Source organism: Polaribacter sp. 11A2H (genome assembly GCF_011379025.1).
Classification (GTDB): Bacteria; Bacteroidota; Bacteroidia; order Flavobacteriales; family Flavobacteriaceae; genus Polaribacter.
Window position 1 is genome coordinate 184,766 of the sequence record NZ_WTLD01000002.1, and the last position, 57,671, is coordinate 242,436.

38 protein-coding genes (2 of these 38 running past the window's edge) are annotated in these 57,671 nt (G+C 32.1%); 28 read left to right on the forward strand and 10 right to left on the reverse strand.

What is annotated here, in order from left to right; translation table 11 throughout:
• The 9 genes from GQS58_RS03215 to GQS58_RS03255 form a co-directional block, all read left to right on the forward strand.
• On the forward strand, nucleotides 1-498 hold the end of the coding sequence (locus GQS58_RS03215; protein WP_166382774.1) for a RagB/SusD family nutrient uptake outer membrane protein. The gene continues 1,233 nt to the left of window position 1, outside the view; only the last 498 of its 1,731 coding nucleotides appear in the window; its start codon lies beyond the left edge, outside the window; it ends in the stop codon at nucleotides 496-498.
• Nucleotides 499-744: 246 nt separating this feature from the next.
• Nucleotides 745-2,310 carry an MFS transporter gene (locus tag GQS58_RS03220; protein WP_166382776.1) on the forward strand — a complete coding sequence of 522 codons (1,566 nt, stop codon included), beginning with the start codon at nucleotides 745-747 and terminating at the stop codon, nucleotides 2,308-2,310.
• Between the two features lie 34 nt (nucleotides 2,311-2,344).
• Complete coding sequence (locus GQS58_RS03225; RefSeq protein ID WP_166382778.1) at nucleotides 2,345-3,838, forward strand: family 16 glycosylhydrolase; 1,494 nt, start codon at nucleotides 2,345-2,347, stop codon at nucleotides 3,836-3,838.
• Nucleotides 3,839-3,872: 34 nt separating this feature from the next.
• Nucleotides 3,873-5,291 (forward strand): sulfatase-like hydrolase/transferase, encoded by a 1,419-nt coding sequence (locus GQS58_RS03230; RefSeq protein WP_317168361.1) that lies wholly within the window; start codon nucleotides 3,873-3,875, stop codon nucleotides 5,289-5,291.
• Nucleotides 5,292-5,309: 18 nt separating this feature from the next.
• Nucleotides 5,310-6,794 carry a family 16 glycosylhydrolase gene (locus GQS58_RS03235; protein WP_166382780.1) on the forward strand — a complete coding sequence of 495 codons (1,485 nt, stop codon included), beginning with the start codon at nucleotides 5,310-5,312 and terminating at the stop codon, nucleotides 6,792-6,794.
• A 44-nt stretch (nucleotides 6,795-6,838) separates the two neighbouring features.
• Nucleotides 6,839-8,830 carry a glycoside hydrolase family 127 protein gene (locus GQS58_RS03240; RefSeq protein ID WP_166382782.1) on the forward strand — a complete coding sequence of 664 codons (1,992 nt, stop codon included), beginning with the start codon at nucleotides 6,839-6,841 and terminating at the stop codon, nucleotides 8,828-8,830.
• A gap of 228 nt (nucleotides 8,831-9,058) precedes the next feature.
• Complete coding sequence (locus GQS58_RS03245; RefSeq protein WP_166382784.1) at nucleotides 9,059-10,927, forward strand: CRTAC1 family protein; 1,869 nt, start codon at nucleotides 9,059-9,061, stop codon at nucleotides 10,925-10,927.
• Nucleotides 10,928-10,934: 7 nt separating this feature from the next.
• Entirely contained in the window at nucleotides 10,935-12,767 is a 1,833-nt protein-coding gene (locus GQS58_RS03250; protein ID WP_166382786.1) for a metallophosphoesterase family protein, read from the forward strand.
• Between the two features lie 39 nt (nucleotides 12,768-12,806).
• Nucleotides 12,807-14,285 (forward strand): sulfatase-like hydrolase/transferase, encoded by a 1,479-nt coding sequence (locus GQS58_RS03255; RefSeq protein WP_166382788.1) that lies wholly within the window; start codon nucleotides 12,807-12,809, stop codon nucleotides 14,283-14,285.
• A gap of 23 nt (nucleotides 14,286-14,308) precedes the next feature.
• Here GQS58_RS03255 and GQS58_RS03260 read toward each other — a convergent pair whose 3' ends face one another.
• Nucleotides 14,309-15,916, reverse strand: a complete 1,608-nt coding sequence (locus tag GQS58_RS03260; protein WP_166382790.1) for a helix-turn-helix transcriptional regulator — start codon at nucleotides 15,914-15,916, stop codon at nucleotides 14,309-14,311.
• Between the two features lie 174 nt (nucleotides 15,917-16,090).
• Between GQS58_RS03260 and GQS58_RS03265 the strand changes: the two genes are divergently transcribed.
• From GQS58_RS03265 to GQS58_RS03345, 17 genes are all read left to right on the forward strand, one after another.
• Nucleotides 16,091-16,240 carry a hypothetical protein gene (locus GQS58_RS03265; protein ID WP_166382792.1) on the forward strand — a complete coding sequence of 50 codons (150 nt, stop codon included), beginning with the start codon at nucleotides 16,091-16,093 and terminating at the stop codon, nucleotides 16,238-16,240.
• Nucleotide 16,241: 1 nt separating this feature from the next.
• Nucleotides 16,242-18,314 (forward strand): glycoside hydrolase family 127 protein, encoded by a 2,073-nt coding sequence (locus GQS58_RS03270; RefSeq protein ID WP_166382794.1) that lies wholly within the window; start codon nucleotides 16,242-16,244, stop codon nucleotides 18,312-18,314.
• Between the two features lie 181 nt (nucleotides 18,315-18,495).
• Entirely contained in the window at nucleotides 18,496-19,395 is a 900-nt protein-coding gene (locus GQS58_RS03275) for a GDSL-type esterase/lipase family protein (RefSeq protein WP_166382796.1), read from the forward strand.
• Nucleotides 19,396-19,415: 20 nt separating this feature from the next.
• Nucleotides 19,416-21,053, forward strand: coding sequence for a sulfatase (locus GQS58_RS03280; RefSeq protein WP_205860371.1), 1,638 nt, complete (start codon nucleotides 19,416-19,418; stop codon nucleotides 21,051-21,053).
• A 161-nt stretch (nucleotides 21,054-21,214) separates the two neighbouring features.
• A complete protein-coding gene (locus GQS58_RS03285) occupies nucleotides 21,215-23,137 on the forward strand; it encodes an FAD-dependent oxidoreductase (protein ID WP_166382798.1) in 1,923 nt (640 codons plus the stop codon).
• Nucleotides 23,138-23,237: 100 nt separating this feature from the next.
• Nucleotides 23,238-24,326, forward strand: a complete 1,089-nt coding sequence (locus tag GQS58_RS03290; protein WP_166382800.1) for a hypothetical protein — start codon at nucleotides 23,238-23,240, stop codon at nucleotides 24,324-24,326.
• Nucleotides 24,323-25,699, forward strand: coding sequence for a carbon starvation protein A (locus GQS58_RS03295; RefSeq protein WP_166382802.1), 1,377 nt, complete (start codon nucleotides 24,323-24,325; stop codon nucleotides 25,697-25,699). The genes GQS58_RS03290 and GQS58_RS03295 overlap by 4 nt, the downstream gene beginning before the upstream one ends.
• Before the next feature lie 138 nt (nucleotides 25,700-25,837).
• Nucleotides 25,838-27,490: a sulfatase gene (locus GQS58_RS03300; protein WP_166382804.1), complete on the forward strand. Its 1,653-nt coding sequence runs from the start codon at nucleotides 25,838-25,840 to the stop codon at nucleotides 27,488-27,490.
• 11 nt (nucleotides 27,491-27,501) lie between these two features.
• Nucleotides 27,502-29,415, forward strand: coding sequence for a CRTAC1 family protein (locus GQS58_RS03305; protein WP_166382806.1), 1,914 nt, complete (start codon nucleotides 27,502-27,504; stop codon nucleotides 29,413-29,415).
• Nucleotides 29,416-29,494: 79 nt separating this feature from the next.
• Complete coding sequence (locus GQS58_RS03310; protein ID WP_166382808.1) at nucleotides 29,495-30,946, forward strand: hypothetical protein; 1,452 nt, start codon at nucleotides 29,495-29,497, stop codon at nucleotides 30,944-30,946.
• Between the two features lie 236 nt (nucleotides 30,947-31,182).
• On the forward strand, nucleotides 31,183-34,269 hold the full coding sequence (locus GQS58_RS03315; RefSeq protein ID WP_166382810.1) for a SusC/RagA family TonB-linked outer membrane protein: 3,087 nt from the start codon (nucleotides 31,183-31,185) through the stop codon (nucleotides 34,267-34,269).
• Between the two features lie 21 nt (nucleotides 34,270-34,290).
• Nucleotides 34,291-36,075, forward strand: coding sequence for a RagB/SusD family nutrient uptake outer membrane protein (locus tag GQS58_RS03320; RefSeq protein ID WP_166382812.1), 1,785 nt, complete (start codon nucleotides 34,291-34,293; stop codon nucleotides 36,073-36,075).
• A gap of 10 nt (nucleotides 36,076-36,085) precedes the next feature.
• A complete protein-coding gene (locus tag GQS58_RS03325) occupies nucleotides 36,086-37,867 on the forward strand; it encodes a hypothetical protein (RefSeq protein WP_166382814.1) in 1,782 nt (593 codons plus the stop codon).
• 15 nt (nucleotides 37,868-37,882) lie between these two features.
• The gene (locus tag GQS58_RS03330) at nucleotides 37,883-38,287 is read left to right on the forward strand and encodes a hypothetical protein (protein ID WP_166382816.1); all 405 of its coding nucleotides are present in this window, start codon (nucleotides 37,883-37,885) and stop codon (nucleotides 38,285-38,287) included.
• A gap of 289 nt (nucleotides 38,288-38,576) precedes the next feature.
• Complete coding sequence (locus GQS58_RS03335) at nucleotides 38,577-39,749, forward strand: mandelate racemase/muconate lactonizing enzyme family protein (RefSeq protein WP_166382818.1); 1,173 nt, start codon at nucleotides 38,577-38,579, stop codon at nucleotides 39,747-39,749.
• Nucleotides 39,750-39,757: 8 nt separating this feature from the next.
• A complete protein-coding gene (locus GQS58_RS03340; protein ID WP_166382820.1) occupies nucleotides 39,758-41,212 on the forward strand; it encodes an NAD-dependent succinate-semialdehyde dehydrogenase in 1,455 nt (484 codons plus the stop codon).
• A gap of 2 nt (nucleotides 41,213-41,214) precedes the next feature.
• Nucleotides 41,215-41,979, forward strand: coding sequence for an HpcH/HpaI aldolase family protein (locus GQS58_RS03345; RefSeq protein ID WP_166382822.1), 765 nt, complete (start codon nucleotides 41,215-41,217; stop codon nucleotides 41,977-41,979).
• A 410-nt stretch (nucleotides 41,980-42,389) separates the two neighbouring features.
• Here the strand turns inward: GQS58_RS03345 and GQS58_RS03350 are convergent, their stop codons facing one another.
• Nucleotides 42,390-43,781, reverse strand: coding sequence for a T9SS type A sorting domain-containing protein (locus GQS58_RS03350; protein WP_166382824.1), 1,392 nt, complete (start codon nucleotides 43,779-43,781; stop codon nucleotides 42,390-42,392).
• A gap of 566 nt (nucleotides 43,782-44,347) precedes the next feature.
• On the opposite strand from GQS58_RS03350, the gene GQS58_RS17275 reads away from it, so the two are divergent.
• Entirely contained in the window at nucleotides 44,348-45,550 is a 1,203-nt protein-coding gene (locus GQS58_RS17275) for a phage integrase SAM-like domain-containing protein (RefSeq protein ID WP_166382826.1), read from the forward strand.
• Between the two features lie 252 nt (nucleotides 45,551-45,802).
• Here GQS58_RS17275 and GQS58_RS03360 read toward each other — a convergent pair whose 3' ends face one another.
• From GQS58_RS03360 to GQS58_RS03380, 5 genes are read right to left on the reverse strand one after another with little or no spacing between them, the layout of a single operon-like run.
• The gene (locus tag GQS58_RS03360; RefSeq protein WP_166382828.1) at nucleotides 45,803-46,600 is read right to left on the reverse strand and encodes an alpha/beta hydrolase; all 798 of its coding nucleotides are present in this window, start codon (nucleotides 46,598-46,600) and stop codon (nucleotides 45,803-45,805) included.
• 1 nt (nucleotide 46,601) lies between these two features.
• On the reverse strand, nucleotides 46,602-47,714 hold the full coding sequence (locus GQS58_RS03365) for a Zn-dependent alcohol dehydrogenase (protein ID WP_166382830.1): 1,113 nt from the start codon (nucleotides 47,712-47,714) through the stop codon (nucleotides 46,602-46,604).
• A gap of 11 nt (nucleotides 47,715-47,725) precedes the next feature.
• Nucleotides 47,726-48,967, reverse strand: a complete 1,242-nt coding sequence (locus tag GQS58_RS03370; RefSeq protein ID WP_166382832.1) for an NAD(P)/FAD-dependent oxidoreductase — start codon at nucleotides 48,965-48,967, stop codon at nucleotides 47,726-47,728.
• Nucleotides 48,968-48,973: 6 nt separating this feature from the next.
• Complete coding sequence (locus tag GQS58_RS03375) at nucleotides 48,974-49,282, reverse strand: 2Fe-2S iron-sulfur cluster-binding protein (protein ID WP_166382834.1); 309 nt, start codon at nucleotides 49,280-49,282, stop codon at nucleotides 48,974-48,976.
• A 6-nt stretch (nucleotides 49,283-49,288) separates the two neighbouring features.
• Complete coding sequence (locus GQS58_RS03380; RefSeq protein ID WP_166382836.1) at nucleotides 49,289-50,446, reverse strand: cytochrome P450; 1,158 nt, start codon at nucleotides 50,444-50,446, stop codon at nucleotides 49,289-49,291.
• 138 nt (nucleotides 50,447-50,584) lie between these two features.
• Here GQS58_RS03380 and GQS58_RS03385 point away from each other — a divergent pair, with 138 nt between their 5' ends.
• Nucleotides 50,585-51,421: an AraC family transcriptional regulator gene (locus GQS58_RS03385; RefSeq protein ID WP_166382838.1), complete on the forward strand. Its 837-nt coding sequence runs from the start codon at nucleotides 50,585-50,587 to the stop codon at nucleotides 51,419-51,421.
• 65 nt (nucleotides 51,422-51,486) lie between these two features.
• Here GQS58_RS03385 and GQS58_RS03390 read toward each other — a convergent pair whose 3' ends face one another.
• The 3 genes in view from GQS58_RS03390 to GQS58_RS03400 are tightly spaced (at most 12 nt apart) and all read right to left on the reverse strand, a layout consistent with a single transcriptional unit that may run on beyond the window.
• A complete protein-coding gene (locus GQS58_RS03390; protein WP_166382840.1) occupies nucleotides 51,487-53,061 on the reverse strand; it encodes a hypothetical protein in 1,575 nt (524 codons plus the stop codon).
• Between the two features lie 2 nt (nucleotides 53,062-53,063).
• Nucleotides 53,064-54,782, reverse strand: a complete 1,719-nt coding sequence (locus GQS58_RS03395; protein ID WP_166382842.1) for a RagB/SusD family nutrient uptake outer membrane protein — start codon at nucleotides 54,780-54,782, stop codon at nucleotides 53,064-53,066.
• Nucleotides 54,783-54,794: 12 nt separating this feature from the next.
• Nucleotides 54,795-57,671: the 3' portion of a SusC/RagA family TonB-linked outer membrane protein gene (locus GQS58_RS03400; RefSeq protein WP_166382844.1), read on the reverse strand. 219 nt of this gene lie beyond the right edge of the window; only the last 2,877 of its 3,096 coding nucleotides appear in the window; the start codon falls outside the window, past its right edge — the gene reads right to left on this strand; its stop codon occupies nucleotides 54,795-54,797.

The following is a 57,671-nucleotide window of genomic DNA, read 5'->3' on the forward strand; positions in this document are numbered from 1 at the left end:
GTCCGTCATTCTTCAAAAACGGGATACAATATTAGAAAATTTCAAGATGAGAGTCTTGTGACAACAACAGATGTATCTGCAGGTCGTCCTTATATATTATACCGTTTGGCAGAGGTGTACTTAAATTATGCAGAAGCACAAGCAGAATTAAACAATGATTCAGAAGCGAAAATTTACTTAAACAAAGTTTCTACACGAGCATTACAGCCTGAAATTACAGTAACTGGAGATGCACTAAAGGAAGCTATCAAAAGAGAAAGACGTATAGAACTAGCTTTTGAAGGTCATAATTTTTGGGATGAAAGAAGATGGATGAATCCTGATAATTTAGGTTTCGATATTAAAGGATTAAAATGGAAAAAGGAGGTTAGTGGAGTTTTAACGCATACAGAATATAGTGTTGTTACTAGACCTTGGTTTGATAAGCAATATTATTTACCAATTCCTAATCAAGAAATACAAAAAGCACCTGCATTGCTTCAAAATGACGGGTATTAAAACTTATTTTAGTGTAAGCTAGAATAATTTGAATTTGATTTGAGAAAATGCTGAAGATAACTCTTCAGCATTTTTATTATAAACAATTTTTTTATAAATATAAACCCGTAAGGTAAAATAGGGTTAAGAGTTGGTAAATTTAATTAACAGCTTCTTTCTAAATTATACTTACTTTGTTTGCTAGCAATATTACTGTTTATAGTATCTTACTATTCAGGGAATAATTAACTAAACGAATTAACTAATATGAGCAATTTTAAAAAAAATGCCTTTTTATATTCTACAATTGTAGCCTTAGGAGGTTTTGTATTTGGACTTGATGCGGCCCTAATATCAGGAGCCTTTAAATTTATCACAGCAGAGTTTAATTTAAATGAATGGCAAGTAGGGTCTTTAGGTTTTGGACCTGGAATTGGAGTTTTAATTGCATTGCCATTAGCAGCTTGGTCTAGTAATAAATACGGACGAAAAGCGACCTTAAAAGTTATTGCAGCAATGTATTTAATATCTGCTTTAGGTTCTGCATTTGCACCTACTTTTATTACGTTGTTTTTAGCTCGTTTATTAGGTGGTTTGGCATTTAGCTCAATTACTTTAGCAGCAATGTATATTGGCGAAATTGCTCCAGCAGAAGGAAGAGGTAAGCTCGTTTCTATGACACAGATTAACATAGTTGTAGGTTTAACAGCTGCTTATTTTATTAACTATTGGTTACTGCAAGCAACTACTTCAGATGCAGAATGGGTTACAACTTTAGGACTTAAAGAATATACTTGGAGATGGATGTTAGGAATAGAGATTTTACCAGCTTTAATATGGTTTGGATTATTGTATATGGTTCCAAGAAGTCCTGCGTGGTTAATTTACCAAGGTAAAGAAGATGAAGCGAAACGTACTTTGTCTAAGGTAATTCCTGAAATTGAAATAGACGCTCACATTACAGAAATGAAAGTAAGTGTGGCAGAAAGTAATCAAGATAGATCTGTTGGATCTCAAATGAAGGAGATTTTTAGTAAGAAAATGACCATTGTTACCATTGTTGCTTTTACAATGGCAATTGTGCAACAATCTACAGGTATTAATGCTGTTTTAACGTATGCGCCAACAGTAATGGAGCAATTAGGTTTAGGAGAACAAGCAGCTTTTCAACAAGCAATTTGGATTGGATTGGTAAGTATTGTTTTTACTGTTTTGTCATTGGTTTTAATTGATAAATTAGGAAGACGTCCAATGATGATTTGGGGCTTAGTTTGGGTAATTTTAAGTTTAGGTATTTGTGCGTACGGTTTTGGTTCGGCAAAATATGAGGTTACAAACAAAGCTATTTCAGAAATGGCTCATATTCCAAATATTAATAAGTTATCATCTCTAGTTGGAGAAACATATCCTACAGATATCGCGTTTAAAGAAGCCGTAAAAAGTGTAATGGGAGACGTTTCTGCAAGAGATAATTCTAGTGAGTTTTTACAGAAATCAGCAGTGTTAAATGCTACTTTAATTTTATTAGGTATTTTAAGTTTTATTGCAGCTTTCCATTTTTCAGTTGGTCCAATTATGTGGGTGTTACTTTCAGAGATTTTTCCAATATCTGTAAGAGGAATTGCAATTCCATTTTTTGCACTTTTATCTAGTACAATTAGTGCCTTAACACAATTTTTATTTCCATGGCAACTAGCCAATATGGGAGCAAGTACCATTTTTATGTTTTACGGAGCAATCGTTTTTGTGGGGTTATTAGTATTGTATAAATTCTTACCAGAAACAAAAGGGTTAACGATTGAAGAAATTCAAGCGAAGCTTCAAAGGAAATAATAAAAAAGTAGGTTAACTAAAAACAAAATTATACATGAAATATCAAAAAATATATTTATCAGCTTTTCTTTTAGGGACATTCACTTTTCTAAGTGTTGGATGTGAATCACCTAAAAAATCAACAGAAATTACAGAAACTAAAGTTGTAACTCAACGTTTTTTACCTTTTTCTGATCAAGAAAATAAAGGTGGATGGATTTTAAACGAAGAAATAAGTGATGAGTTTGAAGGAACTGAAATTGATACTACAAAGTGGTTTGTAGAAGGACAAAATGGAGATTATTATATTTGGAAAGGTAGAGCTCCGTCTCAATACGCACCACATAACGTAGTTGTAGAAAACGGGAATTTAATCTTAAAAACACAATGGGAACCAGATTATAACTTTGCTAAGGAAAGTTATGCTGATGGCGCAAATAAAGATACGTACGGAGTACATGAAGGAAAACCTTTACCAGTTACAACAGCAGCAATTGTTAGTAAAAAGAGATTTTTAAATGGGTATATGGAAATAAAATCGAAAGCGCCACATGCAGCAATGACAGCGGCATTTTGGGCTATTGGTTTTGAGCAAGAATTAGATATGTACGAGCAATTGGCAGTGCCAAAAATAGCTCAAGAAGGTTCTATAGATAAGCACATGAATAGAACTGCAATTCATGATTGGAGTCCACCGTCTACCAGACCAACAAAAGCTTTTGGTTTTGATGAAAAACTAAATTATGTAACATCAGAAGGGTTTCATGTATATGGCGTAGAATGGGGAGAAGATTATTTGAATATCTATAGAGACGGTAAATTTATTCATGGGTTTACTCAAGATGAATTAGGTACAGATTGGGTCTTGAATAACCCGATGGAAATTTGGGTAGATTCAGAAATTTTTAAATGGTTAGGAGTTCCTCATAAAGAAGAATTACCAGCAACTTTTGAGGCTGAATATGTGAGAGTTTGGCAAAAAGAATCAGATAATTTATTGGCAAAAGCTAGCGCTTTTTATGGTTTTGAAGGACCAATTTTGTTTGAAGAAAATACAAAGCCTTTAACGATGGTTCCAGAAGATGCAACTGCAAATGAGTATCAAAGGTTTTGGCTTTTTAGTGAAGGTTCAGAAAAATACTTAAAAATTACAGAAGGACATTATGCAAGTGGTGTAGAAGCTTTACAGTTTTTTGGATATGGTAAAAATGATTCATTGAACGTAGAAAAAGTAGTAGCAAAAACACCAGAAGGTTCTTTAAAACTTCCTGCAGGAGACTATAATCTATCTATGAAAGTTTGGTTAGATCAAGGTAGAATTACAGATTCTATCCATGTTACTTTAATGAATCCAAAAACCGAATTAATTTTTTCTGGTTTAAAAAAATTAGAGAGAAAACAATGGGTAACGGTAGAAAAGAAAGTTTCAAGACAAGCAGCATCCGCAGTTAATGATGGAATGGTTATAGAAATTAGAAAAGAAGATTTACCTGCAACAAAAGCCGCTAAATTATACATAGACGATATTGAAATTAAAAAAGCTAATTAAGAATCTATATTTTTAGATTCAACGAATTCAATTTATGATGAAAAAAAGTATTCTATTTATTTGTATGGCAATAGCAATGGCTAGTTGTGCTCAAAAAAAGCCAAACATTATTTTCTTGTTTTCTGATGATGCAGGGTATGCCGATTTTGGTTTTCAAGGAAGTGACGTAATGATAACACCTAATTTAGATAAGCTGTCTAAAGAAGGCGTAAAGTTTACGCAGGGTTATGTAACAGATGCTACTTGTGGTCCTTCTAGAGCAGGATTAATTACAGGGAAATATCAACAAAAATTTGGGTATGGAGAAATAAATGTTCCTGGTTATATGAGTGAAAACTCAAAGTTTTTAGGAGATGATATGGGCTTGCCTTTAGACCAAAAAACAATCGCAGATTATTTAAAAGAATTAGGATATACAAGTGCTGCATATGGAAAATGGCATTTAGGTAATGCAGATCGTTTCCATCCTTTAAAAAGAGGATTTGATGAGTTTTACGGTTTTAGAGGTGGTGCAAGAAGTTTTTTTCCAATCAAAAATTTTAAAGGCATTCACCATGACAATAAAATGGAAAGAAATTTTGGTCATTTTGAAGAACCAAAAGGGTATGCTACAGATGTTTTTGCAGACGAAGCAATCTCTTTTATCGAAAGAAATAAGGACAAACCATTTTTTATCTATTTAGCTTTTAACGCAGTTCATACGCCTATGGAAGCTACTCCAGAAGATATGGCAAAGTTTCCTAATTTAAAAGGAAAGCGTCAACAAGTGGCAGCAATGACATTGGCATTAGATCGTGCTTCTGGTAAGGTTTTAGATAAGTTAAAAGAATTAGGTTTAGATGATAATACAATTATTGTTTTTTCTAATGATAATGGAGGCCCAACAGATAAAAATGCCTCTTTAAACCTGCCTTTAAGTGGAACAAAATCGAATCATTTAGAAGGAGGATTAAGAGTCCCTTTTTTAATAAAATGGCCTAAAAAATTAAAATCAAATCAGGTGTATAATTACCCAGTAAGTACGTTTGATTTATTACCAACATTTTATGCTGCTGGAGGTGGTGATGTTGCAGATTTAGATGCGGTAGATGGTGTAGATTTAATGCCTTTTATTAGTGGAGCTGACAGTGCAAGACCACACGAAGATTTATTTTGGAAAAAAGAAACGCGTGCTGTTTATAGACATAACGATTGGAAATTAATTCGTTTTGCAGATAGACCAGCAGAATTGTATGATGTTTCTAAAGATTTAACTGAGCAAAAAGATTTGGCTTCAGCAGAACCAGAACGTTTAAAAAGCATGTTTAAAAAGTTATTTGAATGGGAATTGACCCTAGAGCGTCCGATGTGGATGTTAAAACAAACTTTTGAAAAATATGACATTGATAGAATGGATCGTTATAGAACTCCGGAGTTGGTAAAAGAAGAAATGAAGAAATACAATAATAACTAAATATAAAAATATAATAGAATGATGCAATTTAAGAAGTATACATTTATCGCTTTATTCGGCTTGTTATCACTTGTGAGTGTAAGTTGTGCGCAAAATAAATCAGCAGTAAAAGTTAAAACAGAAATAACGACTCCAATGCCATTTTCTGACCAACAAAATGAAGGAGGTTGGGTTTTAAATGAAGCGTTAAGCGATGAGTTTAAAGGAACAGAAATAGATACTGTAAAGTGGTTTGTAGAAGGTTTAAATGATAAATATTATATTTGGAAAGGACGAGCTCCTTCTCAATTTGTTGCTAAAAACGTTATTGTAGAAAATGATAAGTTAAAGCTAAGAACAGCTTGGGAACCAGATTATCCATTTATTAAAGAAAGCTACGCAGATGGTAATATGGGGTCATCTCAGTATGGTATTTATAAAGACGGAACGCCAATGCCAGTTACAACAGCAGGTGTTTTAACCAATAAACGTTTTTTATACGGTTATATGGAGGTGAAATCTAAGGTTGGTAACGCAGCTATTACAGGTGCATTTTGGGCAATTGGACATGAGCAAGAATTGGATATTTATGAGTTAATGGGAAATCCTAAAAACAAAAAAGGAAATATTAGAGAAGATTCTTATTTAGCAACAGCGCATGATTGGAGTCCACCAGCTCAACGTCCTACTAAGATTTTTAATCACGAATTGGATTTAGGTTTCCGCACAGCGGATGATTTTCATGTGTACGGAGCAGAATGGGGTGAAGATTATTTAAAATTATTTATTGATGGAAAAATGATTCGTCATTTTACACAAGATGAATTAGGAACTTCTTTTGTTTTAAACAACCCAATGGAAATTTGGTTAGATTCAGAGATTTTCTTCTGGTTAGGCTTGCCTCATAAAGAAGAATTACCAGTAGATTTCGAAATTGAATATATGAGAGTTTGGCAAAAACCATCTGATAATTTATTAGCTGAAGATGCAGCTTTTTATGGTTTTGAAGGGCCAATTTTGTTTGAAGAAAACGGGAGACCTTTAACTTTATTACCAGAAAGTTCTGTGCCAGATGAGTATCAGAAATTTTGGACAATAGATGGTGGTTCAGAAAAATATTTATCAATTGCTTATGGCGATTATTACAAAGGTGTAAATAGTTTAGAGTTTGCAGGATTTAGTAAAACTGAAAGTTTAGAAGTAGAAAAAGCCGTTGCTATGGCTCCTGAGGGTTCATTGGAATTAGAAGCTGGTGAGTTTTCAATTTCGGCAAAAGTTTGGTTAGATCAAGGTGTTATTGCAGATAAAATTCACTTGGTTTTACAAGATCCAGAATTAGAAGTAACTTTTGGAGATCTTAGAAAGCTTCCAAGACGTGAATGGATTACGGTAGAAAGCACTATTTCTAGAACAGTTGCATCCGGAGAAAAAGATGCCATTGCTATTGAAATTAGAAAAGAAGATTTGCCGAAGACAAGAGCTGCAAAACTTTTGATAGACAATATTGTTATCAAGAAAAAATAATTAAAAATCAACAGTAAGAAAACTTACTTCAAAAAATATATTACATGAGTACTACTTCAAACCTTCATAAAAACGCTATTACAAACACTTCAGAAAGTCCGTTTGTAAAGTTAAAGAGCATCAATTTTGGTGACTGTAAATGGAATGCTGGCTTTTGGTCAGACAAAGTAAAAACGGCAGAAAATAAGATGTTACCTTACATGGGAGATCTTTTGTGTGGAGATATTGGTCATGGATTAAATAACTTCAAAATCGCAGCAGGTTTAAAAGAAGGAGAGCATAAAGGTTTTTACTGGCATGATGGAGATTTCTTTAAATTCATGGAAGCTAAAATGTATATCTATGCGCAAACTAAAGATGAATCTTTATTAAAGGAATTAGATGAATATATAGATATTATTGGGCAAGCTCAAGAAGAAGATGGGTATATACATACGCATGTTCAAATAACAGAAGGTGTAGATCGTTTTGAAAACAGAAAGTACCATGAAATGTACAATTTCGGACATTTATTTATTGCAGGTTCTGTTCATTTTAGATTAACAGGTCAACGTAATTTTTTAGATATTGCTGTTAAAATGGCAGATTTATTACATGCTTATTTTATGCCAGATACTAAGCATTATCAACGTTTTGGATTCAATCAAACTCAGATTATGGGCTTGGTAGAATTGTACAGAACTACTAGAGATAAAAGGTATTTAAAATTAGCAGAAAAGTTTATCAACAGAAGAGGAACTTACGAAATAGAGCACGATTCTACTACAGTTGGTTACCCGATTGGAGATATGGTACAAGAAAGAACGCCTTTTAGAGAATCTGAAGAAGCGGTTGGTCATGCTGTTTTAGCTTTGTATTATTATGCAGGAGCAGCAGATGTGTATGCAGAAACTGGTGAAAAAGCTTTATTGACTTCTTTAGATAAATTATGGGAAAACGTTACAGGCAAAAAAATGTATGTAACCGGAGCTGTTGGGCAAGCACATTATGGTGCATCAACGAGTTTAGATATGATTGAAGAAGGTTTTATAGATGCGTATATGATGCCAAATATGACCGCTTATAACGAAACGTGCGCTAACTTATGTAACGCCATGTTTAGTCATAGAATGATGGGGATTAATGGCGAATCTAGATATGCTGATATTATAGAATTAGTATTATATAACTCTGGTTTATCAGGAATTAGTATTGAAGGGAAAGATTATTTCTATTCAAACCCTTTAAGAATGGTCAACAATTCTAGAAATTACGATTCGCATGATGACGTAACTGAAAGTCCTGTAAGACAACCTTATTTAGAGTGTTTTTGTTGTCCTCCAAACTTGGTGAGAACAATTTGTAAAACATCTGGATGGGCGTATAATTTATCAGAAAATGGAGTTTCTGTAGTTTTATTTGGTGGAAACAATTTAGATACAAAAATGTTAGATGGTTCTGCTTTAAAATTATCTCAAGACACAGAATATCCTTGGAAAGGTTTGGTAAAAATAACTGTTGATGAGTGTAAAAGTGACGCTTTTGATATTCAAGTAAGAATACCAAAATGGGCAGTTGGAAGTACTCTAAAAGTAAATGGAGAAGATGCAGGAGTTGAAATTAATCCAGGTAATTTTGCAAACATCAATAGAACTTGGAAAGCAGGTGATGTGATTGTTTTAGACATGCCAATGGAACCAACTTTTATTGAAGGTCATAACAGAATAGAGGAAGTTAGAAATCAATTAGCAGTAAAAAGAGGACCAATTGTATATACTATTGAAACTCCAGATTTACCAGAAGGAGCAGCTATTTTAGATGTGTATTTAAAAGGAGACGCTCCTTTAAATGCTGTACATAAACCAGAATTTTTAGGAGGAGTTACGGTAATAGAAACAGAACTTTTACTAAGAGAAGGTAAATCGGATGACATGTATCAAACTGTTACAAAACCGGTATTTAAGTCTTTTAAAACGCAATTAGTGCCTTATTACGCTTGGAGTAATAGAGGGCAAGCAGAAATGACCGTGTTTATGCCGGTTGTTTGGAATAATTAAATAACACAAGGGGCTTAAGTGCCTTATTAACAACTTTTTTATTGATAAAACAGCTTAATCAATTCAGGAAACTGAAAAGAGTAAGCTGTTTCTTTTTTTGTAATAAACTATGGTAAAATAGGAATATGATAAGGTACAATAAAGGAACTATTTCTAGATTTTATTTCGGTTCTTGAAGCCAGAAAATAAAATATAATTAGATTTAAACATCACACGAAATATACAATTATGAATAGAAGAAAATTCAACATTAAAAACTTATTGATACTTGGTGCAATTGCCTCTTTTATTGGCGTAAATTCTTTAAATGCACAAAACGGTTCTTTTAAAGAAGTTTCTAAAGAATTTCCGAGGCAAGAAAAGAATTTAAGAAAATGGGATTCGCCAGTGGTGGCAGATTTAGACAAAGATGGATATCCAGATTTGTTGATAAATGACCATGGTTACGCAATTCAAGTTCAGTGGAATAATAAAGGGAAGTTTGCAAAACCTTTTGATATTATCATGGGAGATTTACACGGAGTTTCTGTGGGCGATTTTGATAATGATGGAAACTTAGAAATTATTATGTCACGTGGTGGAGGTTCTGGTAGTAATGCTAGAAACTCTAAAATGTACAAAGTAAATGGAAGAGAGTTTATTCCGATGACAGATTTTGAAGTGCCTTTAGCCTTAATGCGTGGTAGAACTGTAAAGTTTGTAGACTTAGATAATGATGGTGATTTAGATTTGTTAAATTTTGCGTTTCCTGATGGAGCAAAAAAAGGAGCAAGTGAAAACTATATATATGAAAACAATGGTGCTGGAGAATTAATTTTACATTCAACTTTGCCAGCAAGTAAAGTAAACGGACAAAAAACGTTGATTACGGATATTAATAATGATAACATTATTGATATTATTTTATATGGTGATAAAAATGTGATTGTATATCAAGGAAATGGTGATTTAACTTTTACAGATGTTACAAAAAAAGTATTGCCTTATGATATTGATGAAGTAACTGCAATTGCAGAAATAGATTTCGATAATGATGGTGATATGGATTTGTTTTTCACTAGAGGATTAGAGTTTACTAAAGGAGAAACGTTCTATAATAAAGAAACTCAAGACTTAGGTTTTTTCTCTAAAAGAGGAGAATTAGAAATAGATGATTTTGTTTCAGGTGAAGTTTTAAAATTGGAAAACTTTCAATCTCAATGGCCAAATAATGATACCTATTATATTGGAGAAGCATCTTACGATTATGTTTTTGATGGAGAAACACATTCTGGAAAAGATATTAATTTGGTAATGAGCGATGCTTTAGGTTTCCCTGATAATGCAGATTTTAGTGCTAAAAAAGGATGGTATATTGGGTATGTTGGTAATCAGAAATGGAGAATTGCAGGATATCTTTGGGCGCCAGCAACGGGCGTTGTTCATAATGTAAAAAACTATACAGAATCTAAACATCCAGCAGGATTAAATGATATTTTATTAGAAAACAAAGGGTCTAAGTTTGTAGATGTTACTAAAAAAGCAAATGTATTTTTAGAAGAACATACCATGGCTGTTACCGTTGCAGATTATGATAACAATGGTTTCGATGATCTTTTGGTAATTAGAAGAGGTAAATTGGTGTATGAAAATGAATCTATTTTGTATTTAAACAATGGTAATTCTGGCTTTAAAGCAAAAGAAGGTCATAATATTATTACCAAAGATTTAGGTGGAATAGGAATGACAGTAGAAAGTATTGACTATAATAAAGACGGAAATGTAGATGTTGTTATTGGTGATGAAAGAGCGAAATGGCATTTATATAAAAACGAAATGGCAGATGGAAACAAGTCATTAACTGTGGAAGTGAAAAATTCTAAAAAAGGAAATATTTCTCCATTAAGTGCTTTGGTAACTATTTCTTCTTGTGGTAATAATCAAACGCAAAGAGTAGGTACTTCGGCTTCTCAATATTCTTTAAACCACAACACTTTTGTTCATTTCGGATTAGGAGATTGTAGTAAATCTGTGAAAGTAAAAGTGACCTATTCTAATGGTGAAGTTTTAGAACAAACAGTAAAAGCAACTAATACTGCGGTTGTAATTGGTAAATAATTTAGGGATGAAAAATAAATTTTTAACATTTATCATATTTTTATTTGTAACATCTTTTATCAAAGGGCAAATTTTGTCCTTACCAAAAAACTTACAACCAGAAGATAGAATTGCATTTGCCATGTATACAGTACATGAAAATACTGTAAAAATGACAGCACAATTTTATCCGATTATAAATTATGAACCTTTTGAAGCTACTTTAGAAATAGAAGAAAATGGCAAATGGGTAGAAAAAACGAAAGCAGCAATTAGATATCCAGGTTATACATCTCTTTTTAGAATTGATAATTGGGATGATACTAAAGAAGCTAAGTACAGAGTTGTGCATAATAACAAAGCTTTTTATGAAGGGATTATTCGTAAAAATCCAATTCATAAAGAGGATTTTATTTTAGCGGCTTTAACTTGTAATTCTATTTATCCAAGACATGGTGGAGATATTCCAAGAACAGATATTGTAGAAAATCTAATAAAACTAAAACCAGATTTATTATTCTTTTCTGGAGATCAAGTATATGATCATGCGCAGCATTATTTGTATTGGTTAAAATTTGGGACAGATTTTAAAGAAATCATTAGAAATACACCAACAATTTGTATTGTTGATGATCATGATGTTGGACAAGGAAATTTATGGGGAGCAGAAGGCGATAGTTCACCAACGTTAAGTGGAGTTTCAGGAGGTTATTATAGACCTGCGGAATATGTAAAAGAAGTAGAAAGAGCGCAAACAAGTCATTTGCCAGACCCTTATGATGCTACTCCTGTAAAGCAAGGTATTGGTGTTTATTATACAGATTTAAAATGGGGAGGCATCAGTTTTGCTATTTTAGAAGACCGAAAATTTAAGTCGGGTTTATTAGATTTACCTAAATATGCGCCAGATATTTTTCCTAAAGGAACCAGAGATGCTATTTTTGATCCAACGGTTGATACTCGTAAACTAGATATTCCTACTGCAAAATTATTGGGAGAGCGTCAATTAAAATTTTTAGAAGATTGGACTACAGATTGGGAAAATGCTGAAATGAAAACAGTATTAACTCAGAGTGTTTTTGCTATGGTTAATAATTATACAGGGAAACACGATAGGGAGATAATAGCTGATTTTGATACAAATGGTTGGCCACAATCTGGTAGAAACAAAGCTTTGTCTGTAATTAGAAAAAGTTTTTCACCAATGATTGGAGGAGACCAGCATTTAGCAACATTTGTAAAGCACGGTGTAGACAATTGGGGAGATGCAAGTTATTCTTTTGTAACCCCTGCAATCGCCAATTATTGGATGCGTTGGTGGGATCCTAAAAATCCAGGAAAAAATAGAGATAAGAATTTACCAAAATATACGGGAGATTTTTTAGATGGATTTCAAAATAAAATTACCGTAAAAGCAGTTGGAAATCCTTCGTCAGAAGAAATAAAAGAAGGTGGGAAATTATCTACTAGAGTTGCAGGTTTTGGAGTTATTAAATACAACAAATCTAAGAGAACCATTACGTTTGATTGTTGGGGCAGAAATGTAGATATTATGAACCCAAATTCTAAACAGTATAAAGGTTGGCCAATAACAATTTCTCAGTTCGATAATTTTAATCCACGAGAATCGTTTTTACTACCAACGTTAGATTTGTCAAAGGAAAACCAAGTAGTAACTATTAGAAAAAGTGCTACGAGAGAAATCGTTTCTTCAGTTAGAATTAAAGGGAAAATATATCAACCTAAAGTTTTAGAATTAGGTTCTTACACCATTGAAATTGGTGAAGGAAATACACCTATAAAGCTTTTTGAGATTATCTCAAAATCTAAAAATAGAGAACACTTAAAAGTAAAAATTTAACACATCCTAAATAAATATTATTTTAAATCATAGCATATTATGAAACAAATTTCAAAACAACTAAAATTATTATTCTTCGGAACATTTATAAGCGTAATGGGATGTACAGCGCAAGAAGAGCGTCCAAATATTTTATTCGTTTTGTGTGATGATCTTGGGTATAATGATGTTGGATTCAATGGGTCTACAGATATTATTACGCCAGAATTAGATAAGTTGGCCAAAGACGGAACCATATTTACTTCGGCGTATGTAGCGCATCCTTTTTGCGGACCAAGTAGGGCTTCTATATTAACAGGTCGTTACCCGCAACAAATGGGTACAGCTTTTAATCTTCATAGTAATTCTAGTATGAATGATGCTGATAATATGGGGATTCCTACACAAGAAACTTATATGTCTAAAGTATTGCAAGATGCTGGTTATTATACAAGTGCTTTAGGGAAATGGCATTTAGGAAGTGCTCCTAAATTTCATCCGAATGAAAGAGGTTTCGATAATTTTTATGGTTTTCTTGGTGGAGGGCATAATTATTTTCCGGCAAAATATCAAAAGGAATATGATAAACAGTTAAAAGAGGGAAGAAAAGAAATTCGTGATTATATTCTTCCGTTAGAACATAACGGTAAAGAAGTTAAAGAAACCGAATATGTTACAGATGCGTTGTCTAGAGAAGCAATTAAAGATATTAAATTGGCTTCCACTAAAAAGGACCCTTTCTTTATCTATTTAGCGTACAATGCGCCACATGTACCTTTGGAGGCTAAAGAAGAAGATTTAAAAGTATTTGCGAGTATTAAAGATAAGGACAGAAGAACGTATGCTGCAATGGTATATGCCGTAGATAGGGGAGTTGGAGAGATTGTAAAAACGTTAAAAGAAACCAACCAATATGACAATACGTTAATTGTATTTTTGAGTGATAATGGTGGTAATTTTGATCACGGAGCTAATAACTATCCTCTTAAAGGTAGTAAAGGAGATGCTTGGGAAGGCGGTTATAGAGTACCAATGTTTTTTCATTATCCGAATAAAATAGCGAAAGGTCAGCAATTTGATTTTCCTGTTTCTTCTTTAGATTTATATCCTACGTTTGCAAAATTAGCGAATGCTAAAATTCCGAATAACAAAAAAATAGCAGGTAAAGATATTATGGAATCGGTGATTAATAAAACAGATGCGCATAAAGATGATATGATTTACTGTTTAAGATATCGACATGGATTTAGTGATGTGGGCGCAAGGTTAGGAGATTGGAAAATTACCCGTGTTGGTAATGAACCTTGGAGATTAACAAATATTACCCAAGATATTGGTGAGAAGAAAAATATGGGAGGTAGATATCCAGAACGTCTTAAAAAAATGGTGGCTGAAACTGAAAAATGGACGCAAAGTTTTGTGCAACCATTATGGTATTATTCAGCTAAAGATGAAGAATTATGGAAAGATGGTAGAATGCCACAATACAACGAAACTTTTGAGGTAGATATGTTAACGGATCTTCCTACTAAAAAATAGAGTAAATAAATACGAGATTGTATTTATATAGAAGTAATGAAACTGGTGAGATTTTGATGTCTTTCCAGTTTCATTTTTTTACGCAATCTGTGTCTTGCAACGTGCACGCTACCTAAAGAAATTCCTAAAAGGTGTGCCATTTCTTTGCCTGAAAAGTTAAGTTTTATCAGTGCACAAAGCTTTCTGTCTGCTCTACTTAAATCGGGTACTTTTTCTTGTAAACGATCATAAAAACCCTTGTTAAGTTGATTAAATCTTCTATTAAAAGAATCCCATAAACTGGTAGAGCTTCTTTCGATCGTTTTTAAAATTATTTTTGATTTGTTTCCCGGATTTGCTTCTTTAATAAAATCGCTTAACTGTTTTATTACTTGTTCTTTTTCTATTAATTGAAGCGTGTTTGTGGTGAGTTCCTTATTCTTAACGTCTAATAATTCTTTAGAGTTTTGCTGCTTTTTTTCAAACTTTAAATTTTTAATTCTTTGTCTAAAAATTAAGGTTAAAATAATTACTAAAAATAGGATGATAAACAGCGTAATTCTAAAATTAAGAAGGGCTTCTTTTTCTTTAGCCAATTCTAAGTTTTTAATATTTAATTGCTCTCTTTTTTTAATAAGTTCTTCTTTGTAATAGTTTTTAATGGTTAAAAAACCTTTGTTTTTTTCGTTTCTAGGGTTTAGTAAAGCGTTGCTGATATCATTAGATTTTTTTTCATATTCATAGGCTAGTGCAAATAAATTTAGTTCTTTTAAAACTTCCGCATAGCGTGAGTATAAAAACGATTTATAGAAGGTTGTTTCTCCTAAATCGCCCTTTATTTTAGCGAATTTTTCAAAATAAAATTTGGCTTCATTAAGGTCTTTCTTTTTATGATAGATGATTGCAATTCTGCCATAAATAATTAGCAAAAACTTCTTGTCCTTGTTTTTTAATCCAGAGTTTGGTGCACTATTTTCTAATTGCTGTGCTGCATTTTTTAGTAGTTTTAATGCTTCATTTGGAGCATCATTCCACTCGCTAATACTTGCTTTTTTTTCGTCAAGAAAAATAGAATAGATAGGAGGTAGTTTCGTTTTTTTTGAAAGAACAATACAACTATCAATATAAGATTGTAGGTTTTCTTTGTCCGCAATACGTTGATAGTGTAAAACTAAATTATAATAAGATTTGTAAATTTCTGATACGTCAATTTTGTGATGCTTATATAGTTTTCTATATAGTTCATGAGCTTTAATAAAATAGCTTTCAGATTCTTCGTTTTGTTTATATAGATAGGTTAAAACACCTAATTCTTCATTGGCTTTTGCTATTAAAAGTGGGCTTTTATATTCTTCGGATATAAAAAGGGCTTCACCTGCAAAACTAAATGCTTCTAAGTAATCTAGGTTAAATCTATTAAATCTACTTTGAGTAATAAGGGTGTTAATTAATAAAGTGCTGTCTTTTTTTATTACTGCTTGTTCTTTTGTTTTAGTTAAAAAAATAGAAATAGAATCAAAAGGCATATTTAAAGGAATTATATGCTCTTTAAAATGAGTTTTTAATTGCTGTCCTTGTAAACACTGTAAAACACTAATGTTAAGTGTAATTATAAGGTAAAAACTTTTTTGTAAGTTGTTTAATGTTTTCATATACAGTATTATATAATGTTTTTTTTAAATATAAACAATTATTTGTATTAAGTTGTTTAAATAAAAATTATAATGAATGTTAAGTTTTTGTAATTGGTTTTTTAGTGTGATTTTTAATATGATTCCATAGTTTTGGTTAAAAATAAACTCACGAGTAATTACAGGTTATTAAGAATGTTTTTCACCATTTTTTTAGTAAGCTTCTTATTAAATGGTTTTGTTCAAAGTAAAAAGCCAAATATTCTTTTAATTGTAGTGGATGATTTAAAAGATTATACTGGATTTTTAGGAGGACATGCACAAGTGAATATTCAAACTAAATAAAATGAAAAAACTACCTATTATCTTATTTTCTTTTTTGCTGATTATAGCGTGTAAGGAATCTAAAGAGGCTCCGAAACAGTTAGCAATTAGTACCAGTAAAACAAATGTTTTAGATTTAGATAACAGTAAAGGAATTATTAATTATACCAACAGTCCGTATGTTAAATTAAAGAGTTTAAATATTGGCGATTGTGAATGGACAGATGGTTTTTGGGCCGATAAATTTAAAGTTGCAGAAGAAGTAATGGTTCCTTATATGGGGGAAGTTTTAAAAGGTGATGTTGGTCATGCTTTAAACAATTTTAAAATAGCGGCAGGACTAAAAGAAGGCAAGCATAAAGGGTTTAGTTGGCATGATGGTGATTTTTATAAATGGATGGAAGCTGCAACTTACATATATGCAATTAATAAGGATCCAAAAATTATTGAGGAGTTAGATGATTTAATTGAAATTATAGGAAAAGCACAACTAGAAAATGGGTATTTACAAACACAGATAACCACCAATAAAAATAGAAAACCATTTTCCGAAAGAAAGTATCATGAAATGTACAATAGTGGTCATTTATATATTGCTGCTTGTATTTATTATAGAGTTACGGGGAAAACTAATTTTTTAGATATCGCAATTAAAAACGCAAATAATTTATATGATGTTTTTCAACCTCAATCTGCAGAATTAGCACGTATGGGGTTTAATCAAGTCCAGATTATGGGATTGGTAGAATTGTATAGAACCACAAAAAATAAAAAATATTTAGAGTTGGCAGAAATTTTCATCAATATGAGAGGGAAGTCGAAAGTAAAAACGCATCCATCAGTTAGATATAACAATATTGGTGATATGACACAAGAGAGAACTCCGTTAAGAGAAGAAGATGAGGCTGTTGGTCATGCTGTATTAGCCTTGTATTATTATGCAGGAGCAGCAGACGTGTATGCAGAAACTGGAGAAAAAGCTTTAATTGATGCCTTAGATAGAATTTGGGGGAATATTGTAGATAAAAAAATGTTTGTTACTGGAGCTTGCGGTCAAAAACATGATGGAGGTTCATCGAATAGAGATTTTGTACATGAAGCATTTACTATAGATTATGAAATGCACAATGCACATGCTTATAATGAAACCTGTGCAAACTTATGTAATGCCATGTTTAATTATAGAATGTTGAATATAAAAGGAGAGTCGAAGCATGCAGATGTTATGGAATTGGTTTTGTACAATAGTGCCCTTTCTGGTATCAGCTTAAAAGGAGATTCGTATTTCTATACAAATCCGCTAAGAAGAACTGCGAATCATAAAATGGGTGGTACAGATTATCCCGATAGAGTTGGCTATATTCCTTGTTTTTGTTGTCCACCAAACTTAGTAAGAACCATTGCTAAATCTTCTGCTTGGGCTTATAGTTTATCAGAAAACGGAATTGCTACAAACTTATATGGAGCGAATAAATTGGATACAAAATTACAAGATGGATCTGTCATAAAATTAAAACAAGAAACTCAATATCCTTGGGATGGAAACATAAAGATTACAATTGATGAATGTAAAAATGGTGCCTTTGATGTACTATTAAGAATTCCAGATTGGGCAACTAGTTTTGAAATTTCTGTAAATGGAAAAACTCAAAATACAGCTGGAAAACCAGGGACTTTTGCAAATTTAAATAGACAGTGGAAAAAAGGAGATATCATTACTTTAAATCTTCCTATGGATATTAAATTGTTAGAAGGGAATCCATTAATAGAAGAAGTAAGAAATCAAGCAGCTATAAAAAGAGGTCCAGTTGTGTATTGCGTAGAAACGCCAGATTTACCAAAAGGAACTGATATTTTAGATGTGTATTTACCAATAAAATCAAAATTAACAGCAACTTATAAACCGGAATTATTAAATGGAGTTGCTACTATTTCAGGAAATATTAAAATTAGAAAAGATAAAAAAGAAGGAATGTACAGAACATTATCAAATCCAAAATTTGAGAATTATAATGTACAATTCGTACCTTATTTTGCCTGGTCGAATAGAGGTGTTTCAGAAATGAGTGTTTGGTTGCCTTTGGCGATAGATTAAAATTATTCTGATCCTGCAAGGTCTTATTTTAACCTTGTAGGTTTAGTAAATAAACTAATTTATTTTCCAATTTTATGCCTACATAGTTATTGAAACCATTCAGGATAAAAAAAACAAGATTAAATAACAATATTAGAACCGAAAATTAACAAAAATTCATTGATAACTAAAAAACTTTAAAATGTCTAGACTAATTTTAATACTGCTTTTGTGTCTTGGTAATGCTACTGTTTCCCAAGAGAAACCCAAATTTAACGATACACAGTTTGTAGATTTTCTTGAGAATTCCTTGAAAAAAGAGGTGGTAACTGATGCCGTTAGAAATTCTTTTTATAAAGAATCTAGAACATATTGGAAGGATCATAAATTAGATTATAATTTACATCCAGAAAAGTATAAAAAGGCGATGTCTTTGTTTCATAAGAATCAAGATAAATTTAGAAAAACCAGCAATACTATCAGTATAAAAAGGAATGATAGAATTGAAAAAGCAGTTGCTGATTTTCAGAATTTTGATGATAAGAATTCATTTCCAGAAAATTCAATTTTATTTGTTGGAAGTTCTAGTATTGCTGGTTGGAAAACATCCATTTCATTTCCAAATTTTTTTGTTATTAATAGAGGAATTGGAGGTATGAATATGCATGAAATTATATTTCATTACAACGCACTTATAAAAAAATACAATCCTTCAATTATCGCCATTTATTGTGATATTGATATTGAGCAAGGAAAAGCGCCAGAAGAAGCTGTAGATGTGTTTAAGAAACTGGTAGAGAAGATTAAAACAGATTTTCCTAAAACACCTATTTTACTACTTTCTATGAAACCTGTTATGGTAGATGATTTTATAGGAAAAGATATCCGCAAGAACAAAGCGATTGCCAATACACAGCTTTTGGATTTTAGTAGAAAAGAAAAAAATGTTTATTTTATTGATTTAGTCACTCCGATGTTGCATGCAGATGGAACATTGAAAACGGATATTTTTATTCAGGATGGAATGCATTTAAATAAATTGGGATATGAAATCTGGAATCCAATAATGAGAAAAAAGATTTTAGAGTTAACAAATAAATAATAAAAGTAATTTTTTATCACATGAAAATAGTTCAATTAATTTTGATTTTAACACTTGCTTTTGGTTGTAAATCGAAAGTTGAAAATCAACAAGAAAAAATTAAGAAAAGACCTAATATCCTCTTTATAGGTATTGATGATTTACGTCCAGAATTAGGGTGTTACGGATCTGATATTGCTGTAAGTCCTAATTTAGATAAACTAGCAACACAAGGATTGTTGTTTGAAAACGCGTATTGTCAGCAAGCTATTTGCGGACCATCAAGAGCAAGCTTGTTAACAGGAATTAGACCAGAAACAAGTGGGGTTTTTCATAATTACATCAAATTTAGAGAAGCAAATCCAGATGTGGTTACTTTGCCACAACATTTTAAAAATAACGGATATGAAACTGTGTATACCGGTAAAATTTTTCATCATGGCGATTTAGACGACGAAAAATCATGGAGTAGATTACCCGCTTTAGATAGTATGAAAGGTGTTAAAAAACCAGTAGGATTTGCATTAAAAAAGAACAATGAAGATCGTGTAAAAACAAAAAAAGAAATGGTTGCTAAATATGGTGCTGTAGCCAAGTATGGTTTAGCTTCTGGTGTTGCTTATGAATCTGCAGATGTTTCTGATAATACCTATTCTGATGGTTATAATACAGAATTGGCTATTGCAACCATGAAGGAGATGAATGCTAAAAGTGATAAGCCTTTCTTTCTTGGATTAGGATTTAACAAGCCACATTTAAATTGGGTAGCTCCAAAAAAATATTGGGATTTATACGATAGAAAAAAAATTAAACTATCAACCCAAACCGAAAGTCCAGAAAACGGAGCAACCATGGGTTTACATCCTTCTTTTGAGCTAAGAGTTAGAAGTGGAATTCCTAAAAAAGGACCTATTGATAAAGAATTAGCAATTACCTTAAAACATGCATATTTAGCGTGTGTAAGTTATGTTGATGCTCAAATTGGAAAAATGATTGAGGCTTTAGAAAAAGAAGGCTTAAGAGAAAATACCATAATTATTGTTTGGAGTGATCACGGTTGGCATTTAGGTGATATGGGCATTTGGGGAAAAGCAACGAATTATGAAATAGCTACAAGAGTTCCGCTCTTAATTTGGACTCCAGACATGCCTAAAGGAAGTCAAGGGAAAACGACAGATGCTTTGGTCGAATTGGTAGATATGTATCCTACGTTAGCAGAATTAGCAGGTTTAGAAATTCCTAAACATGTGGAAGGCACAAGTTTTAAACCTTTATTATCGAACCCTGAAATAGCATGGAAAACGGCTGCTTTTAGTCAGTTTCCATCACCTGCTTTAAGAGAATGGGGCGCTTTTCCAATACGACAAGCTATGAGAGAAACTTATTTTGGTCCATTGTTAAAGGAAGTTGAAGAGAAAATAAAACTTAAACAAAAAGATAAATGGGACAGAGATTTGTTTGAAAACAACTTAATGGGCTATGCCATGAGAACTGAACAGTACAGGTTTATTGTTTGGAAAGATAGATTGCATAAAGATAAGGAACCCGTTTTTGTAGAATTGTATGACCATAAAACAGATCCAACGGAAACGAAGAATATTGCTAATGAAAATCCGAAATTAGTTGAAAAATTAATGCTACAATTTAATAAAGGTTGGCAGGGAAATAGGCCTATTTAAAAAACATCTCGCAAAGACGCTAAGGCGCAAATGAATACGTTTTTTTTACGATTTGGTGTAATAATAATGAAAGAGTGAGTTTTATTATTTTGACACATCACTCTTTCTACTCCTGCGCCTTTGGGAGAGAGTTTAATGCTTAACACAAAAACAATATAAAAATGAAAAGAAGAGATTTTTTCAAAAAAGGAGCAACAGCTGCAATAGCGGTGGGAGCAATACCAATGATAGCAACTTCATGCGCAAGTGCAAATGACATGGTGTATGATAGAGAAAATGATAAATGGTATCATTTAGGAACGGGGAAAACAGGGACAAATTCAAGAAAAAAAACAGATGAATATGATGTCGCTGTAATTGGTGGTGGAGCCGCAGGAATTTGTGCAGCAGTTGCTGCGGCAAGAAATGGTTCTAAAACTGTTTTAATTCAGGATAGACCCGTTTTGGGTGGAAATGCTTCTAGTGAAATGCGTGTGCATTTAAACGGAGTAAACAATATAAAGGGAAAAGCAGAACGAGAAACAGGGATCATAGAAGAAATTTTATTACACAATCGTTTTGATAATGAGCAAGAGGCTTTTCCTGTTTTCGATCATGTTTTATATGATTTTGTAGTGAGAGAACCCAACTTAACGTTGATGTTAAATACCCAAGCGGTAGATGCAGTGATGGATGGAGATCAAATAAAATCTGCAATGTGTTGGCAAGCAACTACAGAAATAATGTTTACTATAAATGCTCCTATTTTTATAGATTGTTCTGGTGATGGATTGTTAGCTGCAACTTCTGGCGCGGAATATAGAACAGGTAGAGAAGGAAAGGCAGAGTTTAATGAAAAATATGCACCAGACGAGCCAGATGGTTGGCAAATGGGGGCAACTTTATTAATGTCTTCTAAAGATATGGGGAAACCGATGAAATATTCTCCTCCTTCTTATGCTATTAAATACACGCATGAAGGTGCAAGTGAAAGGAGGAAATTTGCAGGTTTTCATGAAGGAATTTGGTGGATAGAAGTTGGGAGTGAAGATGATATTATTGCCGAAGCAGAAGTAAATAGACATAAATTAATGGGCTATTTACATGGGGTTTGGGATTATATTAAAAATTCAGGAAAATTTCCGGAAGCGGAAAACTTAGCCTTAGATTGGGTAGGTTCTTTACCCGGAAGAAGAGAATCTCGTCGTTTTGTAGGAGATCATATTTTGTCTGAAAAAGACATGACAGAGCACAAACATTTTGAAGATGCGGTTGCTTTTGGAGGTTGGTCTTTAGATGAGCACAATCCTGGTGGAATAGAAAATATTTCTGAGCCACCAAGTTATTTTCATTATCACTTTAAAGAAGTATATCAATTTCCATTTAGAAGTTTGTATTCTAAAAATGTGTCTAATTTATTGTTTGCTGGTAGAAATGTAAGTCAGACGCATATTGCGCTTTCATCAAGTAGGATTATGGCAACCTGTGCTTTGCAAGGTCAGGCGGTGGGGACAGCAGCTACAATTTGTAATAAATACAATGTTTTGCCAAGAGAAGTTGGTCAAAAGCATATTAATGAATTACAAGAGCAATTAATGAGAGATGATGTTTTTATTCCGAAGAGAAATGCAAACGACCCAAAAGATTTGGCTAAAAAAGCAAGTACCATTTTTGGTTCATCTACTTCTTCTGGTGATGCTAAAAATTTAACAAACGGAATTTCGAGAGATATTTACGGAGAAATTAATCACTGGCAATCAGATGGACTTTCAGCTGAAATTCAGGCTGAATGGGAATCTCCAATTACATTATCATCCATAGAAATTAAGTGTGATACCAATGTAAAACGTAATATTATGATGCGTAAAGACAGTAAAAACGACGATTTGTATGGAAACTCCGTTCCTAAAGAAATGTTGAAAGCTTTAAGTTTTGAAGCAAGAGTTAACGGGGGATGGGTAGCATTAGGTGCTATTACGGACAATCGAACACGTTTGATTAAAATGAAGTTTAGCAGCGTAAAAACGACCGCTATTAGAGTAAAAATGACAGAAACTTATGGTGCAGAAAACGTGAAGTTGTTCGAATTGCGTTGTTATGCATAATAATTAAAGACCTCACAGGTTTTTAAAACCTGTGAGGTCTAAAAACACTAACTTTTTTTAGTATTTGATGATAAACTTTGTAAAAACATATTTATGGATATTGCTTCCACTTTTTTTGATTAGTGGCGCTGAGGTTCCTTTAAATTCAACTAAACCCATTCAACATAAAATCGTTGTCAATCATCCTGGGGAAAAGGAATCTGTAGCAGTTATTCTGAATCAGAATGTTGATGAAAACGGACTTCCTACAGATTATTATATGGATGTGCAATCTGTAATTTGTTTAGAGCAAGTTTGCAAAGTTATTCCCGTAAGAATATTTTGGAATAATTTAGGTGAATACCAACGTTATGAATTAGAAAATGGAGCAACACTAGAAAAATATGAAGATGCTATATTTGATCCGGAAGATTATCCGAAATTACACAGTATTCTAGCAAATATAGCATCTCCTTTTAAAGACGTTTATATTGATGAAATACTAACGGTAGTTGATGAACATGGGGATGCAGATGCCGTTTCTGGGGCAACAGCCTTAGAGTTAGATGAAGAAGATACAGTGCCTGGCGCTGCTTTAACGTGTTTTACATTGTGGCATTGGGCAAATGGAGAAATTGTTCAGAAAATTAAAGAAATTACAGGTAAGTCGGTAACAGAGCAACAATTAGAAGTTTTTTTGGTTGATGAAAATCACACTTATTTTGATATTGCTTTAATTGATTTAGAACGAAGAAAAAATTATAAAACACCTTTTATCAATAGGATAACCGAAAGAGTTTTAGAAGAAGAATCTCTACTAAAATCAACCTTTGATTATTTAGAAAAGTCACCTTCGAGCATTTATTTTTCTGCCACCAAAGAGGTGTTTGTAAGTGGAGGAACTGCCCAAAAATTAGCGACAATTAGATCTTTAAAATCAATAAATTATAAGGTGCCAACTTCTTATTTGGATCGCTTAAGCAATGATATTCAGAAGTTAAAAACCTATCAAGAAGTTTCCTTTTTTTTAGATTTAATGCAAATTAAAAATCCTTCTTCTAAAAAAGTGGTAGAAAATGTATTGCCACTTTTAAAATCAGATTTTATCAAAGCAAGAAGAGCTTATTGGTTTTTAAAAAATCAGCAATTATCAGCAGCAGAACTGGTAATTATCAGCCATTTTTATGAAGAAAATAAGAATAGATTATGATTAGTTTTTTAATAAGTATTGTAGTTTTAGTCTTAGGTTATTTTGTTTACGGAAATTATATAGAGAAGAAATTTGAAATAGATACAAATAGGGCAACCCCGGCAATTACAAAACAAGATGGTGTAGATTATGTGCCGCTTCCTTTAGGTAAAATATTTTTAATTCAATTTTTAAACATTGCAGGAGCTTTATGGGGGACTGTTGCTTTTTTATGGATTGTTTTTGGTTCCATTTTTGCTGGGTATGTACACGATTATTTTTCTGGAATGTTGTCTATTAGGCATGGTGGAGATAGTATTCCTGAAATTGTTGGACAATACTTAGGTACCGGCGCAAAATATTTTATGCGTGTATTTTCTGTAGTCTTACTTATATTAGTAGGTGTCGTTTTTGTAAAAGGACCCGCAACTATATTACATGAATTAACCGGTACAAGTGTGTCGCTTTTAATCGGACTTATTTTTGCCTATTACATTTTAGCAACCATGATTCCTATTGATAAATTAATTGGAAAAATTTATCCATTATTTGGTGCTTCATTATTAGTAATGGCAATCGGGTTGTTCTTTGCGTTGATGTTTCAAGACTACACCATTCCGGAGTTAACTTTTGAAAATATTAAAAACTTACATGCTAGTCCAGATGATAATCCTGTTTTTCCACTGCTTTTTATAACCATTGCTTGTGGTGCTATTTCTGGTTTTCACTCAACACAATCGCCTTTAATGGCGCGTTGTATCTCTAATGAAAAAGACGGTAAAAAAGTCTTTTTTGGTGCCATGATAACAGAAGGAATTGTGGCATTAATTTGGGCAGCTATTGCCATGGCCTTTTTTGGAGGAGTTCGAGAACTTGGAGAAACAATGGCTATTGATGGGCATAATGCAGCTTGGGTTGTAAATATTATTTGTAATACTACTTTAGGGAAAATTGGAGGCATTTTAGCAATTTTTGGTGTTGTAGCAGCTCCAATTACTTCTGGTGATACCGCATTTAGAAGTACCCGTTTAATTATTGCGGATGCGTTTAATTTTAATCAAACTAAGTTATTAAAACGTTTATTAGTAACAATTCCTATTTTTATAATTGCTTTTGCCTTAACAGAAATGGACTTTGCCATTATATGGCGTTATTTTGGTTGGTCTAACCAAATGTTGGCAACTGTGGTACTTTGGATTATTGCTGTGTATGTTAAAAAACAAGGAAAAACGTATTGGTTTATAGTAATTCCTGCCGCATTTATGACCGCTGTTGTAACTACTTACATTTTTGTCGCTCCAGAGGGTTTTGGTTTAGATTACACAACTTCTTTGGTTATTGGTCTAATTGTAACAGTACTACTTTCTTTTTGGTTTATATTTTCTAAGAAATAGATTATAATTCAAAAAAACTTCCTAATTTCTTTATTAAGATAAATTTGTAATACTTTAAGATATAATTTAGCAATTTCATCTCGAAATAGTGCTGTAAATTGCGGTATAATATTAATTTATTTATCAAAAATTTATATAATGAGATTCATTCAACTATTTTTAGTGTTAGCTCTTGCATTTGGTTGCAAATCTAAAACAGCAGAAAAGTCAGAAATTAAAAAGAAACCAAATATTCTTTTTTTAGCCATTGATGATTTACGTCCAGAATTGGGTGTTTACGGATCGGAAATTGCAATTACGCCAAACTTAGATGCATTGGCAGGAGATGGCTTAATGTTTAATAAAGCATATTGTCAGCAAGCAATTTGCAGTCCCTCTAGAGCAAGTTTAATGACGGGTGCAAGACCAGAAACGATTAAGGTAATCGAAAATTTTACTTATTTTAGAGATGCAAATCCAGATATTATTACCATTCCGCAGCATTTTAAAAATAACGGATACGAAACTACATATACAGGTAAAATTTATCATAAAACAGCCTTTGCAGATTTAGGAATGTCTTGGAGTAGAGAACCTGCTTATGATAAAATGACGATTAAAAAAAGCAATACTCCGGGTGGTTTTGCAAATCCAGAAAGTCAGGCCATGTTTAAAAAAAACCAGGCAGATATGATTGCTAAGTATGGTAAAGATGCGCCAAGAAATGGTTTAGGAAAAGGACCTGCTTATGAAAATGCCGATGTGCCAGATACTTTTTATGAAGATGGTTACAATGCAGAATTGGCCATTGTAACGATGAAAGATATGTTGGAGAAAAATCCTGAGAAGCCTTTTTTCTTAGGAATGGGAATGAAAAAACCACATTTAGATTGGTTAGCACCTAAAAAATATTGGGATTTATACAATCCTGAAGATATTAAATTAACAGATCAAACAAATGCGCCAGAAGGTGGTGCTGCAATGGGATTGCACCCTTCTTTTGAGTTGCGTGCTAGATACGGAATCCCTAAAAAAGGGCCTATTAGTGATGAACAAGCAAGAGTTCTAAAGCATGCATATTTAGCGTGTGTTAGTTATGTAGATGCTCAAATTGGTAAAATGATTAACGCTTTAGATGAAGCTGGTTTAAGAGATAATACCATTATTATTGTTTGGTCTGATCATGGTTGGCATTTAGGTGAAATGGGTATTTGGGGTAAAGCAACCAATTATGAAATTGGTACAAGAGTGCCTTTAATTATTTGGACTCCAGATATGAAAAAAGAAGTAAGAGGTTCTAGTACTGATGCCTTGGTAGAGTTGGTAGATATGTATCCTACATTATCAGAATTGGCAGGTTTAGAATTGCCAGAACATTTAGAAGGACAAAGTTTTGTGCCTTTATTATCAGATCCAAAACAAGAATGGAAAACGGCTGTTTTTAGTCAATTTCCAAATCCAGCTTTAAGAGAATGGGCTGCAAATCCGTTGTCTAAAGGAATGCGTGAAACCTATTTTGGTCCTTTAATTGAAGAGCAAGAAGCTAAAATTAAAAAGCAAGTAGGTTCTAAATGGGACAGAGAAATGTTTGAAAATAACTTAATGGGTTATGGAATGAGAACAGCAAATTATAGATTGATTGTTTGGAAAGATTATACCAAACCAGAAAGTGAGCCTTTGTTTGTAGAATTATATGACCATGTTAAAGACCCTACAGAAACAAAAAATGTTGCTGATGAAAATCCAGAATTGGTAAAGCAATTATTAGTACAGTTTAACAAAGGTTGGAAAGGTAATTTAGCAAAAAATTAAAGGAAACGTAAATGATCATAAACAAAAAGGTTTTTCTATTTGCAATACTTGGGTTAAGTGTTTTTGCTATTGGATGTGTTACACAGTCAAAATCTACTGTAAATAATACAGTGTCTTCAACTTCAAAAGAAAATAATGGACTTACTTTTTCTGAAAAGAGTGGGATTATTCCTTTAGAAGATAGAAATAGAAGAAAGTTTGACAATGCAGTAATTGCAGACTTAGACCAAGATGGGTTTTTAGATTTATTATTGACAGAACATTCTAGAAGAGTAGAAATATATTGGAATAATAAAGGTGTTTTTGAATTAGGAGATCCTTTTATTTTTGGGGATACGCATGGAATAGCTATTAGTGATTATGATTTTGACGGACGCGTAGATATTATTGTGCAACCTGGTGGAGGAGATGGCAAAAATCCGAGAAAACCAAGATATTATCATGTCAATAAAGATAGAAGTATAGAAGAAGGTGGGGAGTTTAAACATTTTGAAAAAGGAAGAGGAAGAGCTGCAAAATTTGTAGATCTTAAAAAAGATGGGAAATTAGATTTAGTAACTTCTGCTTTTCCTACGTTGAAGGCCTTAAAGAAAGGAAATATTTTATATACAAATGATGCTAAATCAACCTTTAAATTTAACAGTTACATAGCCAACGCAGACAGAATGGGGATGCGCACTACTTTATTAGATTATAATAATGATGGTATTACAGACATACTTTTTCACGGAGGACGAGAATTGGTGTTGGTTAAAGGTTTAGTTGATGGTTTTGTAGAAGTAACCAAAGAGGTTTTGGGAAGTTTAGCTAATACAAATTTAGTAAACAGTGTTTCGCAAATAGATTATGATAATGATGGTGATTTCGATTTATTTCTAACTCGTTCTAAACATCCTTTTGATGCAGAAAGCGATTATGATGCTTTAAACAAACGTTTTTATTTTTTTGCAAGAAGAACAAAGTTTGATTATACTAATATTAAAGTTGAAGGAGATTTAAAAATAGAAAACCTGCAAATGGCGTTTCCTAATTTTGATGTTTATTTAGGTGCAAATAAGAAACTTTGGAAACGTACAGAGGATAATCATGGGCATCAAGATTTAACGGTTACTAGAAAAGAGGCTACAGGATACCCAACAGATACCAAAAAGAAAGCCTTGTATATTGGCTATTTAGGTGATGGAATGTGGAGAATTGGCGGACATACAAATTCACCAACTTCTGCTGTTTTACACAATGTTTTGACTTCACCAGAAATAATCAAACTAAAAGATTTACCTGCAAAATTGTTAGAAAATAAGGATGGTAAATTTACAGAAGTGACAAAAAGTTTAGGAATCAATATTACCGAACAAACAAGTAGTTCTGCAATTGCTGATTTTAATAATGATGGTTGGTCAGATATTTTTGTGTTGCGTTATGGAGAATCATCAAAAGAAACAAAACAAATTTTATATTTAAATCAAGAAGGAAAATCATTTAAACGCGATGAAAATCACGGAATTATTACCAAAGAATTAGGATCTACCGGTATGGGTGCAGATGCTTTTGATTATGATAATGATGGCGATTTAGATCTTATAGTTTCTAATGAAAGAGGAAAATGGCATTTATTTACAAATGACTATGCATCAAATTCAAATAAATTTGTAACGGTTAAAGTTGGGTATTCTCCTTCTGGTAAAGCAACAGCAACAAGTGCTGTTTTAACGATTAAATCTTGTGGAAAGGTCTACAAAAGAGTTGTTGGTGAAACGTCTTCTTCGTTTTCGCATCCTTTTAATACCTATTTACATGTAGGTTTAGGAACTTGTAATAAAATTGATGCTGCAGAAGTTGTATGGAGCAATGGTGAGAAAGCAACTGTTTCTATAAAAGACTTAAATACAATTTATGAAGTAGGTAGTAAAAGTCCTGCAAAATAATATTCTTCATAAAATTTCAATTTAGGAAGCCTCATTTTTGAGGCTTTTTTTATAATCATTAAACTTAAAAAAAAATACTATGAAAAAAATAACACTGTGCTTATTGTTACTGGTAAGTATCTCTAGTTTTTCTCAGCAAGAAAAAACAATATCCATAGAAAAAAATTACAACAATTGGGTATGGAGCGATGTCTATGTTGCTAAAAATAAATACATCAGTTTGGCAGTTGTGCCAGAAGCGGCTGGAAGAATTTTAGAATATAATTTAGGTGATGTTCCGTCTTTGTGGGTAAATCCAAAATTATTTGGAAAGTCTTTTGGAACTTCAGATGAGGTAAAAATGAACGAGTGGCGAAACTTTGGAGGGTATCGATTAGTGCCTTTGCCTATCGAAAACTCATCCATCGATAAAAATGGAAATAAAAGCAATCGTTGGCCACCTCCAGTTGTAATTGGAGATGCTCCTTATCAGGTTTCTATCGGAGAAAATTCCGAAGGAAAGAAAACTATAGAAGTACAATCTGGAGTGCAAGAATTACCAGTTCCTTTTTATTACGGAAAAGAAAAGAAATTTTTATATCCAGATAAAATAGAAGAGGAAATTCAATATGCTAGAAGTTTGTATATAGAACCCAATTCTAGTTTGGTGTATATCAATCATACCTTAAAAAATGTTGGAGACAAAACAATTAAAAAAGGATTGATGATTTCTAGTCAGCATGTTTCTTGGAGTGATTCAAAATTACAAGACGGACATAATTTTAGTGCTTTTATTCCTTTTTCTAAAGACTTAAAATTACCAAGTGGAGAACAATTTGAAATTTCTGCAACACCACAACAACGCTGGAATTACATTGACAGAAATCGTTTTAAGATTGATAAAAACAATCCGGAGCACATTAAAAAATACTTTAATATAGGAGATAATTGGAAAGGAGAAGTAGCACCTGGAATTTATGAAGTTGAGTATGAATATAACACTATGGCTGGTTTACATATTATATCATCCAAATCTTGGATTTGCTATGTAAACAAAATTACAAACACTGCTTTTGTAAAAATTATGGAACCTTATGATGCAGCTAAAGAATATGATCACGGAATAAATATGGCTATTTTTTGTAGCGGTTTAGAAACAGGATATATTGAAACGGAAGTGAAAACACCTTTATATACACTTCAACCAAAAGAAAGTTTTACATATAAAGAAATACAAGGAGCTGCAAAAATTGAAACTTCACCTGTTTTAGATGTAAACCTTACTGGCGTTATTACTAAAAAATTACATTTTAATAAAGAAACCAAAAGTTTAGAAGGCTCTTATGGTGTTTTTATAGAAGGACAAGCTGTGTTGATTCTTAAAGACAGTAATGGTAAAATTGTAGAAGAGGTAATATTAGAAGAAGTTAATCCATTAAAAGTGCTAAAGCTTTGTCAAAAAATATCGGTAGATAAATATGTAAAGGGAATCGATATTGTAGTAAGAGATTTTAAATCAGTGAACCACGTTTTAGATTCTTTAAAAATATAATTTTTAATAGTATTTTACCATTAGTATAAAATTACCTTTTATATTAATTTAGCATACATTAAGGATAAAATACAGTAATGATAAGATAATTGCCACATATACATAATTCCGATTATACTGTTACTTTGTAGCTGTAATTTTATGTTAAAAAAAGAAAGACTATAAATTAGCAGTTGTTTTTTACCATAAGAGATTGCAGAATCAATCAAGTTCAATTAAGTTCAAAAATTAAATACATGAAAATTTTAAATTTATTATTGAGGAAAGCCAAGGCGGGCAGTTTCTTGCTTTTACTCTTCGCGTTGTTGTGTCAGTTTAGCACTAATGCGCAATCAATTAAGGTATCTGGAACAGTTACTAGTTCAGAAGATCAGGGTCCAATTCCTGGTGTAAGTGTAATTGTTAAGGGAACTCAAAATGGGGTTTCAACAGATTTTGATGGACTTTTCTCTATCAAAGCAAATGTTGGAGATATTTTAGAGTTTAGCTATATTGGTATGATACAGAAAAAACTAAAGGTTAAAAATGCAACAATGAATGTTGTTTTAGATCCTTCTGTAGAAAGCTTAGAAGAAATAGTAGTAATTGGTTATGGTACAGTAAAAAAGAAAGAAATTACAGGTGCAGTTGTTCAAGTAAAAGCAGAAGATCTAGAGAGTATTGTTAGTTCAGATTTAGGAGCTGCTTTACAAGGGCAAGTATCTGGTGTAAACATTGTTTCTTCATCAGAACCAGGAGGAACATCAGAAATATTAATTAGAGGTGTTACTTCATTATCTGGAGACAATACACCTTTATATGTTGTTGATGGAGTGATACAAGATGGAGACCCAAGAATTCCGCCGTCAGATATTGAAACTATTAACGTTTTAAAAGATGCTGCTTCAACCGCAATTTATGGAGTTCGTGGAGCTACAGGTGTAATTTTAATTACTACTAAACAGGGTAAACCAGGTTCTTTACAAGTTAGAGTTAATGCAAGTTATGCTATACAACATAGAAGAGCAGCAGTGCCTTTAATGAATTCTGTAGAGCAAACTTATTTTGATGTTGTACAGAGTAGAAATGTAAATGGGAGTTATGATGACCAGGTTAGTTTACAGATTTTACAGCAACCAAGATCCTTTTTAAATGAAACGAATTTAAGCGATTTAATCTTTACGAATAATGTACCAACACAAGACTATAATATAAATGTTTCTGGAGGTACAGAAGATATTACATATAATGTTTCTACAGGGTTTTTTAGTCAAGAAGGATTACAAATTAATTCAGCATATAACCGTTTTAATATTAGAGCAAGTACAGTTTACGAAAAAAATAAACTAAGAATTCAGTCTAGTGTTTCTATGAATAAAGATACTAGAGATATTCCTCAGGGAAATCTTTTATCACAATCTATTGTGTATAGACCAACTCAAAACGGACTTAATTTAGATAATTTAGATGAATTGTCTCAAGGTGGAGATGATGTAAATAGATTAGGTTGGGTTATTGAGAGTTTAAGAACAACCAATGTATATAAAACTACAAGAGCTGCAGCAACACTTAATTTAAAATATCAAGCTACAGAACATTTAAGCCTTTCTAGTAATTTAGGTTTAACATCTATAAATAGTATTGGTAAAATTTACAGACCTTATCAAGAGATTTATAATAACCAAACACCACCGGTTTTACAGAGTCAGCCAGAAGATAGTTTTGTTTCTAACAGAACTCGATTTACAACGAATACGATAGCAGATTTTGGAGCTACTTATAGTAGAGTATTTAATGAAAAACATGATGTAACACTTACAGCTTTTATAAATGGAGAAAAAAATGAAAGTGAAGCTTTTACAGCAACAAGAAATGGAGCCACTAATGATGATGTTCAGGTTTTAAATGGAGCAACTGGTACTCAGTTTGTTTCTTCTGGAAATGATTATGAGCAAACAAGAATAGGTTTAATAGGAAGACTTCAGTATAGTTATAAAGGAAAATATATTTTAAGTTCTAGTTTACGTAGAGATGGTTCTTCTAAATTTCCGGTAGATAATAGATGGGGTACATTTCCATCAATCGCATTAGCTTGGAATGTTTCTGATGAACCTTTCTGGGATAAATACAAAAATGCAGTTAATAACTTTAGACTTAGATTAAGTCAGGGTACTGTTGGTGTAGATAGAATTGGAGATTATTTATATTCTGCAGGTATTTCTCAAGATATAAATTACGCAACTTCTACAGGTTCTGTAAGTTTAGGAGCTACTCAAGAAAACTTTGTAAACAGAGTTTTAAAATGGGAAGAAACAACACAACAAAACATTGGTTTCGATTTTGGGTTCTTAAGAAACAGATTAACGCTTTCAGCGGAATATTATCACTCAGATAAATCAAACATGTTATTTCCAGTTTTTATTCCTAATTCAGCAGGTGGTGGTAACAATGCAACTGTAGTTTTAAATGTTGGAGATATGGTTAATTCTGGATTAGAATTAGCGTTAGGTTTTAGAGGGAATATTGGTAATGTTAGATATAGAATGAATGGTACATTCTCTACAAACCAGAATGAAGTTACAAAAATTAGTGGAGATACTAAATTCCAATTAACTACAGACAGTGGTTTAGTAGGTAGAGCACCACAACAATCTAGAGTTACAGCATTGGCAGTTGGTCGTGAGGCAGCAGCTTTTTTCTTATGGAGAACAGACGGAATTTTAGATACAGAAGTAAAACTTGCAGAATACCAAAACAATATTGATAGAAATGCAAGAATGGGAGATACGAAGTTTATAGATCAAAATAATGATGGTGTTTTAGATGAATCAGACAGGGTTTATAGTGGTAGTGGATTACCAGAATATGAATTAGGATATACTTTTAACGCAAACTATAAAAATTGGGATTTTTCAATGAACTGGTATGCTGCATTAGGGCAAGAGATAATGAATGGTTTTGATGCTTGGGCATATGGTTTTGGTAGACATAAAGATCAAATTTATCAATGGTCTCCACAAAATCAAAACTCTACAGTACCAACTTATAGAAACGATGTTACAAGACATAACAACTATTTAGGGTATAGTGATCTTTGGTTAGAAGATGGTTCTTATTTAAGATTAAGACAAGTTTCTATGGGATATAGTTTTCCTAAAAATACCTTAGACAAAATGGGACTTAGCAGATTGCGTTTTTATGTAAGAGCTCAAAACCCATTAACTATTACTAAATACTCTGGTTACAATCCAGAAGTAGGTGGGGGAATACAAGCAAGAGGTTTAGATAAAAATACTGGACCAATATCCTCACAATATATGTTAGGAGTAAACATTAATTTTTAATTTAATATAAACTTATTTGTGATGAAACAATTAATTTTTAAATATTTTATATTCATTTTTACTTTAGGAGTGTTAAGCTCTTGTGATGCAGATGAATTTTTAGAACAAAAGAACCCAAACTTAATATCTACAGATAATTATTGGAGAAATTTAGCGGAAACTCAAACAGGTTTAAATGCTGTTTATCAAACGTTACATAAGCCAGCAATTTTAAATAAGTTTGAAGAAATGTTACGTTCAGATATGGGGTATCCTGGTTATGGACGCCCAAATCCAGACAATACAGAAGATTTCTATTTACATTTATATAATGGAAGTAGTTTGGCAATTTTAAACAAATGGCAAGATTCTTATTTAGGTATTTTTAGAGCAAACCAAGTAATAGAAGCTTTAAATAATATAAAAGAAACAGCAACAGATGAAGCAAATTGGACTTCGCAAATGGCACAAGCACGATTCTTTAGAGGTTTATTTCACTTTTATTTATATACCTCTTTTAATGATGGAAGTATTATAATTAGAGATGCGGTACCTGCTACCAATGAAGATTTTTCAAAAGCATTATCTCCTGCGTCGGATGTAATTAGTTTTGTTAGAGAAGATTTAGAATATGCGTATGCTAACTTGTATAAAAATGGAGAATACCCAGACAATGATTTGGCTAAAGTTACTTCTGGTGCAGCTGCAACAATTTTAGGGACTAGCTATTTATACGAATTAGACTATAGTAAAGCAATGGTTTATTTTGATGATGTAATTAATAATCATGGTTATTCTTTAGAAACAGATTTAACGAAGTTGTTTACAACTGCTGGTGAATTTAATAGAGAATCTATTTTAGAAATTAATTTTTCTGAACAAAACACAAGATTAGATTTACCACCTTGGGATGGAGATTCAGGTACAAACTGGATAAACGTTCGTACAGCACAAACACGTTCTGCAACTGGACCAGCATGGATTGTAAATGCATACAAAACAGAACCTATGGATCCTTTAGATTCTAGAAATTACTATACAGATCCTAATACATCTGAAGTTAGTTTAAGAAGCGTACCATTAAGAAACTCTTCTATGATGGCTGTTGTAGATGACAATGAAACAACGTATTACTTAACAGGAACTACCAGTGAATACGGTAGATTTGGAGGAGCCAATTGGGGCTTCGGTTGGTGGAAAAAGTACACCAATGATGATATTGTTTCTACAGAAAGTCAACTTCCTGGTGGACAAGCATATTCTACTAAAAATGTAACTCTTAATAGATTGGCAGATGTTTTATTAATGCAAGCAGAATGTAAAATAAAAACAGGTGATGTAGAAGGAGCAATCAAATTAATAAACCAGATTAGAAAAAGATGGGGATTGGTGCTTTTAGGAAGACCAAATGGAGATACTACTCGTACGTATGACAAAGAAGATACTGATGCAGAATATACAGCAGATGAATTGATGCAACGTTTAATGAGAGTTGAAAAACCTTTAGAAATGGGAGTAGAAGGTCATAATATAAGATTTTTAGATTTCCAAAGATGGAAAAAATCTGATAACTATGGTTTTAAAGACCGATTAAAAGAATTGTCTGAAGAAGTATATTACGGAGTAGACTTTTCATATACAAAAAGAAGTAACAACCAAACGGTTGATAGAGGGAATTTTCCTCAATTAGTAAACCAATTGCCTTCAGGAACTTTTACTACCGTAGATTATGAATATGATACACCATATTTAAATTATGATGAATCTAAAAATGGTACGTATCCTATTCCTTTTGCAGAGGTAAATTCTAACCCAAACATAAATTAAAAGATATATCATGAAAAACATAAAAAAATATATACTTTTCTTCAGTTTACTGGCCTTGCTAAGTTGTGAAGAAGATTCTTATAAAGGGTACACAGCACCAGATGATTTGTCTGATGTTTCATGGCTTATTGGTTTAGATCCAAATAGACCAAATATAGATGCAAAGTTTAAAGTAAACATAGATACTTATATTTCTTTCTTCGATTTATCTCAAGGAGCTACAAGTCACGAATGGATTTTAGAGGATGGAGATCATTTTCTAAAAGAGGGTTTTACTCCTAGTGATACTTTATCAAAATTTATTAATGAAGAGGTTGGTTTGTCTAGTTCAGAAAGTAAGGCACATGTTTTATTTGGTAAAAGTGGTCTAACTAAAATTAGATTACGAAATAAATTTACTGAAGAAGTAACTCCTAATGTTTCGGAGGATAGAGCAGCGTATGTTATAGCAAATTCATCAACAGAAGGTGATGAACATGTAATGGACGTAGAGTTTTTGTTTGATGTTTATGCAAATATTTTACCTGCTTTTTCAGTTTTAAAAGACGGTGCAGAAGTATTAAATGTTACAGAAACGGATATTCCTGATATTAAAGATGAAAGTACTTGGCCAGTTATAGAAGTAGAGGCAGCAACCGGATTAACTTTTGTAGATAAATCTACTACCGGTAGACCTAACAGAGTAACGTGGTTAATTCCAGATGGAGTACCTAGTCAGGCAGGTACTTTGGCAGAATTATCTCAAGATGTAAAGTTTTACAAATTGGGTACCTATAATGCAGGAACCATAAGATCTTTAAGACAAGTACAAACTGTAGACGGAGTAGAAGATAATGCACCAGTTGCTTCTGCTGAAAAAATTATACCATTAAAAGTTAAGGTGATTCAGTCTTCACAACCTTTTGTTTTTGACAAAGCATTAACAGAAAATGAAAATGAAGTAATAGAGTTTAGAGTTACTGGAGAGTTAAAAGCATTTTCTGGAGAAGAAGCTAATTTTACTGTGAATGTAAAAAACGCTGCTAAAGGATTAGATGAAGATTTCACTGTGCAAACAGCTAGAGTAAAAGAAGGTAATGCCACTTTTATTGAGTTAATATTATCCGCGCCTATTTATAATTCTGATGTAATTACGGTTTCTTATAATGGTACAACTATTCTTTCTGCAGACGAAAGAGTGTTAGCTCCTTTTGCAAATCAAAAAGTACAAATGCATTTTGATAACAATGTTTTACCATCAAATTCTTGGGGTAGTTTTGAGCCTGAAGGAGGTGGTGTAAATAATGCTTTTGCAACAGGTAAGTTTTTTATTCCTGGAGGAAATGGGAATGGTCAGTTTGGAGCTGGAGAAGAAATTTGGGCACGTAGCACAGATCAAGCTTACGCAGGTGGTGCTAGTATGAGATATAAACTGCCAAATGTTGCTATACCTACTGTAAATCTTTTTGGTTTTGGTTTAGCAGATGGTCCCAATGGTATGCCAGCAGGAACTTACCAAGTGTCTTATTGGGTGTATGTAGAGCCTGGTACAACCTTAACTACTTTTAGAATGGAATTTGGTAATCCTGTTTTAGATTATTTACATTTTGATATCTCAAGTATCGAAAAAGGTAAATGGGTGCGTGTATTCGCAGATGCACCTGCTGTTATTCCGGCAGATTTAACAAGCAGTGATGCAAAAAGAAGAACTACATTAAGAGTTTTAGCAGAAGATAATGTTGGAATTACTACTGCAGAACAGTTGATGTATTTAGATGAGTTAACACTTATTAAATTAGAAGATAGACCATAATTTAAATTAGAAATAATGATGAAAAATATAATAAAATATATTGCCGTTTTTGCAATCGTTTTGGCATTCACTTCTTGTGATGAAGAAAGCAATTTTGAAGAGTCTGCGACAGCTTTAACACCAGTATATACCATTACAGACATTACAGGTAATAATGCCGCTTTTAAAATTAATATATACAAAGAAGTTAGTGTAATTGTAGAATATTCTACAGAAGTAAATTTAGAATCTTACACATCTTCTGGTTTTGCCGATTCTTCTACAGATACTAATTTTGAAGTAGAAGTAAATAAGTTAGACGATGGAGCAACTGTAAATTATGTTTTATCTGCGGATAAAACAACAGGAGCAGGAACGTTAACTGTAGACGGAACGACTGTTTTTAATGTAAAAGTTTCTGAAGAAGAAGTTTATAATTAATATTATTTTTTAACTTAATAAGAATGGCTACAGATATCTGTAGCCTTTTTTTGTTTTAACTAAATTATGTTTTTTATTTTTATGATATAAAAGTTATCTTACAAGTATTAAAAATGATTTTTCAAACTTTCTTTTTTTAGCTTTTAACTAAGAATTAAAAGGTAATATATGATTTGTTTTAGATAAAAATGAAGGCTACCAAAAACAGCTTATTATTTACTTTTAACATCTAGCATAATTACAGATTTGTAATTTATAATTGCTAAAGAGTCAACTAAATAACTAAACAATGACAATAGAAAAAATAGAAGCGTTTGTTCTTAAAGATACTTTATCTAAAAGTTTTTTCTTTTCACAATGGGAATATGCAGAACGTTGTATCTGTGTTGTTAAAGTAACAGCCTCTAACGGTCAACACGGTTGGGGAGAGGCTTATGGTCCTGCTACAATGGTAGAAGCAGGTATAAAATTATTAGAATCAACTGTGCTAGGAGAAAATCCTTTAGAAAATGAAGTAATTTGGAACAAAATGTACCGAAAGACGTTAGATTTTTCTAGAAGAGGTGTTTATATGGCGTCAGTTAGTGCTATAGATATTGCTATCTGGGATTTAAAAGGTAAAATTTTAGGATTACCAGTTTCAACCTTATTAGGTGGTGCTCATAGAAGGAAGATACAACCTTATGCAACAGGTTTATACTTTACAAATCACAATAATTTTTCTGAAGGTTTTGTAGAAGAAGCTAAATTATACGTTTCTCAAGGTTTTAAAGCCATGAAAATGAAAGTAGGTTTGGGTATTAAAGAAGATGTTGCTAACGTAAAACTTATTCGAGAAACTATTGGACCGGATATAGATTTAATGGTAGATTCTAATCATGCATATACTTTTAGAGAAGCTGTAGAATTATCAAAAAAAATAGAGAAATACAATATCAAATGGTTTGAAGAACCTATATCACCTGAGTTTTATGAACAATATAGGGAGTTAAGAGAAAAAACTACTATTCCTATTTCTGGTGGAGAATGTGAGTATTTACGTTTTGGATTTAATGAATTAATCAAAAATAAATCTGTAGATATTTTGCAACCAGATGTTTGTGCAAGTGGAGGTTTAACAGAAGCAAAAAGAATTGCTGCTTTGGCAAGTACGAATGGTATCGATTTAATTCCACATACTTGGGGAACTTCTATTGGTTTACATGTTGGTTTGCATTTTATAGCGAACTTAGAGGCGATTCCTGGGAGAATGTATCAAGCAGATTACTTAATAGAGTTTGATCAAACAGAAAACGGATTAAGAGACAACTTAACATTTCCTAAATTAGAAATGAAAGATGGTATGTTAGAAGTACCAAATAGACCCGGTTTAGGGATTGATGTAGATGAAGATGTTTTACGTAAGTATTGTATCAGTAGTACTAGCAATGAAATAGAAGTTGAAAAATTATTAAATAAATAAACAAGCATATGAAGACTCAAAACTTCGGATATAAAAAATTATACATTGATGGTCAGTTAGTAGATGCTGTTAGTGGAGAAAGAGAAGATGTTATTTGCCCAGCAACAGGAGAAGTAATTGCTCAGGTTGCAAAAGCAGGAAAAGCAGATGCAGAAAAAGCATTGATCTCATCACAAAAAGGTTTTAAATATTGGTCTAAACTTTCTTTAATAGAAAGAACCGTTTGGATGTTAAAATTGCGTGATGCAATTTTAGAAAAATCAGATGAGTTAAGAAATGCAATGGTGCATGAAATGGGGAAAACCTATGCAGGTTCTGAAGAAGATATATTAAGACTTACAGAGTCATTAGAATGGTACCCAAATGCCATGAAAAATTTAAGAGAAGAGCAAATTCCTGATTATGATGGTACGCATACTCATAAAATGATTTCTAAACCAGCAGGAGTTGCTATTGCTTATTTAGCATGGAATTTTCCGTTATTAAATGTTGGTTATAAAATAGGACCGGCATTAGCTTCTGGATGTTCTTTAATTATTAAACCATCTAGTTTATCGCCTTTATCCGCATATATGGTAGGTGAAATTTTAGAAAGCATCAATTTTCCAGCTGGTGTGGTTACCATTTTAGCAGGTTCTAGTAGCGAAGTGGCAACACCAATGACTACCAGTAAAATTCCTGCAGTAATTACCATGATTGGTTCTACGCAAACAGGACAAAGAATCATTGCTGATAGTACAACTTCTATCAAAAAATTAGGAATGGAATTAGGAGGAAATGCTCCTTTTATTGTTTTTGAAGATGCAGATTTAGAGTTGGCTTTAGATTTGGCAATCGGATTAAAATTTGGAAATACAGGTCAGATTTGTGTGGCTGCAAACAGAATTTTTGTTCATAAAAATATCTATGACAAATTCTTAAAGGAATATGTAAAAAGAGCATCCGCATTAAAAATAGGTTTTGGTACTAAAGAAAATCCTGATGTATTTATGGGGCCTTTGGCTTCTAGAGGATCTAGAGATAGAATGTTTACGTTGATAGAAGATGCTGTAAGTAAAGGAGCAAAATTAGAATATGGAGGAGGAATTCCTGAAGGCTTACCAGAAGGAGGAAACTGGATGCAACCAACCATTATTTCTGATACTACAACGGAAATGAAATTGTTTAGAGAAGAAACTTTTGGACCTATTGCAGGTGTAATGTCTTTTGATACGGATGATGAAGTTTTAGAATTAGCAAACGATACAGAATTTGGTTTAGCATCTTATATTTTTACAAACAATAACAAGAGAATAGAAAGATTTACAGAAGATTTAGAGTTTGGAGAAATTCAAATCAATGGTGTAAAATATGCTATTTATTTACCTCACGGTGGATTTAAAAATAGTGGAATTGGACATGATTGTTCACACCTTGCTTTAGATGATTATTTAGTTAAGAAACGTATTACATCAGCACTATAATTATGGCGAAAAATTTATTACAAGCTAGTTTAAAGGAGGGTAAAACACTTTACGGTCCTTTTTGTAAAGTACAAGATCCTGCAATGGTAGAAATTGCTGCTTTAGGAGGTTTCGATTTTGTTATTATAGACATGGAGCATGGTCCTTACAGTATAGAATCTACTCAGAATATGATTAGAGCTGCAGAGGCTAGAGGAATTACACCTGTTGTAAGAGTTACAGAAAATTCTGAAACTTTAATTCTAAGAACTTTAGATATTGGAGTTAAATGCATTCAGGTTCCTCAAATATGTACAAAAGCAGATGCGGAAAGATTAGTAAAATCTACCAAGTTTTATCCGAAAGGAGAAAGAGGTATGTGCAGATATGTAAGAGCAGCAGAGTATACAAATATTAGTGCAGCAGATCATTTTGGAAAAGCAAATAATGATATTACAACCATTATTCACATAGAAGGAATGGAGGGTATTAATAACTTAGAAGAAATTGTACAAGTAGATGGTATTGATGTGATCTTTTTAGGTCCTTATGATTTATCTCAATCTTGTGGTGTTCCTGGTTTGGTTAATGATCCTAAAGTGGTAGATGCTATGAAAGGCGCTGTAGAAACTGCTAAAAAATACGGTAAGTTTGTGGGTACTTTTACAGAGACTCCAGAGAAAGCAAAAATGTGGAAAGACATTGGTGTACAATATATTTCTTATGCGGTAGATGTTGGTTTAGTAATGAATACTTTTAAAGAAATTACTGCACAACTTAAAGCTTAAGCAGAAAATACTATAAATGATGAAACCCTATAACTGAGAAGTTGTAGGGTTTTCTTTTGCCTTAAAATTAATGAATCAATTTAAACCTGTCTCTTCGACATTTTTAGGAGAAGTTGTATAAAGGGCATAAATACAATATATGTAATATGATGTGATTTCTTTTAGCTACGCTAGATACTTTCAATCAAGATATATTTTGATTTCAGTAGTATTCGAAATGACCAAATTGTGAGGAACTTTATTGGTAATAAAGCTGGTCACTTCTGCTTTTTTGGAGATGTCACATAAAGAAGATAACACACAACATGAGTATTACTATATGTTTTCTTCTGTTAATCTGTAAACAAAAAAAGCTAACAATTTTAAATTGCTAGCTTTTATAAAGTACGTAATTTGTGGAAAATAATTATTTAGTTTTTAACTAATTTCTTTGTAGAAATTCCTTTGTCTGAAGATATTTTAACTAAATAAACAGACTTGCTTAAAGAAGAAACATCAATAGATTTTGTATTTGTTGTAGAAAGTACTTTTTTACCTAATAAGTTAAAGATTTCAACTTTATTAAGCGTTTCTTTAGAATTAATAAATAATTTATTTTCTACAGGGTTTGGATACATGTTTACATTTTCTAATTGTTGAGAACTCACACCTGCTGTTGGAGCATCTTCAATAACTGCAGTCATTTGGTCAAAGTAAACAACGTCTCCAGTTACACCGTTTAAAGCTACATTTTCTTCGTTATTTATATAACCTAGCCACATTTCTATATTACGTATTTCTGAAGCTGGATCTGTATGGTCTTGAGGAAGAGGAATTGTAAAAGTTAATTCTTCCCAAGTATCTGCTGTTCCACTGGTGCTAACAGAAGCTGTTGGCCAACCTGTAGCTACTTTAGAGTCTCCTCCTGCAGCATTTGTAGTTTTTAATCTTACTGAAATACTTATAGGTGCTGTTCTAGTAGATCTTACCCACATTGTTACCTTGGCTTGTTTTCCGTCAGTAATAATTCCAGCAGCATAAGGCTGTGAAAAATCATTAAAGTACCAAAACTGAGCATCTTGATCTTTAGTAAAAGTACTTTTAAAACTTTTGGTTCCATCTTTAGCAAAATCTGTAGATAATTCTCTACCTAATTGAGTTGTATTTCCCCTAAAAGTATAGCTTCCTACAGCATCGTCAAAACTAGGGTTTTTAATAAATTCAGAATATGTAGAAGGAGGTAATTCTGTTAAAAATTCAATTTCATCAATATATAATTTAGCTCCTGATGGGTCTGTTAAAGCACTACCAGCTCTAAATAATATATCTAATGTAGTAACCTCTCCTGTAATAGCAGACACATCTAAATATATTGTTTGAAATCCACCAGCAAATTTAGCTAACAATACGCCATTATTATTTTGAGTATCAATGCTAGAAGGTTCATCTGTTGTTCCTGCGGGTCTAAACTTTCCTTGTACTTGTACATTTATAGCCTCTGTTTCGTTATAAACTTTAACTTTAATGTAGTTATAAACGTCTGCATCGAATACAATAAAAGCATCATCTCCACCTTGTCCTCTTCTAATATTGGCATTGTTATTTGTTGTACCAGCTTCAGTTCTGTCTAAAGTTAGTGCCCCATCAGAAGAAGGTGTAGTAGTTCCATCATCCCAAGATACTGTTCCGGGACCATAGCCTTTGACCCAAGATTGAGCATCGGCTGTAAATTGATAATGTGTAGGTCCTTGTTGTGCAGCTATTTTTATGGTAGTAAAAAGGACTGCAGCCATAAATAAAATTTTAAAGTAATTTTTTTTCATAATAAATGGTTTATAGTGTTTAAAATATTAGTTTTTTATATCTATAAAATTAATTTATATGTTAGCATATTTCATGCTAAATATTACCTTTTACTTGCGCTGGTTTATCCGAAATGTAAAATGTAAGTTGTTTGTATTGTTGTGTTTATGTTTTTAAGTGACTTTATTTTTGTTTTAAAATACGTAGGTAAAGCTCGTGCTAAATTTTCTATTATATTTAGATTGTTCTTGCTTGGTTATTATTTTTTGAGAAAGAGAGAAAGAAAAGTTATTGAATGATTTTATAAGGATGTTAAAAATCAATTTGTTGTACCTAAACAAAAAAAGTCAAGATATAAATCTTGACTTTCCGTACTATACTTGTAGCGAGAACGGGATTTGAACCCGTGACCTCAGGGTTATGAATTTTAAAAAAAGGATGTTAAAATAAACTAAATACCTTGATAGTTAATTAGTTATATGTGTTTTAATTTTGCTTGATATTGAATAATTACATATAATATCATTAAATGTTGTACCTATGTTGTACCTAGATTTTGTATCTTTAGCTTAATAAATTTATTAAGGTGTCTTCAATTAAAGCAGTTTTAAGAAAAAAAGCAAATTCTCAAAAATTATATCCTATTGCGCTTAGGATTATAAAGGATAGAAAAGCTACTTTTATTTATATCGGTCAATATATAAAACAAATTGACTGGGATAATAAAAATTGTGCTGTTAAAAAATCACACCCAGATTTTTTGTATATCAATCAACTTATTTTGAATAAAAAGTCTGAGGTCAATAAAAAGTTAATTGATGCTGAGATGGAAATTAACTATCAGTCGGTAACAGCAATAAAAAGTAAAGTTTTAAATAAAAAAAACGAAGACTTTTTTCTAATATCAAACTATTATTTGAATCAATTAAAAAAACGAAAACAATTCCATCAGGTAGATATAGAAAAACAGCGCCTTCAAGTTTTTAAAAATTTCATTAAAAAAGATACATTTAGCTTAGGAGATTTTGATTTGCGGCTGATGAAGGGATTTGAGAATCATTTGTCTACTAAAAGGAAATTGGCTAAAAGAACGATTGCAAATTATATGATTACAATCCGTACAATTCTGAATATAGCTATTTCTGATTTTTCGATTAAAAATGTAAGTTATCCATTTGGTAGAGGGAAGTATCAAATAAGGTTTCCGGAATCAGTTAAGATAGGTTTAACTATTGAAGAAATTAAAATTTTAGAAAATATAAAAGATCTTACTATGGCACAACAATATGCCTTAAATGCTTGGTTACTTAGTTTTTATTTTGCCGGAATTAGGGTTAGTGATGTTTTATTTTTGAAATGGAAAGATTTCTTAGATAATAGATTGCATTATAGAATGGGGAAAAATAAAAAACTTGTTTCTTTAAAAATACCAAATAAAGTAAAGGGTATTCTTAGCCAGTTAGAGAAAAATGAGGAAACTGTATATCTTTTTAAAGAGTTGGAGGGTGTTGATTTAGATGATGACAGGTATTTAAAAACGAGAATAAAGACTGCTACAAGAAATTTTAATAGACGCTTAAAAATGGTAGCAGATAAAGCCGGTATTGATAAAAAACTAACGATGCATATTGCACGTCATAGTTTTGGTAATATTTCAGGTGATAAAATTACAATTCAAATGCTTCAAAAGCTATACAGACATTCTTCAATTACAACTACTATTTTGTATCAGTCTAACTTTATGCAACAAGATATTGATGAAGCTTTAGATAAAGTTGTAGAGTTTTAAGTAAAAAGAATAGATAATTTGAATATTAAATGATGGCTTTTTTACTTTTAAAATTTCGTTTGTTCTTTATCAAGAGTACTTGTTAAAAGAGATATCATTTCAATTTCTAACCCCATTTTTTAAAAAGCTTTTTCTAGATTATCTATTTTTATATTTCTGTTTTAATAAAATTAATATATTTTTATTCAGAAGGAGTTGAGTTTTCTGTTCAATTTATTATTGAAAATAATTAATCTTATATGTAAGATTTTTTTAAACCAATTTATCAAAAAAAAGTAATGTTTTTTCTAAATGCTCTATCCAATAAGACCATTCGTGTCCGCCTTTAAATTCTTCAAAATTATGGGGGATATTTTCCTTTATAAGTTCTTTATGAAGTAATTTATTAGCTTCAAATAAAGAATCATTAACACCACAATCAAAACGAATAGGAGGTAAGCTTGTTTTATTTTTCTTTAAAATATCTATTAAATTTGACGTTTTACTTTCCTTTAGATATTCGTCTAAAGAATCATCTGTAAACAGTTGCATTTGTTCTAGTTTTGTAATAGAACTATGTCCAGAAATTGCTTTAAATTTTTCAGGAAATCTTCCGCCTAAAGATAAAGCACCATAACCGCCCATAGACAAACCACCTATGCAAGTAGAAGTTGAGTTTTTTGCTTCAGGAATATTTTCTTTTATTGCAGTAATCACATCATTTACAATCCAATTATCAAATTGTTTTTGATGATGAGAAAAATATGCAGAACCATCTCCCCAAAGTCCATCAGAAGGCATTGCAATAATCGCAGGTTTAATCGTGTTATTTTTAATTAGTTTTTCTGTAGTTACATGCGCACCACCTTTCATTGCCCAAATCCAAGCACTTCCATAAACACCATGTAATAAGATGTAAATAGGAAGGTTATCAAAATTATCAACTTCTGGAACATATAGGCAAATGTCTCCTCTTCCTTTTAAATTAGGCGTTTTTACGGTTAAGAATCTTAATCCTTGAGATTCAAAGTTTAAATCTGAAAGTTCTACGGTTTTAAAGCTACTTTTCATATTAAAATACAATTACACCTTTTGCATTTTTACCCGCTAACATATCATCAAAAGCCTGTTGTAATTCTTCTAAAGGATATGTTCTGGTAATCATTTCGTCTAATAATAAATCGCCTTTATCATATAAATTCACCAATTTCGGAAAATCTATTTGTGGTCTACATTTCCCGTATAATGGATTGATGTAAATTTTATCCCATTCAAAAAGGTTCATGTCAATACTAATCGTTTCTTCAATTCCACTAACTTGAACAGCGGTTCCAGCATTTCTGATCATCGCTAAAGGAGCAGCGCCTAAAGCAGGAATAGCAGTACACTCAAAAGCAAAATCAGCACCTCTTCCTTCTGTTAACTTCTTTACTTCTTCTGATGCTTTCATCAATCCAATATCATTTTTATTTGCTAGAATAGTATGGGTTGCTCCAAATTGTTTTGCCATTTCTAAACGTTCAGCATTAATATCAATGGCAATTATTTTTGCTGCTCCAGATATTCTAGCACCTTGAATTACGTTTAAACCAACACCTCCAGTTCCTAAAATTACGGCAGAACTTCCGGCAGTAACTTTCGCTGTATTTACAGCAGAACCGTAACCTGTCATTACTCCACAACTAATTATACTTGCTGAAGGCATTGGCATTTCGCTTTCTAATTTTACACAAGCAGATTCTTTTACCAAAGCATATTCTGCCAACGTACCAATATTAAAAGAACGTTCTATAGGTTGATTATTCCACTTAGAGCCTTCTAAATGTGCATGACCAGGAGTATAACCATTTCCACCAGCAGTTACAGGTGAATTATTTTCACAAATATGCTGGTTGCCTTCTTGACATTGAAAACATTTCATACAAGGTGTTGCCCAGTTTAAAATAACTTTGTCACCTATTTTAAAATCGGTAATATCGGCGCCAATTTTTTCTATAATTCCTGCACCTTCATGACCTAAAATAATTGGTTTTCCCCAGTTTAAAGAATCGTGATCTGTGTGACATAAACCAGCAGCTTTTATTTTTACAATAATCTCATCCCCTTTTGGGTCTGAGATTGTTATCGTGTCAATAATAAAAGAACCATCCCCTTTTGCAATTGCAGATTTAGATTGTATACTCATAAATTTATTTTTTATAAAAATGTTGTAGGTTTCATTGGTATTGAAACATCAACCAACTTCGTTTTATTAATTTTTTGTTTCCCTTTGATAAATCTTGTACCTAAAACAAAGGCTTTTCCATTGTTTATTGCATCTACAGCTAATAATGCATCATCTTTAAAATACCAAACAGAAAAACTAGTGTTTTCCGTTTCTTCTTTTCTAACAATCACATCATTATACCCATTTGATAAACCAACCATTTGTAGTTTTACATCATATTGATCTGACCAAAACCAGGGAATCGTGTCATAAACAAGTTGTTTATCGCAAATTGATGCCGCTGCAACTTTACTTTGATCTACCGCATTTTGAACAGATTCTAAACGTAGATATCTTTTGTAGTGTGGGTTGTAATGAAAAGTACAATCACCAATAGCATAAATATTCTCGTCATTTGTTTGTGAGAATTCATTGACTTTAATTCCTTGTTCAATTTCTAAACCAGCAGTATCAGCAAGTTCAGTATTTACTCTAATACCAACACCGACAATGACAATGTCTGCTTCAAAAGAAGTTTCATTATCACAAAAAATAGTATTCAGACCGTTCTCAGTTTTTATAAAAGAGACATTGTTATTTGTAAGAATTTGAACATCATTTTGTTGATGTAATTCCATAAAATAATCTGACATAACTGGAGCGGTAACTCTAGCTAAAATACGTTCTTCTCTCTCTAAAACTGTTACTGATGCACCTGTCTTTTTTAATGACGCTGCAGTTTCAAGACCAATATAACCTCCACCAATAATGATTACTCGCTTTTTTTCTGATGAATCAATAGCTTTTTTTATTTCTATTGCATCATTAGCTGTTCTCATAGGAAATAAATTGGCGGCAGAATCTATTCCAGAAATTGGTGGAATAAATGGTCTTGCACCTGTTGCTATTACTAATTTATCATATTTTTGAGTTCCTTTATTTTCAATAGAAATTGTTCTGTTATTTCTATTAATTGAAGAAACTTTTACCCCTAATTTTAAAGTGATGTTGTCTTTTTTATAGCTTTCAAGCGGTTTTAAAAGGTTGCTATTTAAATCTCCATCGATGATGTAAGATTTTGATAATGGAGGTCTGTGATATGGAATATTTGGATCTGAATCAAATAATATAACTTCTCCTTGCCAACCTTCTTTTCTTAAATTGAAAGCAAAATTAACACCTGCATGACTTGCTCCAATAACTACACAAACTTGATTCGCTGTATCTAACATCAAAATTTATTTTGCAACTTTAAAAACAACTCCATCTAAATCTTCACTTACTTGAAGCTGACAAGAAAGACGACTGTATTCGTTTGTTAAATCATCAAATTCTAACATATCATTTTCTAGTTCTTCTGCTTGCCCTGTTTTTGCTACAAATTCTGGTTCAACATGTACATGACATGTAGCGCAGGAGCAAACACCACCACAATCTCCATCTATTCCTTTTATGTTATTATTTACTGCTAATTCCATTACTGAACCAGAAGTACCTTCAACAGTTATTGATTCGTTGTCTGCTGTTATAAATGTTATTTTTGCCATTTTATACTATTTTTTAAATTGTACGTTCAATGAATCGAAACCTACTTTTCTATTAAATTCTCCTAAATTTTCTATATTTTCTTTTGAATCTAGAATTGCTATTGAAGTTACTTTTTGTGATAATTTCGCCAATAGTATTCTTAAAATTTGACGAGCATGCGTTGCTCCTAAACAGTTATGAGTTCCAAAACCAAAACTAACATGTGGGTTTACTTTTCGGTCTAAAACGACTTCATTTGGGGTTTCAAAAACGTTTTCATCTCTGTTGGCAGATGCCCAATTTAAAGAAATTCTTGTATCTGCCTTAATAGCATGTTCACAGACGTGAGTATCTTTAGTTGCTACTCTTCCCATTTGAGTTAATGGAGAGAAATAACGAACCAATTCTTCAACGGCATTGTTAATCATTTCTGGTTTTTCTTTTAAAACCGCCAAAGCTTTTGGATTCCCTGCAAAGTAAGCTATAGAGTTTGTAACTGCATTAATCACAGTATCTCTACCACCTGCAAAAGTTAAAATCAATACGCCTTTTACTTCTTCTTTTGTCATTTTTTCACCATCAACTTCAGAATTTAAAAGCACAGAATACAAACTCTCACTTGGTGTTTCTATAGCCAAATCTATTTGTTTATCAATATAATCATATAAAATATTTGCTTTGTCTGCATCTAAATCAGAATCATCACTTCTAAATACGTGTGTTCCCCATGAAATCCATAAATTGGCTTCAGAATACGGTATGTTTAATAGTAATGTTAAAGCTCTAGATTGTAGTTTTAAAGCAAAATCGGCAACAACTTCAACTTCATTACTTTTTAAAGATTCATCAATAATCTCTTCAATAATGGTTGTTATTTTTGATGAATATTCTTCGTTTAAAGGTCTTTTAAACCAAGGATCTAAAATGTCTCTAAACGATTTATGTTGCGGTGGATCTACTTCAAAAGGAATTTGCCTAGTGTCTCTAATTTTTACTTCAGACGGAATTACAATTCGTCCAACTTCATCTCCACCAGATTGAAAAGCTTGCCATTGATGCGCACATTTACGTACTTCTTTATGACGCAAAACCATCGTTACAGGATCATCTTGGTCATTCATTTTACCAACACCTTCTTTTTGTCTTGCATCTTTAAACGCATCTGGAAATTCGCTTGCTTTCATATTATTTAAATTGACATTTTAGAGTTGTCAAAGATTATCTATTTATGAAATGAAAGATTCCCTTATTTATGCAATAAAGTACCTTATTATGTTGTGTGTTTTTGTTTATTGCATATATTTGAGATGTAATAGAGACTTATGCAGCCGAAATTTGAAAAAGTAGCTTTAAATAATCAGAAATCTATTATTGCGTTTAGGTATTCTGGAGATCGGTTTTATGCACCTTGGCATTTTCATCCTCAGCATGAGCTTACGTTTATAGAAAAGAGTAGTGGAACCAAATTTATTGGCGATTATGTTGGTCCGTTTGAGGAAGGTGAGTTGGTTTTAGTAAGAACAAATGTGCCGCATTGTTGGAAAAATAATTCGATAATCAATACTGGTTGCTCTTCAATTGTTATTCAATGGAATACGGGTATTTATGCTAAAGTACCGGAAATGGAAAGTGTTTTTAAAATGCTAAAAGCGGCATCGAAAGGTATTTTGTTTACAAAAGAAAATGCTTCTGAAGTGTTTACTTTACTAAAAGAATTATTGACTTTAGAAGGAACGGAATTGTATTTAAAATTTCAAAATATATTGGTATTACTATCTAGGTTTGAATATAGAGAACTCTCAGAAAAAAGTTTTATAGATGATTTGCCTTCAGAATATAGTTCTCGCATTCGAAAAGTACACGATTATGTAGAAAGCCATTATCATAAAAAAATACAATTAAAAGAATTAGCAGATTTAGTAAATATGTCTGAACAGTCTTTTTCTCGTTTTTTTAATAAAATAATGGGAAGGCCTTTTTTTACTTTTTTAAATCAATATAAGATAAATATGGCAAAAAGAATGTTAATGGACACCGATTGGTCTGTAAGAGAAATTTGTTTTGCTTGTGGCTATGAGTCTGTTCCTTTTTTTCATAGACAATTTAAGAAGTTTACAAATAATACACCTTCTTTTTATAAAAGAAAACAGAGTAAATGATAAAGCCTCTAAGAATAATCTTAAAGGCTTTATTTGTAGTTAAATAACTATACTTAATTATAAAATTAAGGTCTTATGGTAACCTCTGCAATCGTTAAATTATCGATGTAAAACTTAACGTTATTTGGGTTTTTATTATTCCACCCTCTAATTATTGTTTCATAATCACCATCTGCACCGAAATTAATAAATGCTTTTTGATACACCCATGTACCAGTAGGCATATCATCAGATAAAATAGCTACGGCAGGAGCATTCCAATCGTAATCTCCAGTACTTTTCCAATAGATTCTAACATCTGGAGCAAAACCAGTAGAATTACCATTGTCTAATAAATAAACCCAAGCCCCAATTTCGTAAGTTTTACCAGCTTTAAAACTAACTTTTTTTTGTGCTCCATTGCTTACATGTTGTACCCAAGTAAAGCCATCTGCACTTGCAGGTAGTTCTACATAAGCACTAGAGTTACCGTCTTGTGCTTGTGTTGTATTAATATTCCAAATACCAGCAGAGCCCCATGCTAATGGCCAATTTACATCTGTAGAGTTTTCAAAACTATAATCAAAATTAGAACCTTTTAAAATATTAGTTAAATTAAATTCAAGAGGTTTATCTTTAAAAACAGTTGCATTTACTTGATCTGTGGTTCTTAAAGTTCCTGGTGTATAAGAAACCTTTACAGTATCATTATTATAGATAACTTCATTTAAAGTAATAGTAATAATATTGTTTTCTCCTGCTTTAATTTCTGTTGATACTATAGAAGTAGGTATTGTAGTACCTCCATTTTCTAAAGAAATTACAAATGTAGAAACATCAAAAGAATCTGGATCCATATCTCTACTAAATTCTAAGTCAATTTTTCCTTCATTTGCTTTAACAGCATCTAACGATACCGGTTCTGTAGAAGGTATTACTTTAATTAAATCTTTTAGAAATATAGTATCACCACCAAAAGGTCTTAATCTAGAGGCAATAAATTTTAAATCATAGTTCCCTAAAGATTTATATTGTATATCTACTTCAGTATTTGTACCACCAAATGTTGTTGGATCAACTCCACTAGTACCAAAAGTCCAATTAAAAACTTCTGGAGCACCAATTGTAGTATAAGAAAATCTTACTTTTTTACTTGCAGTAACTTCATTTAATGCAGCATCAGATATTGAAATTGGCGCACCTAAAGATCCATCATCATTTAAGTAATTACCAGTAATTTGTGCTTTAACAGCTGCTAAAACAGTTACTACAATTGTAGTGTCTAATTCTTTTAAACCACTAGGCATTGAGCTGTCTTCGTTACGATAAACATCTCCTTTAAAAACTTGGTGTAAAGTTACATTATGCACTCCAACTTCATTAAAGAAACCTTTTACAGTATTTTCTCCAGAAGTATTTTTGTCTGAACCAAAGATGCTTGATACGTTTTCTGGAAAGGTCCAGGTACGTGAAGCAACTCCACTAGAAATATCACCAAAATCTATATGACCACCAATATTTATGTTGTTTTCAACATTTGCTTCTGAAGTAACAATAACCCTATGATTTGCTTCTGGTAAATTTAACATTTGTTCATCATCGCATGCATAAAAGGCAAGAAGCGAAATGCATAATATCTTATATATATTTAAATTTCTCATAATTAGTTATTTATATTCGGATTAGTCTGTAATTCTTGTATAGGAATAGGGAAATAGTTATGATTTTCCGCATTGTAGTTAGTAGCACTTAACGCAAAATCGGGTCTAATTCTACCAGGTATGTATAATGGAGCAGTATCAAATGAAAGGTCAGTGTTTTCCAGTCTCCAAACTTCATCTGCTCTTAACTCTGTAAATACTTCTTTTACAATACCCCATCTTACTAAATCTTTCCATCTATGACCTTCAAAACACAATTCTACTGCGCGTTCTACGCGTTGTAGGTGAGTTAATACTGTTTGTGCATTGGCTTGTACCATTGGGTGTGCTCCATGTACTTGCTTACTAACATGTAATTGTGGGAATTTACCGCCATTATCGTCCATGTATTTTTGAAGTGTTATTACTCCAGCTCTAGCTCTAACCATATCTATATACTCTATGGCTGTTGCATAATCATCACTTGCTCCAAGTACAGCTTCTGCATACATTAATAAAACGTCTGCATATCTAATATGTCTAAAATTAATACCAGATCTGCGGTTAGCAGGTTCTGATGGTAAATGATACCAATTAGAGTGTTTTTTTACATAAGCACTTTGTCCAAATCCAAAACCTTTTACATCAGCAAAATCCAAACCATAATATTTTCCTTCCATAAATCTAACTGCAATCGTAGCATTCATTCTTGTAGATTCTATGTTCCCATTATTGATAGAATTATTTGGGTCCACTTCATCATAAACCAACATTTCTTGTAAGTTATAAGAAGCTAATAAAGTATTAAAACCTCCATATTGTATTGATCCAACTTCTGATGCAATTGAAGAAGATTCAGCACTAGTTTGCCAAGGAGTATCATCAACAGCACCTCCATTTACACCAGGAGCTAAGTCGAAAGAATAATTTACTTCAAAAATAGATTCTGAATTAAATTCATTTTCATGCTGAAAGTTGTCTGAAATATCTTTGGTTAAACTATATACTTTAGAATCTATAACTTGTTTAAATAAACCAGCAGCTGTTGGCCACTCTTTATTGTATAAATGTACCTTTCCTAACAGTGATGTTGCAGCACCCCAAGTTGCTCTTCCCATATCGTTACTTTCCCATGATTGTGGTAAATTATTCATTGCAAATTCTAAATCTGGAAGTATTATTGCGGCATTAATTTCTGCAATAGTAGAAAAAGGTTTAGAAAGTTCTTCTTTAGTTTCTGCTACTTTATCGTGAATTACACCTCCACCATAAGTATGTGCTAATTGAAAGTAAAAGAAGGCTCTTAAAAATTTTGCTTGCGCTTCAATTTCTGCTTTTGAGTTACCTGTAAAAAGACTAGCATCTGCATCTTGTATATTTTGAATAACTTGATTTGCTCTAAAGATACCTACATAAAGTTCGTTCCATTTATCCGTTACATGATAAATACCATCGTTATAGGTTAAGTTTCTAAAAAGATTTGGTCTGTACCAAGATTCTGTACCACCAATATCTCCCATAACCATTTCGTATATTAGTTCTCCTCCACTAATGCTTTGAAACTGTAATGCACCATAAACAGTGGTTAATGCACTGTTGTATTGTCTTTCAGATTTCCAGAAAGTATCTGTAGTAATTGCATTTGGATTAACTTCTGTTAAAAAACTATCTTCATCACATGCTACGAAGAATAACGAGCATACAAGAGCAAATAGTAATGTATTATTTTTTATTAATTTCATGATTTTTATTTTTTAAAAGCTTAATTGAAGACCTAACATGAATTGACGAGTAACTGGGTAGTTCCCTCTATCTACACCTCTTGTAAAGATTCCATCTCCACCAACTTCTGGGTCATACCCTGAGTAATTTGTAAACGTAAATGGATTCGTTGAAGTTAAATACACTCTAGCTTTATCAATACCAATATCTTCTATACCAGGAATAGTGTATCCAAGTGTTAAAGTTCTAATTCTTAAATACGTTCCGTCTTCTAAGAAATAATTAGAAGCAGCTCTTACATTATTATGAAATGCACTTCGTCTAAAAGTTGGAACATCTGATGTTGGATTTTGTGGAGACCACATGTTATATAAATCTGTATGTCTTCCTTGAGTATAGGCGTACAATTTAGACCCATTATATACTTCTGCGCCATGAGAATAAAAAGCTTGTACAAAGAAATCGAAACCTTTATAATCTAAGTTTAACCCTAAACCGGCTTCAAACTCAGCTTGTCCAGAACCAGAGTAAACACGGTCATTATCGTTAACAGCACCATCGTTATTAGTATCTTTATACATCATATCTCCTAATTGAGGCGTACCTGTAGCTGATACGTCAAGCAAATTATAGGCATCTAATTGTTCTTGTGTTTTTATAACACCATCGTTTTGCAATAAAAAGAATGATCCTGCTTCATAGCCTTTCGCTAAAAAAGTAGTGTAATCTATATTTTCGCCTAAAGAGGCTGTAGGTCTACCATTGGCATAACCTCTATCTATACCGTTTAAATCCGTTACTTCATTTATATTTTTAGTAAAAGTACCTGAAATACTATATTTTAAGTCATCTCCAATTCGATCTTTGTAACTTAAAGAAAGTTCTAGTCCTTTATTAACCATGTCACCAGCGTTAATTTGCTTAACATCATAAACTCCTGAAGCTCGTGTATGGTAAGTACCAGAAGATGCAGGAAGGCGCTCTTGTAAAAGCATATCTTTTTTGTCATTTTGATATACATCTGCAGTAATGTTTAGTTTATTACTAAACATAGATAAATCTACACCAATATTTTTAGAAATAGTAGTTTCCCATTTAATATTAGGATCTACATAACGACGCTGAATAGAACCAAAATTTAATTCTTCATTAGGACCAAACGGATAATTTATACCAGATTCAATAATTGCTGTAAACTGATAAGGTGCAATACCTTGGTTACCAACTTCTGCCCAACTTCCTCTTAATTTAAGATTGCTAATTGCATCTACGTTAAACCAATTTTCTTCACTAACATTCCAACCAGCAGAAAATCCGAAGAAATTACCATATCTATTATTTTCCGAAAATTTTGAAGACGCATCTCGTCTATAACTAGCAGATAATAAATATTTTTCATCATAATTGTATTGAGCTCTTACTAATTTTCCAGCCAAAGTACTTGTTTGATTGTTACTAGTAGGCTTTATTCCTTCTGCACCAGAACCTAAAGTTTGAAGGCTGTTACTAGCATCTTTACTATATATGACACCAACTCCCAAATTTCTCTGTTTAAATCTTTCGTAAGAAATTACACCTAATAAATTAAGATTGTGTTTTCCGAAGTTTGTAGAATAATTAAGAATGTTTTCAATAGATTCTCTTTTAGAAAATATATAATCCTCATTTAGCAAGGCTTGTTCAGTTGAAGCAGTTGCATTAAGTGTTCCATCTCTAGCGTATGCTAAATATTGAGGACGGAAGAATTTTCTATAATAGTTATATTCATTTGAACCTAAATTTAGTTTGTACTTTAAACCTTTTGCAATTTCATACTCTAAATTAAGTGCAATATTGCTAGACTTTGTTTCTCTTTCGTCTATATTTTCTAATTGACGAGATAGGTAACCGTAAAATATTTCATTCTCCACATCTAGTGTAACACTATTTTCTCCAATGGATGGAATATCACTTAAAGGTCTGCTCCAAGGAGATTGACCAATACTATATTCGTAAAGAGCATAAGGTTCTTGTGTTCTATTTTCAATAGTATAACCAAGAGTTGCAAAGGCTTTAAATTTACCCTTGGTAAATTGCCCAGTTAATCTATTAGCTAACCTATTAAAACCAGAATTAATTAGAACACCATCTTGTTTAAAGTAATTGGTATTAAAGTTTAAGGTTAAGTTCTCTACACCACCAGAAATATTTAAACTAACATTTTGAATAACAGCATTATCATTTTGAACGTCTTCTACAAAATTCGTATCAAAATCTAAAGCATTTGCGTTAATAAAAAAAGTTTGTGGTTGAGATCCTAACTGTTCTGTAGCTATCTCTAAACTATACAGTTGTTGAGCTGTATTCATTAAAGGGGTTCCAGAAGTAATGCTTTGGATACCTGTATAGGTTGAGAGGTCAATTTTCATTTTACCTGCTTTTCCTTTTTTTGTAGTAATTAAAATAACTCCGTTAGAAGCTCTTGTACCATAAATTGAAGCAGCAGCTCCATCTTTTAAAATATCTAAAGATTCAATTTGATCTGGAGAAATGTTTGGGTTCCCTTCATAAGGAATACCATCTACAACATATAATGGTCCAGCTGCACCAGAGGAAACAGATCCTAAACCTCTAATTTGTACGTTTGCAGCTTCTCCTGGTCTACCACTTGATGCTTGTATGTTTACACCTGCTACCTTACCTTGTATTGCTGCACCTAAGTCGGCTACTGGAGATCTACTAATTTCTTCAGCCCCAACGTTAACAACAGCTCCTGTAACTTCTTTCTTCTTTTGAGTACCATAACCCACAACAACAATCTCATCTAACAAAGAAGCGTCAGAAAGTAATGTTACATTAATAGTGGTTTTACCAGTTTTAATTATTACTTCTTTTGTTTTGTACCCTAAATAACTAAAAACTAAAATGTC

Bases quoted from the DNA above. Each gene is read 5' to 3' on its own strand.
- GQS58_RS03220 (WP_166382776.1), top strand. From the start codon at position 745: ATGAGCAATTTTAAAAAAAATGCCTTTTTATATTCTACAATTGTAGCC.
- GQS58_RS03225 (WP_166382778.1), top strand. From the start codon at position 2,345: ATGAAATATCAAAAAATATATTTATCAGCTTTTCTTTTAGGGACATTC.
- GQS58_RS03230 (WP_317168361.1), top strand. From the start codon at position 3,873: ATGATGAAAAAAAGTATTCTATTTATTTGTATGGCAATAGCAATGGCT.
- GQS58_RS03235 (WP_166382780.1), top strand. From the start codon at position 5,310: ATGATGCAATTTAAGAAGTATACATTTATCGCTTTATTCGGCTTGTTA.
- GQS58_RS03240 (WP_166382782.1), top strand. From the start codon at position 6,839: ATGAGTACTACTTCAAACCTTCATAAAAACGCTATTACAAACACTTCA.
- GQS58_RS03245 (WP_166382784.1), top strand. From the start codon at position 9,059: ATGAATAGAAGAAAATTCAACATTAAAAACTTATTGATACTTGGTGCA.
- GQS58_RS03250 (WP_166382786.1), top strand. From the start codon at position 10,935: ATGAAAAATAAATTTTTAACATTTATCATATTTTTATTTGTAACATCT.
- GQS58_RS03255 (WP_166382788.1), top strand. From the start codon at position 12,807: ATGAAACAAATTTCAAAACAACTAAAATTATTATTCTTCGGAACATTT.
- GQS58_RS03260 (WP_166382790.1), bottom strand. From the start codon at position 15,916: ATGAAAACATTAAACAACTTACAAAAAAGTTTTTACCTTATAATTACA.
- GQS58_RS03265 (WP_166382792.1), top strand. From the start codon at position 16,091: ATGTTTTTCACCATTTTTTTAGTAAGCTTCTTATTAAATGGTTTTGTT.
- GQS58_RS03270 (WP_166382794.1), top strand. From the start codon at position 16,242: ATGAAAAAACTACCTATTATCTTATTTTCTTTTTTGCTGATTATAGCG.
- GQS58_RS03275 (WP_166382796.1), top strand. From the start codon at position 18,496: ATGTCTAGACTAATTTTAATACTGCTTTTGTGTCTTGGTAATGCTACT.
- GQS58_RS03280 (WP_205860371.1), top strand. From the start codon at position 19,416: ATGAAAATAGTTCAATTAATTTTGATTTTAACACTTGCTTTTGGTTGT.
- GQS58_RS03285 (WP_166382798.1), top strand. From the start codon at position 21,215: ATGAAAAGAAGAGATTTTTTCAAAAAAGGAGCAACAGCTGCAATAGCG.
- GQS58_RS03295 (WP_166382802.1), top strand. From the start codon at position 24,323: ATGATTAGTTTTTTAATAAGTATTGTAGTTTTAGTCTTAGGTTATTTT.
- GQS58_RS03300 (WP_166382804.1), top strand. From the start codon at position 25,838: ATGAGATTCATTCAACTATTTTTAGTGTTAGCTCTTGCATTTGGTTGC.
- GQS58_RS03305 (WP_166382806.1), top strand. From the start codon at position 27,502: ATGATCATAAACAAAAAGGTTTTTCTATTTGCAATACTTGGGTTAAGT.
- GQS58_RS03310 (WP_166382808.1), top strand. From the start codon at position 29,495: ATGAAAAAAATAACACTGTGCTTATTGTTACTGGTAAGTATCTCTAGT.
- GQS58_RS03315 (WP_166382810.1), top strand. From the start codon at position 31,183: ATGAAAATTTTAAATTTATTATTGAGGAAAGCCAAGGCGGGCAGTTTC.
- GQS58_RS03320 (WP_166382812.1), top strand. From the start codon at position 34,291: ATGAAACAATTAATTTTTAAATATTTTATATTCATTTTTACTTTAGGA.
- GQS58_RS03325 (WP_166382814.1), top strand. From the start codon at position 36,086: ATGAAAAACATAAAAAAATATATACTTTTCTTCAGTTTACTGGCCTTG.
- GQS58_RS03330 (WP_166382816.1), top strand. From the start codon at position 37,883: ATGATGAAAAATATAATAAAATATATTGCCGTTTTTGCAATCGTTTTG.
- GQS58_RS03335 (WP_166382818.1), top strand. From the start codon at position 38,577: ATGACAATAGAAAAAATAGAAGCGTTTGTTCTTAAAGATACTTTATCT.
- GQS58_RS03340 (WP_166382820.1), top strand. From the start codon at position 39,758: ATGAAGACTCAAAACTTCGGATATAAAAAATTATACATTGATGGTCAG.
- GQS58_RS03345 (WP_166382822.1), top strand. From the start codon at position 41,215: ATGGCGAAAAATTTATTACAAGCTAGTTTAAAGGAGGGTAAAACACTT.
- GQS58_RS03350 (WP_166382824.1), bottom strand. From the start codon at position 43,781: ATGAAAAAAAATTACTTTAAAATTTTATTTATGGCTGCAGTCCTTTTT.
- GQS58_RS03360 (WP_166382828.1), bottom strand. From the start codon at position 46,600: ATGAAAAGTAGCTTTAAAACCGTAGAACTTTCAGATTTAAACTTTGAA.
- GQS58_RS03365 (WP_166382830.1), bottom strand. From the start codon at position 47,714: ATGAGTATACAATCTAAATCTGCAATTGCAAAAGGGGATGGTTCTTTT.
- GQS58_RS03370 (WP_166382832.1), bottom strand. From the start codon at position 48,967: ATGTTAGATACAGCGAATCAAGTTTGTGTAGTTATTGGAGCAAGTCAT.
- GQS58_RS03375 (WP_166382834.1), bottom strand. From the start codon at position 49,282: ATGGCAAAAATAACATTTATAACAGCAGACAACGAATCAATAACTGTT.
- GQS58_RS03380 (WP_166382836.1), bottom strand. From the start codon at position 50,446: ATGAAAGCAAGCGAATTTCCAGATGCGTTTAAAGATGCAAGACAAAAA.
- GQS58_RS03385 (WP_166382838.1), top strand. From the start codon at position 50,585: ATGCAGCCGAAATTTGAAAAAGTAGCTTTAAATAATCAGAAATCTATT.
- GQS58_RS03390 (WP_166382840.1), bottom strand. From the start codon at position 53,061: ATGAGAAATTTAAATATATATAAGATATTATGCATTTCGCTTCTTGCC.
- GQS58_RS03395 (WP_166382842.1), bottom strand. From the start codon at position 54,782: ATGAAATTAATAAAAAATAATACATTACTATTTGCTCTTGTATGCTCG.